Genomic DNA, 57,671 nt, shown 5'->3' on the forward strand with positions numbered 1-57,671 from the left:
GTCCTTCGCCAATGCCAGGCCAATTCCACTGGAGCCGTGACCCGACACCCCATTTTCGAAAATATAGGGGGCCAATTCAGCATCAACGCCTTCGCCTTCATCAGAGACCTCGATGATAACGCCTCGACTATTAGCACTATTGCGCGCGTGTACCCAGGTCGTACCAGCACCATAGCGCAAGGAATTCTCAATCAAAGTCGCAAGCACCTGTGCAATCTTGGCCTCATCCGCAAGAATCGGCATATCTGCCTCATCTGTGAAGCGTAAGACGCGATCAGCCTTTTCGAAGGCTTCTTCCCATTCTTCACGCTGGGTGTTGAAGACTTCCAGAACATCAATGGCCTCAGTTGCAGAGGCATGTCGTTTATTTGTATCCAGCAGCTCAGTGACTACCGTTGTCAACCGTTCAACCTGTTCTAGGCATGAACGTGCTTCTTCCTGTACTTCTTCTTCGGTCGAAATCATTTCAATTTCTTCCAGGCGCATAGATAGCGCTGTCAAAGGAGTGCGAAGCTGATGCGAGGCATCGGCGGCCAGCTGCCGTTCGGCGGCCAAACGGCGTGCCATCTTCTCGCCCGTACGCTGAAGTTCTTCTTGAACAAGATCGATTTCTTCGATCCCTGAAGGCTTGACACGCGCTCGGACCTGTCCGGAACCAATTTGTTCCGCTTGAGCCGAAAGATAGATCAGAGGTGCCGAAAGACGCCGCGAAAAACGCGCTGCAAGGGCCCAACCAACAACCAAAGAGACAAGGATCCCTAAAAGGAAAATCCCTGAAACACGAACGATGCTTCGAATCGCGTTACGCGCTGAAATCATGACCGTCACTTTGACGCCATCGGGTGATGAGGCACTTCGAGTGATAGTGATTCCACGAAGCGGCTCCCCCAGAGTAATGGGCTGTGGGTTCTGGGGAATCATAATTTCGACGTAGGCAGGTTCCCCGTTGGCCACAAGGGTCTGCGCCCACATCCGCGCGTAGCCTTCAGAGAGGGTTGAGGTGCGTAGACGTCGATCAAGATTGGTTTGAACTGTCTGCGCGCGGGTTTCCAACGAAGCCGTTTGCGTATTCCAAACAATCAACGAAGATGCCACAGCCGCTGGGATACCGAAAATCAGTGCGACAACCGCAACCGCGGTCAAAATCATTCGCGCAGCACGTCTACGCATGACAGACCTTCAGAGATTTAGGCAGTTGGCTTTTCGAAGCGGAAACCCATTCCGCGAACAGTGGTGATATAGCGCGGAGATGTTGCATCATCACCAAGCTTGCGGCGAAGCCAGGACACATGCATGTCCAGTGTCTTTGTCGAACCGCTCAGGCCATTTCCCCAAACTTCACGCATCAGGGTGTCGCGCGGAACGACGTTTCCAGCCTCGCGAACCAGAACGCGCAGGAGTTCAAACTCCTTTGCTGTCAGCGAGAGCTCTTTTCCTGCAACATAAGCACGGTGTGCGGCTACATCGATACGGACGTCCTGAACAACAAGATCGCCGTCTGCAACCTCGCCACCACCACGGCGCAGCAGTGCGCGGACGCGGGCAAGGAGCTCTGCCAAGCGGAAAGGCTTGGTGACGTAATCATCTGCACCAGCATCAAGACCGACAACCATGTCAACTTCGTCGGCACGTGCAGTAAGGATGAGAACCGGCACGGAGGAGCCAGAGGAACGAATTTCCCTTGCAACATCCAGACCGTCCATATCGGGAAGACCTAGGTCAAGAACAACCAGGTCAACACCCTCAAGATCTTCGAGTGCGCTCCGGCCGTGGTCATGCGCGCGCACATCATAGGTTTCGCGTGCAAGGGCGCGGGTAAGCGGGCCAGCGATAGCCGGATCATCTTCAACGAGAAGCACTGTAGTCACGGAAACAGCATACCGGATTTCAGGGATCTCTTGTACATTTCTTGACCTAAATGGGATGAAATCACAAGATCAGGTAAAAAAGCAGGCAGTCTTCTAGAGACGATAGGTCAAAAGATAGGGCGAAATCGTTCCAAAACCGCGCAAAGTTGCACTTGGGAACTCTTCTACGTCGTACTCCATCCCCGCTTTACCCGCGGCAATCGCAGCAGCTGTGGTGGGATCCATCAAAATTTTGCCCACTGGAGCGATATCTACCAGGCGCGAGGCCAAATTAACCGTCGGGCCAAACACATCACCTGAACGCGAAAAGACATCACCGCGCACGAAGGACGCACGAACAGGAAGCATCTGATCATCAGCGCCCAGTTGTTCAATAAGTGAAACCGCTACTCGAAGGCCCGTTTCAAGATCATCGGCAATATACATGACCGCATCACCGATCATCTTCACCACTCGGCCACCTGCGTCAGTCACAGCATCGCGAGAAAGTTGCTCAAAACGACCAATGAGATCAACCAGACGCCCACCCAGAATCGTCGACGATGAGGTATACGAAACCATATCAACGAAGCCCAGGGATCGATTCAGCGGGAATCGCGGCTGCAATCCCTCATGTCCACGCGTGGCGATCTCATGATCCATCCGTTTGAGCAGCGCATCCAATTGACGTCGCCACGAATGTCGAAGGAGCTCATCGAACATGTCAACACGCTCACGAATATGGTCGAGGACATACATTCGTGCCGCGGTGTCATCTAAGCCGTAGCGTCGCATCGTGTCTTCAACCAAGGCTTCAACCTGCCACAAGCCCAAACGGTCAGCTAAGTGAGAATTCGCGCGGAGAAGCGAACGCGCGGTCGCCTGATCAATAGCCCCCGAAGCAATAAATTTTGACCACTCGATGAAAAGCCGAGCATCGTTTTCCGTAAAGACCTTTTCTTCGGCGCGCGGGGAGGGGAACCCCATTGCGACCCAGAATTCGCGAACATCCTCGCTGCTGGTCTGCGCCATCTGAGCAAGATCATCAACAGTGAGGGTAGCCGGACCACCAAGGAGGGAAGAGCTATTGGTGTGTGCAGTCGAAAAATCGTGACTCAATCCTGCTTCTTCCTTTACAGCTTCCTCCACGCATGTGGCCTAACACACATTAGTGTAGTGAAGAAAAGCTGAGCCTGCACGGGAAAATTCATAGTATGCACCTTGTATTAGCCTCACAATCTCCTGCCCGCCGACGCATCCTCCAGGAAGCCGGCATCACTCCTATCGTCAAAGTTTCCCAAGTGGACGAGGATTCAATCTTGGATCAGATCCCAAGTGCCTCCCCCGCTGAGAAAGTGTGTGCCCTTGCGAGCGCTAAAGGTAAGGCCGTGGCCTCGGCAATATGCGCGGGAACATTATCGCTGCACGAGGAGGACCTCCCCGAAGGTGAGTGCGTAATAGTTGCCTGCGATTCCATGCTCGAGGCCGGTGGGGAGTTACTGGGCAAGCCTCACGATCCCCAAGTTGCCCTTGCCCGAGTTAAAGCACTTTCCAAGGCACACACAACCTTGTGGAGCGGCCACTACCTGGCGCATCTACACTGCGATAAGGGCGGATGGAAGGTTGCGCGCGAAGACACACGTCCTTCCTCAACCGATATTCACTTTGGCTCGATCAATGACGAAGAAGCCCACGCCTACGTAGCAAGCGGCGAACCCTTAGAAGTCGCGGGTTCTTTCACCATCGACGGATTGGGTGGAGCCTTCATTGAAGCCATTGAAGGCGACCACCACAACGTCATTGGAATCTCACTTCCCTTAATCCGCACCATGATGGCCGATATGGGATTGCAGTGGGTCAGCCTTTGGGATCGAAAAGGCCCTGACGCCCACTAAGCCCCTGAAGCGTCACGCTCGAATTGGCTGGGCGTTCAAACGGCTCGCAGCCTCGGCGACGCGTTCGTCGGTTGCGGTCAAGGCTACGCGCACAAAACCCGCCCCGGCCTCGCCATAAAAATCCCCGGGAGCAACGACAATCCCCCGCTGAGCGAAAGCATCAACGAGCTGCCAGGAATCAAAGTCACCACGAGGATCCCTCACCCACAGGTAAAGACCTGCAGCCGAATCCTTGTCTCGTTCAAGACCAGTACGAGCAATGGCATCGATCAAGATTTCACGTCGACGTGCATAGACCTGACGCTGCACCTCAACGTGTTCGGTGTCCTCCAGCGCGACCCGCATTGCAGCTTGCACTGGAGCAGGAACCATCATCCCCGAGTGTTTGCGCACTTCAATAACAGGAGCAAGAAGCTCAGGATCTCCATACATCAAAGCCGCACGGTAACCAGCTAAATTCGACTGCTTAGACAGCGAATACAGCACGATCAGCGAACGAGGATCTCCATCACAGACACGTTCATCGAGCAGCGAGGGAACGCCCTCATGAAGGAAAGGCTCCTCCCATGCCAAAGCCGAGTAGCACTCATCAGAAATCACGACTGCGTCATGACTGCGAGCCCACTGGACGACCGTACGCAGCTCATCAAGCGTGAGGACATGGCCATCGGGGTTGCCCGGCGAGTTCAGCCATACAAGTTGAGCATCGGGCCACGACGAAGGATCTGTCGGGTCAACCGGAAGTGGAGTCGCTCCCGCTAAACGCGCGCTAATGTCATAGGTCGGATACGAGGCCTGCGGGAATAAAACCGTATCTCCGGGACGCACTCCCAGAAGGAAGGGAAGCCATGCGACAGCTTCCTTGGAGCCGATAGACGGCACAACGCCCTGCAATCCGACGTCCACCATGTTCCGCCGCTTTCCCCACGCAAGAATCGCATTGCGAAGCTCAGGGCTGCCAATCACGGTCGGATATCCCGGCGCATCCGCGTGCTCTTGAAGCGCATCCTGAATAAGTGCGGGAGTGGGATCAACCGGAGTTCCAATCGACAGATCGCACACACCACGGGGATGCTCAGCTGCCCGTTTACGGTAGGGGGCGAGCTGATCCCAAGGGAAAGAAGGCAGATCAAGTGGGCGCGGAAGGACGCTCATGTGTTTCCTTACTTATCCCAATCTTCGTTCTGCGGAGGAAGGTCGCTGATCCACTGAACATCGAAGGACTGAGGACCGGTCTTCTGAGCACCACCCGGGCTGCCCAGATCAACGAAGAAATCCGCGTTGGCCTGCAGGTAATCGGACCATTCACTGGGGAGGTCATCCTCGTAGAAGATTGCTTCGGTCGGGCAGACCGGTTCGCACGCACCGCAGTCCACACACTCATCGGGGTGGATGTACAGGGTACGCTCGCCCTCGTAAATGCAGTCGACGGGGCACTCATCAACGCAGGCCCGGTCCTTAACATCAACACAGGGCTGGGCAATGACGTAAGTCATTAATTCCTCCTTGGACTGGGTTAGACAACCACTTCATTCTATTATCGCCAACATGAAGACCCACGCGAACGAGCAGCCTTCTTCCCCCGAAAATAGCGAGAAGATAGGTCCTGCAGAGCATGCCCAAGCAGAAGCTTTTACGCGACAAGAAACGCACGCAATTCCCAATCTTCCGTGGATGCAATTGGGAGTGGGCTCCCGCGTGGTCGTCCGCTATCGTCTAGACGATGGTCTACACGATGCGCTGGGAACGCTCATCGAAGCTGCCCCAACCCACGTGATCATCGAGACCCGACGCGGCCAGGTTCGCGTCGATGCGCGAACCATGGTCACCGGGAAGCGCGTCCCTCCCCCACCGCAGATCTAATCTGAACTTCAGTTGGCGTAGAAGGTCTATCAGGGCCGAAGGGACTTAGTCCTTGTTCTGACGACGCTCGCGAGCGGCAATCTTGAAACGCTCTTGGGCGTCCAAGACGACCTTACGCACGCGAACGGCCTCGGGAGTCACTTCAACGCACTCATCGTTAGCCGCAAACTCCAGGGACTCTTCCAAGGTGAGTTTGCGAGAAGGCGTCAAGGACTCGTAAACATCAGCGGTCGCACTACGCGTGTTGGTTTGTTTCTTTTCACGGCAGATATTGACATCCATATCCTCGCCGCGAGGATTCTCGCCAACAACCTGGCCTTCATAGACCTCCGAACCCGGCTCAACAATGAAGGAGCCACGTTCTTGAAGATTCGTCATCGCGTAGGGAGTCGCCTGGCCTGCTCGGTCGGCAACAAGAGAGCCAGTCAAGCGCTGCTCAATTGCGCCCTGCCACGGAGCATAGCCTTCGGCGATCGACGAGGCGATACCGGTACCGCGGGTCTCAGTGAGGAAACGCGTACGGAAGCCAATCAAGCCTCGGGCGGGAACGACAAATTCCAAGCGAATCCAACCCGAACCGTGGTTTGCCATGGTCTCCATGCGGCCCTTGCGCTGAGCCATCAGCTGGGTGACCGAGCCGAGGTATTCCTCGGGGATATCAATGGTCATACGTTCCATGGGCTCGCTGCGCACGCCGTCGATGGTCTTGGTGACGACCTGCGGCTTACCAACGGTGAGTTCGAAGCCTTCACGGCGCATCTGCTCAACAAGAATTGCCAGAGCGAGTTCACCACGTCCCTGAACTTCCCACGCATCGGGACGTTCTGTGGGCAAAACTCGAATGGACACGTTACCGATAAGTTCACGATCCAAGCGATCCTTCACCTGACGCGCGGTCACCTTTGCGCCCTTGACTCGTCCAGCCATGGGAGAGGTGTTAATACCGATCGTCATCGAGATCGCGGGATCATCAACGGTGATCAAGGGCAAGGGGCGAGGATCGTCGAGGTCAACCAGTGACTCACCGATAGTGATGTCTTCGATGCCAGCTACTGCAACGATATCGCCGGGCTCAGCGGTTTCAGCAGGAAGGCGCTCCAGGCCTTCGGTGCGAAGAAGCTCGGTGATTCGAACAGGCTTGATCGTCCCGTCGTGGCGGGCCAGACCAACGGTTTCACCCTTGCGCAGAGTGCCGTTGTGGATACGCAGCAGGGCGAGGCGGCCAAGGAAGGGCGAGGCATCGAGGTTCGTCACGTGCGCCTGCAGGGGTGCACCTTCCTCATATTCGGGGCCGGGGATACGCTGAAGGATCGTCTCAAAGAGAGGCTCGAGATCCTCGGTGGGGATGTTGCCGTCGCCGGGGTTGGTCAGCGAGGATTTCCCTGCCTTTGCCGAGGCGTAGACAACGGGGACATCCAGCAGCGAGTCAACATCGGCATCCACGCCTTCGCTCATGAGGTCCTCAGCCAATGCAAGAAGCAGGTCCTGGGTTTCCGAGACGACCTCGTCGATACGCGCATCGGGACGGTCAACCTTATTGACAACGATCACGACGGGAAGCTGGGCTTGAAGGGCCTTGCGAAGAACGAAACGGGTCTGCGGGAGGGGCCCTTCAGAGGAATCGACAAGGAGAACGACGCCATCGACCATGGACAGGCCTCGTTCAACTTCACCACCAAAGTCAGCGTGTCCGGGGGTGTCGATGACGTTAATGACCACGCCACCTTCGAGCCCAAGCTTTTGAGCAGCGGGACCGCGATAGTGGACCGCAGTGTTCTTGGCGAGAATCGTAATGCCCTTTTCGCGTTCAAGATCGCCTGAATCCATCACGCGTTCGCCGGTCTTCTCAACCGTATCGCGCTCATTGAAAGCACCCGACTGCCACAACATCGCATCAACCAAGGTGGTCTTGCCGTGGTCAACGTGTGCAACAATCGCGACATTTCGTAGATCTTCGCGGATGGTCATAAAGCTCCCTATACATTCTCGACGCGTATCACAGCTAGCTTATCGCCGTTTTTGAGGAAGTCCCTTGTTCGGAGGGCTATGTGTGAGGCGTTACTCGCGCTATCCTTGTCCAATGACAAACCGACGCGTCTATCGCGCCAGCAATGACTGCTGTGATGCGAGCTTTTCAGATTCAGGTGCGCAGATCCTTACATGGCAGCCTTCCGGCACCGAGCCTGTCCTGTGGCTCTCCGAACGTTCCCTGCCTTGGGCATCGACGCCCGCACGGGGAGGAATTCCGATCTGCGCACCATGGTTTGGTGTTGCGACAGCTTCCTTGGCTGCACCCGGATCCGAAGCACAAAACCACGGATTCCTAAGAAATGCAACGTGGGAACTGATGGAACGTAGCGATTCCCGTGCAGTTCTTGAATTCGTTTACAAACCATCCACAAACGCTGAGATGGCGAAATTCCCCCATCGTTTCACCTCGAAACTTGAGGTCACTTTCGGGGAGGAACTTCACCTAGTGCTTTCGATGAAGAACACCGATGACGAAGCCTTCTACGTTGATGAAGCCTTGCATTCCTATTTCAATGTTTCCGATGTGCGTGAAATTTGCATTCACGGCCTCGAAGGAGCAAACGAACTGGATACTGTCCACGACACTCAAGGCACTCACGAAGGTCCGCTGACTTTCACTAAGGGTCGCGTCGATTCGATCTTCGATACAAGCAATGGAGCAATCATTGAAGATCCTGGTTTCAAACGACGGATTATTATTGAAAAAGACCACTCTGCATCGACAATCGTTTGGAATCCTGCCGAATCCAAAGCAGCGGACATGCACCACGAGGACTGGAAACACTTCGTCTGCGTCGAAGTAGGCAATATTCGTCGCAATGCGCTACTCCTTCGCCCGGGGCAATCTCACTGGATGTCCTTGACTATCAAGGTTGAAGAACTCGCATAGGCGAGATCTTCACTGACGCGCCCCGCTGATCCCCCGAGCTAGTCGAAGAATCTCTTTCTGATTGCCGTGGTTCCTACAGCCCGAAACGCTGTGCGAGCCACGGCAATCCGTCTTCGAAGGCCGCACTCCAGACCTTCCAGGAGTGCCCACCCGAATAGGTCCGCGTCTCAATGCTCATCCCCGATTTCTCCGCAGCGTGATCAACCTCGATGAGCCCTTCTTTAAAGGCGGTATCAGAGTCACCCCACGAGATGATACCCGCGCTTTCCTCATAGCGATTATGACTCATCAGATGCACGGGATCATTCGCTTCGTAAAGCGCTCGGGAGCCGTCAAATCCATCCGAAATCGTTCGCTCTTCATTACCAAGTTGCGGATGCGCTTCGCCTGACATATCAAGGAAGCTGCGGTACAACTCGGGAGCACGGGTCACCACTTGGAGCGCGCAGGTGCCTCCCGAAGAAAGACCCGCAACGGCCCACTGTCCCGGATCAGAAGAGACGGTGAAATTAGTGTGCAACCAGGTTGGGACGTCCTTTTGTACATAGGTCGCAACTTTCCCGTGCGAGGTATCGGAGCACAGAGGATTCGCTGTTTGACTGCCGTAAACATCCACGACAGCAACGATGGGGGCACGACCATCATGCCGCGATGCAAATTGATCCATCGTCTGGGGAAGTTTGCCCAAAACAAGCCAATCTTGAGGCGTACCTGGCTGGCCAGACATCAGCACAATGACCGGGAGCTGCGCACTTGGATCTTTGAAATATGAAGGTGGAAGATAAACAATGGCTTGCCGAGGAGTGAAAGACGAATCCGAGGCGGGGATATTGACACGGACAAACGCTCCCTCTGTACTGCGCGCCAGAGCGGCAGCATCATCAGGGCTTTTTAGTTCATTCCAAGAAATTGTCTGTACTCCCCCACCAACGACTTCCGCCATGGTGGGATAGGCCTCGAAATGATAGTTAATCCCCAGAGCAGCTCCGATCGCCATAAGCATCCACGCGCACACCCCGGCCAGAAAACGACGAATCCAGTGACGGCGGCGGAAGAGCGCGACGATAATCATCAGTGCAGCAATAAGGGCTGGAGCCGCCCACAACCATGTCACGCGCCCCAATCCCTCAGCAACCGGATGCCAGACCCTTTCGACAAGGTGATGGACAGTAACAAGAACGATGGCACCGCCAAAAGCGCTCACAAAGCGCGCCTTCAGGGAAAACGGCTTCATGACAAAAAACCACACCCAGGCAGCGGATGCAAGGATCAAGGCTGCAGCGATCGGCAGAATCCATACGCGCAGAAGCGGAAATAACTTGAGAAAACTAATCACGTGACACCAACTTTGCTGCGACCCCCACGGCACTGGCTGCACTCATGCTTGGCAAATAAGCATGAGCAATTGCCAGACCAACTGCAGGCGCATTCGCGATGTCGGGAATTGCAAGATAGAGGGGAACGAAACGAACCTGGAATTTCTTCTTATAGGCCAGCAATGAGCGGAAACCATAAACGGGTTCCATGACGCTCCCCATCACATCAAGAACGGGGGCAAAAGCAAAGTGTGAATCCGCCAGTTCTGCACTTTCCTCGCATTGGCCCGATTCTGCTAGAGGCGCACCGGACAAGGAAATGAACTGAAGTCCCTCATCTTGCGCCAGAAGAGCAGCTTGGCCAATAAGAAAGTCAATCGCCAGACGGAAACCTGAGTCATCTCGACGCATCACATCTAGGGTCAGGCCGATCACTTTGCCACCTGAGTGGACTGGCATCCACGAGGTCACCGCATGGATGCGCTCTTCTTCATCAAGAGCCAGTAGAAGGCGCGTATCCGAGTCATTAATTTCGCGCAGACCGCCCAGGGTAAAGCCCATTTCAGGAAGGGCCTTCTCATCGGCCCATGCCTGACAGATCGCATCAACCTGTTGCTTCAGTTGAGAGGACAGACTTGGATATGACGCCCACTCGGCTCGGATTCCCTCGCGCTTTGCATGATTGAAAGCGGTGCGCACATCTTGGAATTTCTTACCCTTAAAGGCAAGATCGCCCAGATCAATAATTGCTTCCTCAGCAACCTTGACGGTAGACCAGCCCAAACGATGCGCTTCTCGCGCCCACTCTTCGTGGACCGAATAGAGTGCCGGGGTCAGTGCTGCATCGCTTGCAAAGCGAGCAAACTGTGAAATTACTGCTGGAATATTCTCATCCGCTGCGGCACATTGCGTCAGTGTCAGCGCCACGCCAGATACTTGGCGGTAGGACACTGCCGCGCGTTGGTCGGGACTAATCCACGTCGAGTTTCCTGGCCATGCGAGCATCCACCCCAATGAGCCTGCGCCGTGCTGGCGCAGAAGACCGATTAACTCGTCATCTGCATCATGTTGAAGTTCAACCGGTGCAAGGAAAACCCTAAGAAGGCAAACAGCAATGACAATCCACACCAGCGTGGGAATCCACACTGTCGAAATTGAGGCAAGGAAGGTTGTTGCATAGATCGGAGTATCGATGAGCCACTGTGCACCTGCAGGAGCGTATGAGACAACGTAGGCTTCAAAAAGGCTCAGCAAATCCGCTTCGGGAACAAACTGGTCAGGAATTAAAACCCCTATGACAAGGGCTGCCAGCGTGCCAATCGCAGCAGAAACAGCAATGACAAATGCACTGCGTACCCAGTAGCGTCGGGCAATTCGTACCTGGAACGCAGAGGAATTCCATGCGGTCAGCAGAAGCATCGCCAGGGGGAAAGCAACGCTGATCAGAAGCTTACTCATAGGAATAGGAGCGATAAAAAAGTCATCGCTGTCGAGTCCCTGTGCCTCATTGACCGTGAGCGCGAAAACCATGATCTGCGCAACGCCAATAATCGCGAGCACGCTCTGAAGAAGCAGGGTGCCCACCCAAGCACCACGACGGCCTCGGAAAAGACCAAAAGCCAAAACCAACTGAACCACGAAAGGAATCGAGGCCAAGATTAACGGCGCATAAAGCATCAAAGAATTGCCGTAAATCTCTTTGACACAGCTCATGGGATCGCTGCTTTGCTGGCACAGCGCCCACATATACTGCTGGATGGCAAGCTCGGGAGAAAAAGCAGCGCGATCAAAAGCTAGGAAACCGTGACTGCTGAAGTTCCAGATCGAGCTCACCGCTCCCAAGGTAGCGGCAGTGATCACCAAGGGGATCACTCGACGGACCGGATCTCCAATTCCCAGCATCGAACGCCCTCGGTTCGACCAGCCAATTGTGAAACCACCGATGATCCACCCGCATAGGAAGGCGATTAGGCGCGCCAGCGCACCCGCAGTCGAAGAGAATGCCAAGAGGGCTCCCAAGACGACAAGTGCACCAATTCGAGTGCGCCACGCCCACAGGCGATCCATCTTTGCGCTTGCAGTTCCAAGCAACGCAGTGAGGATCAGGCTTGCTCCTGTCAACGGACCACTGACCAGCGGGTATAGACCACTTTGAGAGATTCCCTTTACTAGAGCAACGAAGGCCCACATCCCCGCTAAAGACATAGGAAGGGCGATGACCGCAGAAAGAAGCCAAATTCGCGACCCGAGGAAACGTTCAAGAAGGCCACCGATGATCGCCATCATGAGGGCGGCATTGATCATCATGCCAATCGAAGGACTCCACACAACCGTCGTCACAATGGTGAGAGGCCGAATTGCACCGCCCTGCGCCGCAAGAGATTGATTCCAGTGACCGTGGCTAAAGTGGGCAGCAATCCCGACAAGCATAATGATCAACGTCAGGATGATCGAGCATGGCGCTGTCCAAAACCAGTTGAGGAGAACCGGGAAGCTTCGCCTCCAGACACGCGAAAAAGCAGATGCCAAATGCGCCTGAGGAGCCTCGTCAGCCTTGGGTTCGGTTTCGGCGCTCATGAAACTCCTTCTGGCAGACAAACTTCAACTCTCTTTTTTGATCTTAGATCGTGCTGCCCTCAACTCAACTCGAAGAAGGCAATTATCAGGGTGCAATCAGGGACAATTTCAGGGGGATCACTCACATGGAAAGGCCCAACTCCGTCAATCCCACGTACACTGACTGCGGCAGAACAAGGAAAGGACGCACATGGGATTGCGTAAAGTACTGGCTCACACAGTCATGCATCTATCAAGATGGACTTTCGCACCTGAGTTTCCTCTTCCCGATCGCTGTTTGGTCATCGGTGCACCTCACACGTCAAATTGGGATGGCTTCTACATGGTGATGGCGATGTGGGCCGTCGAGCGTCCAGTGTCTTTCCTGGTCAAGAAGAATCTCACCGATGTCCCTGTTATTGGAAGTTTCGTGAAGGCGATTGGCGGGATTCCCGTTGACCGCGAACATCCGGGGCACCTTGTTGAGCACATCATTTCCCTTGCTGAATCCAAAGAGCATTTCGTTCTGGTCATTACCCCGAAGGGAACCCGTTCCGTTCGTCCCTATTGGAAGTCTGGTTTCTACCGAATTGCGATGGAAGCTGATCTTCCTATTGTTCCCGGTTTCATCGATGGCGCGAAGCGTCGCTACGGGTGGGGTGAACCAATGCGACTCACCGGCAACCGCCGTAATGACATGGACAAAATCCGCGATTTCTATAGTGGGCTTGTAGGGATTCGCCCAGAAAACACGAGCGTCCCCAGGCTGCGCCATGAAGACCCTGAAGACTAAATTTCCCGAAATTTTTGCACTTAAGTCAGTGCTTTAGCCGCGGTGGAGCCGACACAGAGTCATGACCAGTTTCTCAACTGCACCCTGTGGGTCCTTCGATGCGCCTTTTGTGTCTTCGTCAGCTTGTGCAATTGCAGTGATTGCCGAGGCCAAAGCGGGGTCGGGCCATGCGCGAAGTTCACGTCGAGCTCGTTCTGCTTGCCAGGGCGACATCCCTAGGTTCTTTCTTCCCAAAGAAGCAGAAACTTTAGCCATTGCACGAAATTTCATTGCAATTGCGGCAACGAGCTGTGCCGGCGCGCTTCCGGTCGCATAGGCATGGCGAACCAAAGTCAGAGCCCGTGCCGCGCGTCCATCGATAATCGCATCCGCGACTTCAAAACTTGTTGCTTCAACACGCCCGGAGTAGTACTTCCGCACGGCATCAAGCGTAATTTTCCCTTCAACATCGCTGAGGAGCTGTGCCACCGCGGCCGCGAGCGCGCTCAGATCATTACCTAGGGCATCCACTAAAGCCTGAGCCGCCTCAGTTTCTATGCTGCGATGGGCTTGTCGCACGTCGGAGCGGAGAAAGTCGAGCTTGTCACGATCATTCTTTAAAGGCTCTGCAGGAATCACGGGAAAGCCAGCTTTAGCAATCGCATCGAGCAGCTTCTTCCCGCGGGCATTGCCGCCTGGATGGCGCATGAAAATCCAGACATCGGCCGCAGGGGCGGATACATATGCCTGAAGGTCAGCCGCTAAGGCATCCGTCATATTCTCCAGGTCGGGAATGATGATCATTCGGCTTTCACCAAAAAGCGAAGGTGAAGTCAAAACATCGAGTTGCCCTGCTTGATAGGTGCCAGCTGATAGATCTGTTCGTTCAAGGGCAGGATCAACCTCATGTGCCTGACGACGTAACTCGCTTAATGCCCGATCTGCCAGTAAGCTTTCGCTTCCTTTGATGAGGACGAGGGGGGCAAGTGTTGGAGATACCGGTGCCGCCTGTGTTTTGGCTGCCATAGCTCTCCTTTGTTAATCGTCACCATCTTTTCTGAAGCAATGCCCTCTAAGTGTGGCATGTTCTGTTTGCCTCTACGAGGAGAAGCGCCGAATTTTTACCCTCACCACCCAGATCAGCAGGAGAAGGATCAGCGCAGTGATAAGACCAGACCACTCTCCCACCGAGATTCGCGCACCTGGAAGTGCAGACAATCTGGAGGCAACCGCTGATATCCAGGCGGTTCCCCAAGACGTTAACCATGCGCATGCATAGCCAAGAGCGGGCCATATTTGAGCTGCAAGTGCTGAGATAAAACACCCTACGGTCACAGGAGTTACCAATGGTGCGATCAGTAGCTGAGCAGGTATTGCCCATGGACTGACCCATGAGTTCATCGACAGCATGATCGGAAGCGTAGCTAGTTGGGCTCCCAATGGGACACTGATGAGTTTGGCACTCCATTCAATTCCTGACCGGATGCATTGCGGAATCGGTCCGACTTGGGATACCCCAGTCTCAATCCAACGTGCAGGAACGCTTACTCCCCAGGTTGCAAGCACTGAGAGTGTAAAGCCCAAGGCACAGGCATCGTAGGGTGATATCAGGCAGGCAAGGATAATGACAGTGCTCAACGATGAGTAAATTCCGCCTTCTCTATTACTCCACATTCCAATAAAACCGATCACGCTGACCGCAAAGGAACGCAACACCGAAGAAGCGGGGCCAACAAGTCCAGCGAAAAGCAACAGAACTGAGATTTGGGTAATGATCGCTATGCGGCGTTTCTTTGTTGCAAGAAGACCAACTGTCATCATCAAAATCGACATATGAGTACCTGACACTGCTGTGAGGTGCGCAAATGACACGGTCTTCATATCATCACGCATTTGAGCACCGGCTTGGTGGTCATCTCCCAGTGACATTCCTGGTATCAGCGCACGTGCATGCTCCGGCAGTGTCACAACGATCTTCTCGAGGTTCCTCCTAACACCTTGAGAAATACGCGTCCAGCGATCGTTTGGAGGACTACGATCCCACGATTTGACTCGAAGTGCGCCCACATTCGGAATGGCGTGAGCCCAATTAAGATCGCAGGTCCCACTAGCAAGAACTCGATCTCCGCGTCGAAGTGTTCTCAGAGATTCGCTGGTGGATACAAGGAGAAAACCCAGATGTTCTTTATCTCCAAGAAAACGAGCACGAACGTAGTAGCTCGCTTGTTTTCTCTTATCCGTTGCGTTCTTTCCTTCACGTACTTCGCCAAGCAGAACAAAGGAAGCATCGCGAAGTTCCTTTCCTTGCGCGCATAACTGCCTTGCTTCGTCTTCCCAGCTCGTTGCGCGACTTGAAGAGATCACAATGCACGTGCAGCACAGGCATATCGTGACAATGAATAGAGGAGCATATTCACTGACCCGTTCTCTTCCTAACCCCTGGAATCCTCGTGGGGCTAGAAGCAAAGGGAAGAGAAAAGCAATGCATATTCCGGCGCATAGAAGAAACGGAGCCCTGTTCAGTGCACCCCAGGTGCATAGCCAGGATGAAATCGCTAAGGGTACCAAGCGGATATCAATAGATGAAGCCCTCACGAGCAGGCACCAATTCGAATTTTCTCCAGTATCGAAGGTCCAATTCCTGGAACTGCAACTAAATCGTCCACACGTGTGATCGGATGAGACTTTCTATAGGTGACGATACGCGCGGCCAACGCCGGTCCAACCCCATCAAGTCCCTGTAGTGTTTGAGCATCTGCTTGAGTGACGTCGATGCAGGTGGCAGCTTGACCGGATGAAACTTCATCCTGTGCCTTTGAGGAGTTCAAAGAGGGAACCTTGATCTGTTCCCCATCAACGACCAACCTGGCAAGGTTAACGCTGTCACGATCTGCGTCTTCGGTAAAACCTCCAGCTTGATCGACAGCCTCCGAAACGCGAGAACCATGTTTGACACGGACAACTCCAGGAGTGCGCACTTGTCCTGTCATATGAACCATCACCTGGCCGCTAAAACCACTTTCCTCCGCACCAGACTGGTGAATTCCTGAGCTCGAGGAGGAGATAGATCCGGTGCGATCGGCATGTGTACTCGGAGATTCGGCATCAGAAGCCAACAGATTGTCTTCTTCTACGCGACTATTCCAGGTATGGACAGCCCCTGCAATTAGGGCAACAAACAGGCAGATCGCAATAAATACTCGAGCGGTACGCCATCGCCAGCTCCAGCGCAGGCCTCGCCCCTGATTTTCATCATCGCCTTGAGGATCTTCTTGCTCGACGCTCCTATCCTCATCCTGATCGGCCATGGCAGACTGAGAGGCAAAGACTATGCGTTCCAAGTGTCTTCTACGGCTCAGATGAGATTGCAAGTGTGAATCCATGCCTTCAGTGTGTACGTCTCCCCACTCCAGTTCAGGGTCCGTGAGCACTTCTGTGAATGAATCCTTGATTCACATATTTTGTGGATAATTTTGCGTTACCAAGAATGAGACTTTGTTGCCATCAACGCGTAAAGTGTGTTTAAAATAACGCCAAGATCTACACCTTCTCGCTCAAGGACTGTCATGCGTATCGGCTTCATCGGAACAGGTGCAATGGCCTCAGCTATTGCACGCGGTGCCGTGGCCGCTGGCTTCAGCGGCTCGGATCTGATGCTCGCTGATCGACACCGCCAAGCCGCAGAAGACTTGGCTGATGAGCTGGGAGGCGTTGCACTCGCATCGAACCGTCAGGTCGCCGAGCAGAGCGACCTCTTGGTTCTTGCAGTGAAACCAAACGTCCAGTCTGAAGTCATTCGCGAGATCCGCGAGACTGCTCTACTTGCCAAGGAACTCTGCGTCGTTTCTATCGCTGCGGGCCGTACGTCAGATCAGATCATTTCGGATTTTGGTGCGGCAATTCCCTTAGTCCGCGTCATGCCCAATGTCAATGCGCAAATCGGCCAGTCAATGAGCGCGCTTTGCCCGGTAGGGACAACGGACGAACAGCTCGCCGCAGCTCGTAAGCTTCTGGATTCGGTCGGCCAAACGATCGTGTTGGATGAGAAGTACTTCCCTGTTTTTACAGCGATCGCTTCCTCCTCCCCGGCATGGATCTTCCGCATGATCGATGCGATGGCCGAGGCCGGCGTCAACCACGGCCTCACCAAGGCTGATTCGACGCGCATCGTCGCCCAAGCCTTTGCAGGAAGCGCACAATTGCTGCTTGGCGGCCTCGATAATGGGCAAGTACCCGCAAACTTTATTGATCGAGTTTCTTCTCCGGGTGGAACCACTATCGCGGGGCTCCTTGCCGCTCAAGAGGCAGGTCTTTCCTCCGCGATCGTCGCTGCGGTCGATGCCGCTGTCGAGCGCGACCATCATCTTGGCTGACGTCGTCACGAGACGCCGTCAGGATAATCTCCCACACCCGCGAAGATTTGTCGCAGCCTTCACTTAAGCTCGCGCATCCCGTTTATAACTTCGCACCCGACTGAAGCTTTTGCTCCTTATCCACATCAGTTTTTTACACACAATTTCTTGGAATAGTCATGCTTTTGTTGAATGCAGTCGTCCTCTCGGTGATCGTCATGCTGGCTCTGAGCCTTGCCCGAGTGCACGTCGTCATCTCTCTCTTTGTCGCCTCTATCGTCGCCGGACTTGTCGCTGGAATGGGTATCTCGGGAACGATGGTCGCTTTCCAAACCGGCCTCGCAGGAGGCGCGAAAATTGCCCTTTCCTACGCCCTGCTCGGCGCTTTTGCTATGGCAGTCGCTCACTCAGGTCTGCCAGCCCTGCTCGCACGCACAATTGTGAACCGCATGCGCAACGCGGATGCGGCGAGCTCCGCGCGAGTTGCTCGCGGCGCGAAATGGGGAATCGTCGGAGGCGTTCTCGTCATGGGCGTGATGAGCCAGAACATAATCCCCATTCACATCGCCTTCATTCCGCTCCTTGTTCCACCGCTCATTGGTGTGATGAACGAACTCAAGATGGACCGCCGCATGATTGCCTGTGCAATTACCTTCGGTATCGTCACCGCCTACATGTTCTTCCCCATCGGCTTCGGGCGAATCTTCTTGCACGACATTCTCTACAAGAACATCAACGACGCCGGCATGGACGTGTCTTCTGTCAACCCCATGGCAGCAATGGCAATTCCCGCGGCTTCAATGGCAATCGGTTGTGCGATCGCACTTCTCTTCACCTACCGCAAGCCGCGTACCTACGAACAGCGTGACTCCTCCTTCGCCTCTTCTGAAGACAAGCCGATTGACATGAAGAAGGTCTGGGCCGCGGTGGCTGCCCTAGTGGTGTGCTTTGTCATTCAGACCGTTCTCACGCGAATGGATTCTGAGGCCGATCCACTTCTCGTTGGTTCCTTGGTGGGTCTTTGCATGATGCTCTTCATGCGAGTCGTCCCCTGGCAGCAGGCCGATGATGTCTTCAGCGGCGGCATGAAGATGATGAGCCTCATCGGCTTGATCATGATCACGGCACAGGGATACGCCTCAGTCCTCAACGAATCGGGCCAGATTAAGCCTTTGGTTGATGGAACCGCAGCGCTCTTCAACGGTTCAAAGGTCCTCGCGGCGATCATCATGCTCTTGGTCGGCCTCGTCATCACCATGGGTATCGGCTCGTCCTTCTCGACCCTGCCGATCATCTCAGCAATCTACGTCCCATTGTGTCTCGCCCTGGGCTTCTCCCCCATGGCGACGGTGGCAATCATCGGCACCGCTGGAGCGCTGGGTGACGCCGGTTCACCGGCCTCGGACTCGACGCTCGGCCCGACAGCTGGACTCAACGTCGACGGTCAGCACGACCACATGCGAGACACGGTGATCCCCACCTTCTTGCACTACAACGTTCCACTCTTGATTGGCGGATGGATTGCGGCGATGGTCCTCTAAATAAGATCACGATCCCTATTCTCGAGGCCGGGGCGAGCGTACGCGCTTTCCCCGGCCTCGTGCCGTCTCTAGTCCGGTATGTTTCATATCCATCACGCTTATCGAAGATCTGTCTTCCACAGGCATGGTTATTCATTCAATATCAATGAACGTTTGCACATTTTGCTGAAAACTTGCATGCGCACCCGATCCAAGTTGCACAATAGACCCCATGACTTCTACTTCGTCCGCTACACGGCCAAACCAAAAGGATTTGGAGAAACTCGTCGATGAGACTCCGGCATCCGGTCCCAAGCGTTCGATTGCCTTCCTTGCGGGGGTCGCAACCTTTGGTTCTCTTCTTTTCGGCTATGACACGGGCGTTATCGCAGGGGCCCTGCCCTACATGTACATGCCACGCATTGCCGGCGGCCTCGGAATTAATGAATTCCAAGAAGGTCTGGTCGGGGCATGCCTTGCCCTAGGCGCGGCAATCGGTGCAATCGCTGGCGGGCGCCTCTCTGACCACTACGGAAGACGACACAATATCTTGCTCCTTGCGGGCATCTTCATTCTGGGAACATTGGGCTGCACCTTTGCACCGAATATCGCAGTACTCTATCTTTTCCGCTTCATCTTGGGTATCGCTGTTGGTGGCGCCTCCGCAACAGTCCCCGTGTACCTAGCCGAATCTGCGCCAACGCGCGTGCGTGGGTCTCTGATCGCTCTTGACCAGTTCATGATCGTCGCCGGACAATTGCTGGCCTATTCGATGAACGCAATCCTCTCTAGCGCGCACGGAGGGCCCCAAGTCTACGTCACTGAAGATCCTTCGGGGACCCTCACTGGCGGACAGTGGTATTCCTGGGATCAGGTTCAAAACGTCAGCAGCGCGGTCATTACCGCAGGTGATGGAATGGCCTGGCGTTGGATGCTTGTTCTTGCAACGATCCCAGCGGTCTGCCTGTGGCTGGGTATGCGTCTGATGCCAGAGTCTGGGCGTTGGTACGCCTCGAAAGATCGCTATTACGAGGCCATTGGCGCGCTTAAGCGCATTCGCGATCCTAAGCTCGACAACCTCAGCGAGGAGATCGCGCAAATCGCGGAGCTTCAGCAAAGAGAAGACGCACAGGGACACTGGTCACTTCGACGCACAGCATCGGTAGCCTGGACCAGACGCCTGCTGTTGATTGGTGTCGGCCTAGCCTGCTTCGATCAGCTCACCGGTATTAACACCGCGATGTACTACCTCCCCAAGATCCTAGCTGCGGCAGGTTTCTCAGCCGCTGATTCAATCACCTTGAATGTCATTACGGGTGCGGTCGCGTGTGCGGGTGCAGGTTTCGGGCTCTACTTGGTTTCAAAGCTCGCGCGTCGTCACGTCGGTATTTACCAAGAAACAGGCGTCACTCTTTCGCTCTTCAGCCTGGCGATTATCTTCGGTATGGGAATCTCCCCCTACGTACAGGCTGATGGCACTATTTCCGCCTTGATTCCCGCGTACCTTCCGTGGCTGGTTGTCGTCCTCGTTTCGCTTTTCGTCTTCGCCAAGCAGTCAGGAACAGTCAACTGGGTTCTGGTATCAGAGATTTTCCCATCGAGGATTCGAGGCGTTGCTCAGGGTTTTGCGGTCGGCTGCGGATGGCTGATGAACGCAGTGGTGACCTGGGTCTTCCCCGTAATGATTACTCACTTGGGTGCAACATGGACCTACGCGATTTTCGGATTGATCAACGTGGTTTCCCTGTGTTTCTACCTCTTTATCGTCCCGGAGACCCGTGGAATCTCTTTGGAGGCCTTCGAGAAGAACTTCAGCGAGAAGTACGGACTGTAAGGAGCGCGCGCTCGTGCGTTCCATCAGCCCACTGCGCCGCCTCCCACAGGTCGCGTGTATAGAGGGGCTGGACATAGGTTTCCACCCATGTTTCTCCAAACTCCTCGTCGTACCAGGGGTCATGAATCAGGAAGAAATCTCCGATGCGACCCCAAATCAGCAGCCAATGCGGGGTGTCTTCACCATTAAGCGGGGCAAGATCAACTAGGGCAATGACTTGCTTGTCCGCGTCCAAGGCTGAGGTAATGTCTTCTACCGACAGTTCCCGCACTTGGGAAGTGACTCCTAATTCGTGTGCACGCGTCACATGTTCGCAGTGAAGAGCGACCCGCGCCCGTTTACCCAGCATTGTGGTTTTTGAAATTCCCACGATGGGTTCAGAAGTCGTTGCAAGAACTTCAACCTGTGCGCCGTGGTCCGCCAGTGCCGAGGCCAGGCCAAAGTGGCCTACTCCCCCCGAGTAGGTTGCTTGGCGCCATAGATCCAGTTCATTGACAAAATCGGTGTGCGGATCTCCTTCAATTTCGCCAAGTGTCATAAGAGCACATGCGGGACCGCAGGTAAATTCCGTCTTCTGGTGTTCGTAGGCAGGGACCACCACATTCGCACTTTCTGGCGCAAAATCGGGGTTCCACAGAAGCCAGCCGCTATGGGAGTAATCTCGGTCATTTTCAATGGGATGGGGGTTCCCGTTGATCGTGACCTGCTCAAAACCAATCGAGCGGAGGACATCAACAAAAATTCCCTCATCCGCCCATGAGTCAGCTTTCATCAGTGGGAAGCGACGTGAGCACATCTCGTCACAGAGTCCCAATACGATCTCGCGCACACGACGGGCTTGTTCGGCTTCACATACCACCTGATCGGTATCAAGAAGAGTCCATCCCGCAATGCGCAGATGCGCAGAGAGTTCACGGTGGACTTCCCACACTCCCACAGGTCCATTGGTCCACAAACTCGCACGCATCTTGGGGCCAAGGCAGGCCCAATCTTTCGCGCGCTCTTCAGGGACACCTAAAGCAAGCAGGCGCTCGTAGATATTCTCATCAGATTCAATTGAGATGTGTGAAATCTTCTCAGTCATTGTCACTCTCTTGGCCAGGTACTGCGGCAAGCAAGACCCGCGTGTATTCCTGTGTCGGCGAATGAAGGATATCTTCGGTTGCGCCCTCTTCAACGATGCGTCCGTCCTTCATCACAACAAGGCGATCACACATCTGGCGTGCAACGGCAAGGTCGTGGGTAATAAAAAGCAATGCGAAGCCCTGCTGGCGTTGAAGCTGGAGCAAAAGCTCCAAAACAGAAGCCTGTACAGACACATCCAAAGCAGAGACGGCCTCGTCACAAATCAAAAGCTGTGGTCGCGTTGCCAGAGCCCTGGCGATAGCGACACGCTGGCGTTCCCCGCCAGAGAGGCGCGCGGGAAGACGGTTTGTGTAGGAGGCTGGAAGGCCGACAGACTCCAAGAGGCTCGCCACCTCACTAGCTGAACGACCGCCTACGTGCAAAGCCTCGGCAAGGGTTGCGCCAATAGTGCGCGCTGGGTTGAGGGCAGAATACGGATTTTGGAAAACGATCCCCATTGGGGGTCGCCCACCTTCTAAGCCACCTTGTAATTTCTCCCGCGGTGTGCCGTTGACCTCTATGCTTCCCGAATCTGGCTTTTCCAAACCGATAATCAGACGTGCAAGGGTGGTCTTCCCCGATCCGGATTCACCAACAATCCCAACGGATTCTTGGTGGGCGATAGAAAGCGAAACTCCATCGACCGCCACGTGGTGATCCCTATGGGTGCGGCCGCGGAAAATTTTGACCATGTCCTGTGCATCAACCAAAGCAGGCGCAACATGATTCTTTTCCGAGGCCGCGTCCAAAGAGTGGTCTGCTTGGGATTCCTCCGTGAAAGAACGGGGATTTGGACCATCTAGTCGAGGCTCGGCAGCTGCAAGCTGACGGGTGTAGTCGTTTTCGGGGTGAGTAAAGACTTTCTCAACACTTCCCGATTCGACAACCTTCCCGTGGCGCATGACAACCACTTCATCGCCGTATTCGCGTGCCAAAGCAAGATCGTGGGTGATCAAAATGAGGGCCATCGATCGGCTCTCGCGCAGCTCGCTCAGAAGATCAAGAATTTCCTTCTGAGTTGTCACGTCCAAAGCCGTTGTCGGTTCGTCCGCAATGAAGACTCCGGGTGAAGAGTCCAGGGCTGCAGCGATAGCTACACGTTGGCGCATGCCTCCCGAGAGTTCTTGAGGGTAAGCCTGAGCAACACGTTCAGGAAGTCCAACTTCGCGAAGACGCTCACGAACACGTTCATCCCGCGTACGCTTGGGCAACCGCGTATCGGCAATAATCTGCGTGCTGCAACGCTGGGTAGGAGACAGCGAGGTGAAGGGGTCTTGAGGAAGCCAGACAATCCCTTTGCCTCGAAGTGCTTTGAAGGAACGCGCCTGGCGAACGATATCGAACTCGCGTCCGCCCAAGGTGACTTGCCCCTGAGCACTCAAAGTATGAGGAGTGAGCGCACAGATGGTGCGTGCAAGCATGGACTTTCCCGCACCTGACTCACCCACAATAACTAGGGTGCGTCCGGCTTCTGCGTGAATCGAAACATCATCGACAAGGATGTGGCCGTCATCTCGCGTGACGCTAATATGCGAGGCAATAAGGCCCTGGTTCTCACTCATGAGCGCACCTCCTGCCTTTCACTCCACCAATCACCTGCGATATTGATTGCGGTTGCAGTGATGATGATGGCAAGGCCAGCGACAACACAGGCCGCAGGATTCTGGTTGAGAATAAAACGTCCATCTGCAAGCTGACGTCCCCAGTCCGCGTCTTGCGCACCGACGCCAAAACCTAGGTAGGACAGCCCAGAGAGTGACACGAGCGCAAAAGCAACGTTGACAAAGAGGTTTGCCCACACGATAGGAGTGATATTCGGCAGAACATGAACTCCGAGGATACGAGGCGAAGACAAGCCCAGAACCTGCGCGGACTCAATATAGGGCTGTGGCTTTTGCTGAAGAGTGGCAGCGCGAATCATCCGGATATCGGAAGGGGCAAACAAAATGATCAGCACGCCGACCGTCACCCAATAGGAACCACCAATCACGCCTGCAACGACAATTGCCAGCAAAGTAACCGGCATTGAAAGCAGGATTTCGCAGGAACGAGATACAAGGGAATCCCACCAGCCTCCCCACCAGCCGGCAGTCATTCCAAAAATCAGTCCCAGGATCATCGAACCGCCAGCGATTACTAGGGGACCGATGACAGCGGAGCGCGCACCCGCAATCGTCAATGCAAGAATGTCACGCCCAACTTTATCGGTTCCAAAAATATGACCGGGAGTGCCCGCCGGGCTCACCCCTAAAGAAAGGTCTTGCCCAAGAGCATTGGGAACGATCAGCGGGGAGAAAAAGACGCACACTGCGACTGCAATCAAAATAATGAAGGAAAGAACGACGGAGCCCGGGACTGATCGCATTGTGCGGGCAAGGCCTCGTACCGAGGAACGGAAACGGCCAGCGGGGACTTCGGCGTTGGCCTCGGTCCCCTGAGACAGTGCGCGATCACTCATGCGACACCTCCCTCTTCAAGCTTTTGACGCGGGTCAACGATGAATGCTGCAAGGTCGACAATAAATGTGACTGCGATGATGATCACTGCTACCAAGAGTGCAATCGCTTGGACAACAGGCACGTCCTTATACGTAATCGAATCGGCCAAAAGCTGACCCAATCCGGGAAGAGAGAAGGCCTCTTCAACCAAGACCGTTGAGCCAAAAAGAGTCCCCAAGATCAGACCAGCTGAGGTGATGATCGGCAAGGAAGCCGCACGCAGGTACATGCGAGTGATACGCCGCGAAGGAAGCCCCCTCGAGCGCGCGAAAGTCACATAATCCTGACTGAGTTCTGCCACGACGGCGGCGCGAGTAATTCGAATGATCATCGCGCCGATGCCGGTAGCAAGTGCAATCGCCGGCAGAGCAAGATGCCACAGGGAATCCACGAAATCCTCACCTGCACCGAAAATCGGGAACCAGCCCAGCATGAGTCCGAAAACGTAGAGCAGCACAAGGCCCAAGGCGAAACCCGGTGCAGAAATACCAACCACACTCCAGCCGACGATGGAGCGGTCCACCCAGCTCCCAGCACGTCGAGCAGCCCAAATTCCCAGTGGAACACCGACGCAGATGGCCAAAACAAATGCCATCAGAGTCAGCATCGTGGTTAATCCGACGCGTGCGGCAAGGACGTCAGTAACAGGAGTTGCAGAGCGCACGGAGCTGCCAAAATCTCCCCTGAGCGCTCGAAGCAACCAATGCCAATAGCGCAGAAGTAACGGCTCATCCAGCCCGTATTGGGCTGTAATAGCAGCACGCACCTCGGGGGTGAGGCGGCGAGTGCCAACCAGAATCTTCACCGGGTCTCCAGGAACCAAGTCCAGCAGAGAGAAGATGATGAAGGATAAGGCCAGCAAGACCGCCGCGAACCCCGCGAGGCGTCGTGCGAAGAAACGTGCCATCACTTCGTGACGTTCAGGGACGCGGCCCAGGGGGTCATGAAGAAGTAGGACGTGTAGTTATTCGGTGTAACGGTCTTCGAGAATGCGGTCGAGGTCTTGCCCCACCAGATCGGCGAGTAGATTGTGTTTTCCTGAGCGATCTTCTCTGCTGCAACGATTTGCTCAACACGCTTGTTCGGATCCGTCTCAGCGGTGGACGAGGCAATGAGACCCTGAACCTGTTCGTTCTGGTAGCGTGCGGGGTTATCGGGTCCGAGCAACCAGCCTGCAACTTCTGCGGGATCACCGGTCGTTGAGGTGTAGCTCATGTAGTAGAGGCCGTACTCGCCAGTTCCCACCTTAGAGATCCATTCTTCGATGGGCTTGGAAGTTACCGTGACGTTGATGCCGATCTGCTTGAGGTTATCAGCGATCGCCAGCGCCGCAGAGCCCATCTCGGGGATCGATGCAGGGTAGGTCAGTTCCGTATCAAAACCGTTGGGAACCTTAGACTGTGCAAGCTCTGCGCGTGCCTGGTCCAAGCTAAAGGAATCGATGGGAAGCTGTGCCTGAAGCTCGCGCGCCTTATCGATACCAATCTCGCTGCCCAGCTGGTCATTGGGTTCGATTGCAGTCGCAACCTCTCCGCGTCCCTTGAGAATGGAATCGACGATTGCCTTACGGTCCACCGCATGGGCGACAGCCTTACGAACATGAATATCATCGAAAGGCGCCACGCCTTGGTCGAAGGTCAGACCCACGTAGGAACGGTCAGATTCGGTGAGAACCTTGACCCCATCAATCGATTCAAACTGAGAGACCTGATCGGTGGGAAGCTGCGTGGCGATATCGATCTGGCCGCTGCGCTGAGCCAGCAGTCGAGCATTCTCATCTGAGAAGAAATCGAACTCGATCTTCTGCGCGGGAGTATCGCCGCCCCACCACGTGCCACTCTTTTCGAAAACAGCCTTCGAATCAGGCTGGAAAGAGGTCGCCTTGTAGGGGCCGGTACCCATGATGAGATCCTTGGAGGAACCATAGGACTGCGCGGCCTCGTAGAACGACTTTTCGGTGATCCACAGGCCACCGTTTGCCGTCACGGTCCATCCAAAGTTTTCGGCAGGACTCGGAAGCGTAATGGTGATTTCCCACTCGCCAGTCTGAGTTGCTTCGACACCCTTGGCCCAGTAAACAGCCGATGAAGGGGACTTATCGGGGTCCTTCGCAATATCAATTGAGAAGAGGACGTCCTGAATGGTCACGGGGTTACCATCTTGGAACTTTGCGTCCTTACGGATCTGGAAAACCCAGGTCTTCGCATCATCGGTGCGGTAGTCCGTCGCAATCGCCGGAACCAGCTTGCCTTCCTTATCGACGGCAAGAAGGCCTTCGGAGGTCACCTGGGCAACGTAGTAGTTGATAATGCCAGTCTCGTGAGCGGTGTCCAAGGTAGACAGAGAACCAGGAAGACCAACCGTCACTGTATCGCTCTTTGCTCCCGATTGTGCCGATCCGGCATTTTTCGGTGCACATGCTGCCAGCGAGGCGCACATGAGGACAGCTGCTGTAGCTAGTGCGGCTGCTTTTGTGGTGATGCGTGAAGCTGGCATCCTGATCTCCTTCAATTAGTTCATAGTGACGTCGAATGGTCTTTGGATAAAAAGCACGGAAACTTGCGCCATAAATAAAGATATGGCCCAAAGCCCTAGGTTCGCGACTCGTGCCACTTCGTGGGCGTTTGTAACGCTCACTGCCCAGGAACGAACAATAGGCGAACACTAAGTCAACGCTTGGATTTAGGCCTTTTCGGGGTAAATGAAGACCCGACTAAGGTGATCAAGAGCGCACACTGTTGAAACAACATCTTCCACGGCGATGTGTTCATCGTGAGCGTGAAGCTGGGAGTAGACCTGCCCCAAAGTTGCTCCGGAAGAACAGGAGCCAAAACCGTAACCCGCTCCCCCTTTGTGGCGTCCAACTCGAAGGTCGGAACCACCCGGGAAGAGGATCGGAACAACCTTCGCCCCGGGGTTCGCCTGCGTCAAAGTCTCCTCGATAGCCCGGTACAGTTTTGTGTCGATTGACGAGGCCGTGGCCTGCTCGCTCAACAGGCGCTCGATGGTCACATGGTCGGCAAGCTCCCCCAAGGCCTCGGTAATCGCACGATCAACATCATCATCGTTTTGCCCGGGAAGGGTACGGATATCCAGTTCCAGTTCCCCAGATGAAGGGAGAACGTTAATAGGACCGCCGGCGCGGGCAACCGTTTGCGCAACGGTCATGTGCGAGACCGCGTGGGCATACGCCGCAAGGTCACCAAATTCGCCATAGTCTCCGCGATAGGTACCGCTAATCAAAGATTCTTCAAGTTCTGATTCAAATTCAAAAGCGCGGACAAATCCTGCCCAAATCTCGTCACTGGCCTGTGGCCACTGCGCCTGCGACAGGACTCGCGAAACTCGAGCAAGCATTTCGACTGCGCTTACACGCCCCAAAGGAATCGAGCCGTGTCCAGCATCTCCACGCACATGAAGGCGACGCTGAGCAGCCCCCTTCTCACCAACAATGACAACAACACTGTCTTTGCCGCGAGCGCCGCGAATATGGGCGCCTCCCATCTCAGAGAGCTGGGCATCCCAGGGGAAAGCATCCGCGCGGTGTTCACCAATCCAGGGAACTCCAAGTCCTCCTCGCGCTTCTTCGTCCGCAGCGGCAACGAAGGTCAGGGTTCCTGCGGGGCGAGCTCCGCCTCGGGAAACATCTTCGGCAAGGCGCCGGGTGACAACTGCCATCGCAGCGGTCAAGTGAAGCATATCGACGCTTCCTCGTCCCCAAATACTTCCTTCAGTGATCTCACCTGCAAAGGGTGGATGGGTCCAGTGTTTCTCATCAACGGGGACGACATCGGTGTGTCCAAGGAAAGTCAGGGGCTGCGCTGAAGGGTCGGTACCACGCAAAGTGACAACCAAAGTAGTACGCCCGGGGTGAGGTTCGATGCGTTCAACTTCGACGGGTAGCCCATCGAAGAAGCTTTCAAACAGGTCTGCAGCAGCCTCTTCATTACCAGAATCGGGGGTGAGGTCGTTGACGGAAGCCAGTGCGATGAGGCGCTGGAGGAGATCGATAGTTTCCTCACCAATGTCGTGGTGCGCGAGCGTATTCATCGATTCTCCTTGTCACGTGATTATTTGTGCACCTTCAAGACTACTCAGCATGACTAGTGGCGCATGTGCAGATCACGAAGAGAGCAGATGTTACGGCCACGAGGATTCAGGCGCATCGGTGCGCGCACTGGACCGATATGCCCGAGAAAAGTAGGCTTGGACGGTAATAAGTCCACGACTCGGATGGAGAATATGTATGAGCGCTCAGCGCCAGGCCGAACCAACCTCGCTGCCCGCACCCCAGGTGCCGGACAAGGTCGCCACTGAAGGCCTCGAAGCCCAGTGGAACCAGCGTTGGGAAGATCAGGGAACCTATCGTTTTGATCGAAGCCGCCCCCGCCAAGAGGTCTACTCGATCGACACTCCCCCGCCCACGGTTTCGGGTTCACTTCACGTCGGCCATGTGTTCTCGTACACGCACACCGATGTCGTCGCACGTTTCCAGCGAATGCAGGGGAAGTCAGTCTTCTACCCCATGGGCTGGGACGACAATGGCCTGCCCACAGAGCGCCGCGTGCAGAACTACTTTGGGGTTCGCGTCGATGCGACCCTCCCCTATGATCCGAACTTCGAGCCCCCGCACGTTGGCGGCGAAGGCAAGTCCATCAAGGCTCGCGATCAGGTGCCGATCTCACGTCGTAATTTCGTGGAACTGTGTGAGCGCTTGACCGTTGAAGATGAGAAGCACTTCGAGGACCTGTGGCGCCACCTGGGCCTGTCGGTTGACTGGACCCAGAACTACCAGACCATTGGTACACGTGCCCGCAAGGTTGCCCAGGCTGCGTTCTTGCGCAATCTTGAGCGTGGCGAGGCCTACCAGGCTGAGGCGCCTGGCCTGTGGGACGTTACCTTCCAGACCGCGGTTGCTCAGGCTGAGCTTGAGAGCCGCGAATACCCGGGCTTCTACCACCGCCTCGCCTTCCACATCACCGACCCCGCGCGCGCTGCCGAGGCCGCTGCAGCCGGTGCGCCGGTTGAGAACGGTGTTGATGTCTGCATTGAGACGACTCGTCCCGAACTTCTTCCCGCGTGCGTGGCTTTGATCGCTCACCCCGACGACGAGCGCTACAAGCCTCTGTTTGGCACCACAGTTGCCTCCCCCGTTTTCGGTGTTGAGGTCCCTGTTCTTCCCCACCCTGAGGCGGAGATGGACAAGGGCGCCGGTATCGCCATGTGCTGTACTTTCGGCGACACGACCGATATCGATTGGTGGCGCGACCTGAACCTTCCGCTGCGCACAGTTTTGCGCAAGGATGGTCGTCTGCAGACCGAAACCCCCGAGTGGATCACCACCGATGAGGGGCGCGAGGCCTTCGCTGAGCTTGCGGGAAAGACGACCTTCTCTGCTCGCGAGGCCTTGGTGGCGCGCCTCGAGGCAAGCGGCGAAATGCGCGGTGAACCTCAGAAGACGATGCGCCAGACGAACTTCTTCGAAAAGGGTGACAAGCCCCTGGAAATCGTGACTTCGCGTCAGTGGTACATCCGTAACGGTGGCAAACCGTGGGTTAATCCTGCAACTGGCAAGGACCTGAACGAGGAACTCATTGAGCGCGGTAAGGAACTGGAATTCCACCCTGATTTCATGCGCGTGCGCTACGAGAACTGGGTACGCGGCCTCAACAACGACTGGTTGGTCTCCCGTCAGCGTTTCTTCGGTGTTCCCTTCCCCCTGTGGTACCGCGTTGATGACAATGGCGAAGTGGATTACACGCAGATCATCACCCCCAGTGAAGATCAGCTTCCCGTCGATCCTTCATCAGATACTGCTCCGGGTTACACCGAGGATCAGCGAGGAGTAGCTGGCGGTTTCGTGGGCGAACTCGACATCATGGATACGTGGGCAACCTCTTCACTTTCCCCGCAGATTGCCTGCGGGTGGCTTGAGGACGAGGACTTGTTCTCTCGCACCTACCCGATGGATTTGCGTCCGCAGGGTCAAGACATCATCCGCACCTGGCTGTTCTCAACGGTCGTCCGCGCTGATCTGGAATTTGGCGCACTCCCCTGGGCACACGCCGGCCTTTCCGGATGGATCTTGGATTCGGATCACAAGAAGATGTCGAAGTCTAAGGGCAATGTTGTAACCCCCATGGGCTTGCTCGAGAAGTTCGGCTCGGACGCGGTGCGCTACTGGGCGGCATCTGCTCGACTGGGCTTGGATGCTGCTTTCGATGAATCCCAGATGAAGATTGGCCGTCGCCTGGCCATCAAGGTGCTCAATGCGTCGAAGTTCGCACTCACGATGGGCGGGGACGCAGATCTGGATCTGGATATCACGCATGTCGTCCAGCCCTTGGACCGTTCGATGCTTGCCGCTTTGCGCGAGGTTGTCTCTTCTGCGACCACGGCTCTGGAAAATTACGAGCATGCTCGCGCACTGGAAGTTACCGAGTCCTTCTTCTGGACCTTCTGTGACGACTACTTGGAGCTGGTGAAGGAACGCGCCTACAACCGCGAGGGCAAGTGGAGCGATCAGGCTTCTGCGTCTGCACGTGCAGCGCTGGCGATCGCCATCGATACCTTCGTTCGTTTGCTTGCTCCCTATCTTCCCTTCGTCACCGAAGAAGTGTGGAGCTGGTATCGCGAAGGTAGCGTCCACCAGGCTGCGTGGCCGACTGCTTCCGACCTTGAGGTCACCCGGGATGGGACCGTTGAAGGCGCTATCGAAGCTGCTTCCAGCGTGTTGTTGGGTGTTGCCTCTGAGGCACTGGTGGTCCTGCGCCGCGTGAAGTCCGAAGCAAAGGTATCCCCGAGGACCCCCTTCCTTGAGGTGACGGTGTCAGCTCCTGAGCAGACCATCCCACTGCTTAAGGATGTTCTGGAAGACCTTGCGGCAGCCACGAAGATTCAGGGCCCTGCTCACTTCGAGGCTTCGGCAGACTCTAGCGAAGATGAAGGCACCATCCGTGTCGCTTCCTTCGAGTTGGGCGAAGCTCCAGCAAAGAAGAAGAACTAGGTTCAAGGCATAAGGGTGTGGGCCCGGCTTCTGCCGGGCCCACACCCTATTTTCAGAGGGAGGGGAAGCGTTCAATTCCCCGCGGGTTTTATATATCCCAAATGATAGAAGTTGCTACGGTCCGAGCCGCATCACATACGTAAATGAGCATCCCTAACGAAGGCCGTAGCGGTCTTCTTGCTTCATTCGAAGTACCTGCTGTTTTCCGAGGCCATTAAGCGCAACATATTGACCTGAGTCTGCGGTGAAACCTCGAGCAACACCCCAGTCCCAGATACGTGAACACTGGATCACTGCCTGCCGTTCGAGTTCATGAGTATTGGGGCCCGTAAAGCTAATCCCTAAAGGAATCTGTTTCCCCGCATCGCTGATCAGTTTGACGCTGAGCGTCTGCACCTGTCGCGAACTAGCGGACAGACGACTAGCAGTTCGAGAATCATGTACGAAGAAACTGGTTCGAGAAGTTGGCCAAGGAAGGCACTTCGTACTTAAAAAGCCACCGATTTCAAAACCATCACGGCTGATGAAGTTCTTCCGCGGTAGAAAATGAATACCTGCGAAGGCAAATACGACAGTTGCGACAGTCGCTACGGTGAGAAGAAGCGATGACTCGCCTCGGAAAGCAGAGGTGACAAAAGCTGAAAGCATCAAGACCGAGAATGCAAAAAACAATCCGGCCGACGCCCTAGAACCTTTTTTAATGACGATACGGTCAACTGTCGTTGGGATTGGGCAATCATCTTGACAGTCGATGTAGTAATCGGCACCTTTAATGCGAGACTTCATAGATTCAGATTTCGTTGGCACAACCTGACCAACAATTGATGGGAGGGTTTCTGTTGTGTACGAGACGCTCACACTATTTCCTATATTTTTCTTTTCTGGTGTCAGTTCAACATCCACATGCTATATGGCTGTATTTCTAACTTGTTGCGACCACAACGGCAACCATGACAACCTCAAACAGTGGTTAATTCACACATTTCTGCAGATCAAAGTGGATTTCATAAAAGAAAATTTTCATGCCAGATGTGAGACATCAGACGATACTCTCACGCGTGAACAAGACCATCGCAAGCAGATATAGACTCCAATCAGTACACTCTTAGACCCTCATAACAATGAAAAGAGCAGGATGAGCGATCGGCCACAGCTCTTCAAGATTTTCTTGAACTATGCGCCAAAAAACCGGTACAGTTGAGCGGTATATTGACAGCAGAACGCACTAAAGGAATCATCGATGGCATTCTTTTCCTTCACACGGCAGCATCGCCGCCGCAGAGTCATTTTTGCTGCGCTATTAAGTGCAGCAATTGCATGCGGTTTCCTCGGTGTTTCATCTACCCAACTTCGCGCACAAGCTGACAGCTATGGCGGCGACCTCATCCTCCTGAAGGACGCAGCCCATGTTCAGATGAATGGTAACCAGCCCGCTTATGACGAAACTGGGCTACCTATCGGACTGGATTCAACCGCTGACGCCCCCATTGGCAATTTCAAGGTCGGCGACTGGGTTCTGTACCGAGTCAACGTCCTCAATCGCGGCAATGGCATTGTTAACCGCTTCACGGTTACTGATTTCATTCCTGAGGGCATCACCTATCAGGAGTCATGGGTTCGCAACTGCGACGTGCTCGACGATTACACTGTCGCCCCAACCGATCACCTGTGGGTGCGCGAGGGCCACAGCTTCGACCCGAACAACGGGGCTTCGGGACTTGAGGATGTGACTTTCCCTTGTAAGCGCGCAAATCCCACGATGCCTAAGTCCTTCACCCACTGCAACGGACAGTGGAATGCAGAAAGCGATACCTTTGGTCTGGCCTCTTACGCAACCCTTTACATCCTTGGACGAGTGAATAAGGATGGGGCGGGAAAGACCATCACAAACACTGCATTCATTACTAGCTCCTTTACGGGCGCCACTGTTTCAGTGCCTCGTTGGAGTGCAGATATCACGGTATCGCCTTTAGCAGCAGGAGAACAGGTCGAGCCGGTTACGGATCCTTCGCCCTGCACTCCCCCGACGACGGAGACTCCTTCTCCTACCGTCTCGGAAAGCACTACCCCGGCAACACCGTCGACAACGCCCGAGCCGAGCACATCGACGCCTACGCCTTCAACAAGCACGAGCACCACTCAAATCATCACCCCCTCGACATCCACGACGCCCGCAAAGCCTGAGCTTGCACACACTGGTATCGGCCTCGCGGTTGTTGGCGGAACAACGCTGACTGTTGCGACAGCGGGCGCTGCCTTGGCAACGCGTCGCCGCCGAGCAGAATAAAGACACTGTCTTCCTAGCTGTGGTCTACACCTTGCGTGTAGACCACAGCTTTTTATTGGGTAAAAGATCTACGCCATGCCTATTTCAAAAGGGCACGGCATTGCGTAGTAACTAGCCAAGGAGTAAGCGCACCTAATCTGAATGAATATCTAAGAGGCATGCGCGCGTTGGAGATAGAAAATAAAACAAAACCCGGTCTCTCTCGAGACCGGGTTATCAGTAGCGGGGACAGGATTTGAACCTGCGACCTCCGGGTTATGAGCCCGGCGAGCTACCGAACTGCTCCACCCCGCGTCGGTACCTATAAAAGGTACCCTCTTTTAGCCGAATCACACAAATCGTGCAGGGGTGAGATGAGTCATGCGCCTTCTCCCACATGCGCTTCGAAACTGGATGGAACTGAGGGTGCCTCCACCTAATATGCGGACATGACTTTTTCGAGCTTCTTTGCAATTGCCTTATGCTTCCTACTGTGCGGCGCATCGTGGGCACTTGGAAAACACATGGGACAGACACAGGCACGCCTCGACCTATCTGAAAAACTCGTCAGCGCACAGACACAGGTAACAGAACTGCGTGAACGCCTCTCGCAAGAACACAGCTTCCAAAGTCTCCTGGCCGATTCTCAATCCCAGGCAGCACAGCTTGAATCTGCTAAACACCAACGCCTTATGCAGACAATCCTTCCGATCAACGAAGGCTTAAAGCTCCTCCAAACCTCCGTCAGTTCTTTAGAACGACAGCAGGCCGCGCAAATCGGCGCACTTGATGAACAATTGAAGTGGACACGCGAATCGGAAGATTTACTTCGGCAGTCCACCCAAGAACTCACGCGTACGCTCTCCCATGCTCCTCTTCGTGGGACTTGGGGAGAAGCCCAGCTGCGGTCTCTTGTTGAGTCTGCCGGGCTGATCGAACACGTCCACTTTGAAACCCAAGTGGAAACAGCAGGACGATCCAAACGCCCCGATATGATCGTCCTTCTTCCCCAAGACAAGTGCATCCCAATCGATGCGAAGGTTCCCTTAGACGCCTACTTGCGCGCCCAGAGTGAAGACACTCCCCTACATCTGGATGGCGAGGATCCTTCGGATCAGGCGCTCACATACGAACAGCTCATGCTCCAGCACGCGAAATCACTGCGCCGCCATGTCAGTGAACTCTCCCGAAAGGAATACTGGAAAGAACTCCCCCATGCCGCTGACTATGTCATCGCTTTTGTTCCAAGCGAATCCATTCTCTCCGCAGCACTGCACACCGATCCTTCACTCATGCACGATGCCTTGAACATGAATGTTGTTCTTGCATCCCCCACGTCCCTGTGGGCGATTCTGCGAACAGTTGCTTTCACTTGGCGTCAACAAAGTCTCTCCACACAGGCTCAAGAGATTATTCAGCTCTCGCAAGAACTCTATGAACGGCTCCGAACTCTTGGAAAACACGCCTCCAAAGTCTCTGCTGCTCTCAACAATGCATCGCAGTCCTGGAATTCTTTCCTCGGCTCTTTTGAATCACGCGCATTAGTCAGCGCTCGAAAGCTCTCAGGAATTCATCTCAGTCCCGAGCCCCTCGAGCGCGTCCAGGTGGAGGCAAAAACTCTCACGACGCCCTTGTCACAGGCGACGGAAAACCTCGACTCGCCAGCGGAGGGCATCTCCTGAGGCTGGACGCCAAGCCTCGTCACTGCGAAGAGGGTCGAGCCCCCATTCGTCAGGGGAAATCTCTGGAGCAAACACTCTATTTTCACTGGTCTTGATCTTCTCGATACAGGACTCACCAAGTTCCAAGAAAGAAACGACAAGCTCATCCACCAGCGTCATCGACTGCGTGTAGATCTGCGCGCCCCCCGTGATCCAGACGCGCCCACTACCCCGCTTGCGTGCATCCTCTTGTCCAAGTCGCACTGCTTCATCCAAGGAATGCGCAACCAAAGCACCGTCTAGTTTCAGATCTGGGTTCCGGGTGATCACGATGGACGTTCGACCAGGCAAGGGACGCCCCAAGGCATCCCACGATGAACGACCCATAATAATCGGGCAGTTCATTGTCGCGGCTTTAAAATGAGCAAAATCTGCGGGAACCCGCCAGAGCATTTCAGTCCCCGACCCCAGCAGGCCATCAGCAGTCTGTGCCCAAATCGATGCAAGAGGGACCAAGCGATTCTGCACGTGCGATTCCTCCCCCACCGTCATTTCCCGGACATTTCCCCGCCGTGGTTCACACAGCCACCGGTGCCTTGATAGTCGGATGATGCTCATAACCGACAATCTCAACATCATCAAAGCCGTAAGAGAACATCGAATCAGCCTTGCGGAGATTCAAAGTCGGGAAGGGATAGGGTTCACGAGAAAGTTGCTCAGTGACCTGCTCCACGTGATTGGAATAGATGTGGCAGTCGCCGCCAGTCCAAATAAAGTCTCCCACCTCAAGGCCAGCTTGTTGGGCGAACATATGAGTGAGGAGCGAGTAGGAGGCAATATTGAAAGGAACACCAAGGAACATATCTGCGCTGCGCTGGTAGAGCTGAAGCGAGAGACGACCATCAGCAACATACAGCTGGAAGAATGCGTGACACGGTTCCAGAGCCATCTTCGGCAAGTCTCCGACGTTCCAAGCTGACACAATCATTCGGCGAGAATCGGGGTTCGTCTTCAAAGTCTCCAAAACTTGGGAAATCTGGTCGATTTCGCGACCGTCGCCAGCATTCCAGCGTCGCCACTGAACCCCATAAACTGGCCCGAGATCACCATTTTCATCGGCCCATTCGTTCCAAATACGCACGCCGTTTTCTTGAAGCCAGTGAACATTGGAATCACCACTCAAGAACCATAAAAGCTCACCGATGACCGACTTCATGTGGACGCGCTTAGTCGTGATCAGTGGGAATCCCTTTGAAAGGTCATAACGCAGCTGGGCACCAAAAAGCGAACGAGTACCCGTGCCGGTGCGATCAGACTTTTCGGTTCCCTCGCGCATGATCTTCGCCAGCAGATCCTCGTACTGTCGATCAATCTGGTTCACTGCTGTTCCTTTCCAGCTGTCCCAAAGGTCATTCTTTTCGTCGGCACCTACAAGCCTAGTGGTAGGCACCGACGAAAAGCCGACCGACTCTCAGAATTAGCGAACCCGCTCCGAAGCAATGTGCAGAGTGTGCGGGACCGGGTGAGAAATCGTATGTGCGATAGTGCAGTGACGCTCGATTGCGGCCTCGGCACGTCGAAGAAGCGAAGCAGTTTCTTCCTCACTAAGCGCTGAGAGATCCTGAAGGAGCTCGATTTCCATCGAAGTGAAGCGGTCTTCGGCCTCGTCGTACTCGGCTGAAACTCCGGAAATCTGAGCAAAATCGTCACCCAGAACCGCAGCAAAACGCGCATCAGAGGACATCGCATTACATCCTGCAAGCGCGAGCTTGAGAAGATCCCCGGGGCTAAAGCGTCCCGGACCATCCCCTACTAAGACCTCGGCGCCTCGGGCATTACGCGCAACGTACTGACGGACCCCGGTACGTTCAAGGTACAAGGGGTTTGAGGGGCCCGAGGTCGCTGGCACAGATTGAGTAGTTTCTTCGATTTCTTCTGCCATGATCTGTCCTTCGTGTTGTTGTTGTTGTTCCAGTGCAACCATTAATCGCAAATATTTATTCCACAGCTACTGTGCAATTGGGTACTCGCCCGCATGAGCGATCAGCCAGTTATTCACGATGCGTCGATCCCGCTCAAAAGCCTGAGCAAGACGCTCAGAAACGGTGTTTTCAACGCTTCGCCCAATAAGCGGAATAAGCACATGGTAGTCGCCATCCACATGCCACTGACATTGATTCACATCCCCACTGACAGCTGTCACGGTCTGGGTAAACTCAGCAGAAACGGGTAGTCCTTTAACGGCAAGTGTGCACTTTGCTCGAAACTCACCCGGTGCTTCCTGAACCCATACTTCGTCGTATTCAACACGTGCCTTATTGGCGACGAGACTTCGCACCTTCGCAGGGACCACCTCGGGGTTGACGCACCCCCACGCGCTCACGGTCCGCTGCTGAGGATTCTCAATGATCGGGTCCTTCAAAAGAGGCCCGATTCTTTCAGTGACAAAGCCTGGAGTTGTACTGATTTCGACGAATGCCTCAGGTGAGCATTGATACTGTGCATCCCCATTGAACTGCATGCCGATCCTATCCTCGCGTTTCTTGAAGTTCACCTAAGAAGAAGGCAAACACCATCGCTGTGATTGTATCCTCGCCGTCCGATGATTCTCACAACTTCCGCTATGACGCTATTGTGAATACATGCCCACACTGACCCAGATCGCTGAATCTGCATCTGCTACTCCCATTCCCACAGGTGCGATCGAGCTATTACACCGGCTTCTTGAAGATTGGCAGGTCATCGCTGACCTTGCCGCTGCAGACTTAGTTCTGTGGCTTCCCACAGATGACAATCGGTTTATTGCAGTTGAAAGTTGCCGTCCATCGACGTCAGTTACCGTGCACGCCGAGGATCCACGAGGCCTTTATCTGCCGCTTGCTCGCGAGGCTGAGCTTCGTCGCGCCATGGAAACCTGCGAAGTCGTTCGACCAACTGCGGCGCACTGGGCTGGCACGTACTCGATGATGGAGACCTGCGTTCCAATCCCCTACCAGGGCGAGGTTGTTGCTGTACTGACCCGCGAAGCAAATCTCTCTTCCCCCCGCTCTGTTCAAGGTTTTGACACGTGGACTGGAGACGCCGCGGATGTCCTCTGCGAAATGATTTCTCGCGGTGAGTATCCCTACGATTCTGCCCCGACAATCACTGGACACGGCGTTCCTCGCGTCCAGGACGGTGCCATTTTGATTGACCCTGAGGGCAAGGTTCTACAGGCAACCCCGAATGCGACCTCGTGCTTGCGTAGTTTAGGCATTCGGGAATCTGTTCTTGGAGAGGTGCTTGCGCAACGCATTACCGACGTTGTTTCTGACTCGACAATCGTTGAAGAGTCCTTAGCAGTAGTTGTTATGGGTCGTGCGCCTTGGCGCGTTGAATTGAGTGTTCAGGGCTCAACAGTCACAATGCGCGCTCTTCCTTTATTTAACGGACGCAAACGTTTGGGCGCTGTCATTTTGACTCGCGATCTGTCCGAACTGCGTAGACGCGAGCAGGAATTGATGACGAAGGATGCAACGATTCGCGAAATTCACCATCGTGTGAAGAACAACCTGCAAACCGTTTCCGCGCTATTGCGTCTCCAAGCACGTCGTTCTGACTCCGAAAGTGTTCAAACGGCACTTCAAGAGGCCGAACGCCGTGTTCAAGCGATCGCTACCGTCCACGAGGCTCTTTCTCAAAATGTTAATGAACAGGTAGATTTCGACGAGGTCGCACGAACAATCGTCCGCATGGCAGGTACGGTTGCCTCAACCGATCATTCCGTTGACGTAGTGACAACTGGAGAATTCGGTAGCCTTGAGGCCCCTCAGGCTCAGGCAATGGCAACGGTCTTGAATGAACTTGTGTCAAATTCGGTTGAGCACGGACTTGCCGACAAGGACGGGCTGGTTCAAGTCCATGCTGAACGTAATGAAAGCCAGCTCACGGTCACCGTTTCAGACAACGGGGCAGGAATCCAACCCGGGCGGGCAATGACCGGTCTGGGAACTCAGATTGTCAACCAAATGGTCCGTTCAGAACTTCAAGGAAATATTGAATGGCTGCCAGGAGCCGAATGCGGAACTACCGTCGTCATCAGGGCCCACCTGAATAACTAAGAACCCAACACAGCGAAAAACCGCTTCCATTCTCCTGCATGTCGACGACACCCGACGTGAAACGACTGTGGGCCCGGGTGAGTATTCCTCACCCGGGCCCACACCTTTACTCAAATTGAGCTATCAGGAACCGGAGCCGCTTTGGGCATCCAGCTTCTTTTGGGCGTCGATAGCCTTCGTCAGAGCATCATTTAGACGCTTCTGTGATTCGCCATAGGCTGCCCAGTCGTTGTTCTTCAGTGCATTCTGACCATCTTGGATGGCTTGGTTAGCATCTTGAAGCGCTGAGGCAAGCTGCTTGGAGGGCTCGCTTTCAGCTTGGTTTTGTTGATCGCCACCGCCCTTATTCTTATCGGCAGATTGATCACCGCCAGCGACCTTTGCAGCGGAATCACCGCCGAAGGTTTGATCAAGGGATTCTGCCAGTGTGGGCGCAAAACCAACTCTGTTACCAAAGGCTGTCAGCACAAAACGCAAGACCGGGTAGTTTGCTCCACCCGAACCTTGGATATAGACCGGCTGGACGTAGAGCAGGCCACCACCAACGGGCAGAGTCAACAAGTTACCCCTGATAACCGTGGAATCAGACAGGTTCAAAACATTGAGCTGCGAGGCAATCGTTTGGTTGGTGTCATAGGCGTTCTGGATCTGTCCCGGACCGGGGACCGTCGTCGAGGACGGAAGCGCAATCAGCCGTAGCTTGCCGTAGCCCTCACGAACCTTCGCGGCCTCGCTTCCGGTTTCGGAATCAACCGCGAGGAATCCAGCCATGGCCTCGCGCTTGGATTCACCACCCGGAACGAAAACGGAGGTCAATGAGAATTCCGCGCTCTGCTGCCCCGGCATCTGCATGGTCAGGTAATACGGCGGCTGCACACGGACTGCCTGCTGCTGCGAGCTGCTCATGGTAGCAGTCGATACCCCATTTGCAGTTGCGGCTGTTGAAGTTTCTTCAGCAAGGCGCCAGCGGTCACCACCGGTGTAGAAGTCAGAGGCATCGCGCACGTGGTAAGAGGTCAGCAGGTCACGCTGGACCTTGAACATATCCTCGGGGTAGCGCAGGTGGCCCATGAGATCAGCGGAAATGTTTTGCTTTGACTCAACGCTTCCCGGATAAATCTTCATCCACGTCGACAGAATGGGATCTTTTTCATCCCACTGGAAGAGACGCACCGATCCGTCGTAGGCATCAACAATCGCCTTGACAGAATTACGCATGTAGTTAATGGAGTTTTCCTGGATGTACTGCCCCACCGACTGCGAACGCGAATCAACCGTGCTGGACGACAGCGATTGATGCTGAGCATAAGGATAGGAATCCGTTGTCGTGTATGCGTCGACAACCCAAACAAGTCGCTTGGGCGTCGAGGGGTCGCCATCCGTATCGACAACGGCAGGGTATGCCTTCTGTTCCAGTGTCAGGTAGGGAGCAACCTTTGCAACGCGAAGAAGCGGATCACGATCGTAGAGAATCTGCGATTCCTCATTCGTTTGCGAGGAGAAGAAGATATCGGTTGATCCGAACTTAATCGAGTACAGAAGCTTATTCCAGAAGTTCCCAACTGAAGGACCGCCGTTACCCTTGAAGGTCGTCGAGACCTGGCCACCGGGTGCGTTGTCATCCGGGTAGTCGAGTTCCTGGTTGGGAGTTCCTTCAGGTCCGCCGACAATCGAGTAGTCGGGAGCCGACTGCGAGAAGTACACACGAGGCTCGTACTCGCCGATCTCTCCCTTTGAGGGGATGGACTGCTCCCAATACGAGGGAAGACCATCAGAGGTAATGCTGTTACCGTAGGCAGCCACAACACCGAAACCATGGGTGTAAACGGTGTGGCGGTTCACCCAGTTCTGCTGCTCTTGAGACAGGCCAGCCAAGTTCAGCTCACGCATTGAAATGACGGTATCGCGACGTTCACCGTTAATGGTGTAACGGTCGACGAAGAAACCAGAGTCAAAGGAATAGTAAGGACGCGACTGCTGCAACTGCTGGACAGTCTTGCGAATCACCTGAGGGTCAAGAAGACGAATCTGTGACGTTGACTCAGAGTCTTCACGAAGCTGTCCAGGTTGAGCGCTGGTCGTCGCATCGTAGGTCTGATAGTCCAGATCATCGAGCCCGTAGGCTTCCAAGGTCGCATCAATGTTGTGCTGAATATATGGAGCGTTAAGCGAACGCGCATTCGGACGTACGCGGAATTGTTCGATCAACGCCGGGTATGCGCCACCAATGACCAATGCCGCAACAACTGTGACCACAACACCAATCGTTGGAAGGCGCCACGTTCCCCTGAATGCGGCCACAAGGAACAGTGCAGCAACAGCGATGGAAATAGCAGCCAAAATCGAGTGCGCGGGAAGCGTTGCATTGACATCCGCATACATTGCGCCGTCAATATTGTCACCGCTCTGTGTAAGAAGCGAGTAACGGCCGATCCAGTACTGCACCCCAATAATCACCGAGGCAACCGCAGCCAAAATTCCCAGGTGACGACGCACAGGAACAGTCGCGTGCGGACGCGGCACCGCTTGCAAACCGCCGTAGAGGTACGAGGCAACGATCGAGACGACCAGCGAAAGAATCACCAAGTGAAGCAAGAAGGAAACAACAAGCTCCAAGAAGGGAAGGGTAAAAACGAAGAAGGAAATATCCCAGCCAAAAATCGGATCTGTCTTCCCAAAAGGAGTCGCATTAAGCCACGTGAGGGCTGTCTGCCATCCTTCTGCAAGACGAAGACCTGCGGGGATACCCAAAACCAATGCGACCAGCCAGAAGGCAAGCTTCTTGAAAGGCTCAATAGCATCTTGGTACTGCCGCAGATTCGCGGCGGCTTCGCCGCGCTTTGACGATACGCGGTGACGATGGGCCAAGCCGATCATGGTGCGCAGCACAGCGACTGACAAGACAACACCGACAACGGCTAAGCCTGCAATCACTCCCCAACGCGTCAGTAAGATCCGAGTCGCGTGCATCTGCTGGAACCACAAAATTTCAGTCCAGAATGAAGAAGCCGCGTAGACAAAAAGTCCAAGAAGCACCAGAACCATAACGGTAATTGCCCCCGGCCCCACCTTTGGGCGTCGGATCTCAATTTTGGGCAATTGAATTGGCTGATGGTCAGGAAAGAACGGAGAATCGCTCACAAGACATCCTCTCGAAGAGTGATCACAGTGATCCTATTCTAACGAGAGGCTCATGCATCTGCGCCTGTCTTTCGCCTATGGGAAAATGACACCATGGTTGAACTGACTCCTACTGCACGTCAAATTGCTCTTGCGCACGTTGTTATTGACATCGAAAAAGCAGCATCGGTCGCGGGCTGGGACCACGCGCCTTCCCTTTACGCTCTGGTTCACACCGCGATGTTGCTCGAGCAGCCTGATCTACCCGATGAGCTCAAGGACGCACTCCGCAAAGAATGGGATGGGACGGACGAGCACCTCAGCGCAATCATCCAGGAAGACTTCCAAGGAGACGACCTTGAAGAGATGTTGGCTCATCTTGCTTGGCCCCCTTCGGTCGTGGGCGCAGCTTTGAGCGTCGAACGCGTCATTGTTCCACCTGAGGTCGAGGCTCAGGCCCCAGCAGATCCCGAAGAAGCCATTGCGTTTATCTCAAACCATCCCCAAGCTACTGATGTCCGTATCGCCGCGGGAGCATTACGCAGTGGAGAAACGTGGAGCGCCCTTCGTGCCCGCACTTTCGATAGCGATGACAAGGTCGGCCAAGGATCACGCTTGGTTCCCAGCCTGACCGACGCTCTTCTGGCCTCGCTCTCGGACTGAAAATTCTGTTACTTGGCCTCGCAGGTTGGTAGGGAATCCCCACGATTCTGGCCAATCGCGACCACGTCCTCGTGCGCTTCATGAAGGGTCGAAACGCGAACGACACGCAGCCCTTCGGGAACGTGCCCGATCACCTGATCGCAATTGCTTTCCGGTGCAAGGAACCAGCTGGCCCCATCGCGCTTTGCACCCTGCATTTTCTGTGCGATCCCACCGATTGGCCCAACCGTACCGTCGTAGGAAATTGTCCCAGTACCCGCGATTGATTGGCCTCCCGTCATGTCTCCTTCACTCAGGCGGTCAATAATTGCCAGCGAGAACATCATTCCTGCCGAAGGGCCGCCGATATCTTTCATAGCAAAGTTAATTTCCACGGGAATATTGGCCTTAACACCCAGATAAATTCCCATTTTTGAGCCCTGAGATCCATCTTCAGGCGCGGATGTGACGATTGTTTCTGTGTGTTCGACGTCTTCGCGCTTCAGGGTGATCGTAACGGTGGAGCCTGGGGCAACAGAATGCATGATCACGAAGGGATCTGCCGCCGTTTCAATCTGGTGCACCACACCATCGGGTGTCTGGATTGACTCCAAAATGTCAGAGTCTTGAACTTTTCCAACCGCATCTGAGCCCTCGACTGCACCGGAGATATACACGGTTGCGGGAACCTTCCACCCCAGTTCCGCGAGCGCGGCGATCTGAGCGGAATACTGTGAGTTCTCCATCTGATGTGCGTTCCGGTTATCCACTTGCTCGCGGGTCACATTCGCTGGGTAAACCTTTGAGTACGGGATCATTTCCGAGGCCGGCGTCAGTTTCGCTTGAATCCATCCAAAGACGTTGAGGCGCCTACCCGGACCTCCCATTTCCGTGACGGTCACCATCCGGAGTTGCCCGCCTTCCTTGGGGGCGGTGGGGTCGGGGTTTGTGATTTCTTTGCCAGTTTGTGGATTGGTACCCGTGATCGACAGAATTTCTTTTAAGTCACCCTGTTGGTCCTGTGTCTTCCCTAAGACATCAACTGTGGGTCCAGGGAGCCTCGCAACGTAGGGAAGCGGAATCACAGTGCAGGCAATAATGACCAAAGTAAACGCCACGACACCAGCGGTTAGACGACGAAGCCATCGAAGAGTCCGCTCACTGCGTTGCGTAGTGTCGGTCTCTTCATACTCGAGGTCTTCGTTGTCATTCATACCTGCCATTGTCTCTCAGCTGCTCACTCCGTGTCCCGAAAAGCAATAAAACTAGAGAAAGAGGCTGCCTCATCACGCCCGTCTAATTGCGCTATGAGCAAAGTTGAGCGAAAAGAGCGCGATATCTCTAGTACTTCTTGTTCCTTGACTATTAGGCTCGTGACATGAGTGACAACGAGTCGAACATGGAAGAGTTCCTACGTCAGTTGTTGGGCGAGCAGGCCGCTCGCGCTGCAATGGAATCCATGCGCGCCCGAGGCATTGACCCCGAAAGCCTCAACAGCCAATTCCCTGATCCCTACATGATGAAGCAGGCACTCACTCAATTCACGATTATGATGAACGGCCCTGCCAGTGGTCCTGTGGATTGGAAGAGCGCCTTACAAGTCGCACACACCAAATCCTGGGATTCAAAAGAAACCGCAGTTACCGCAGCGCAAGCTCAACGAACTCGCGAAGCAATGTCTGTTGCTGATCTTTGGCTAGATGCCGTTGTCGAGTTTGGTCCCGGAAACGTCAATCGTCAGGTATGGACTCGCTCTGAATGGGTTGATGGTACCGCCGAGGTATGGAAGCGTATCTGCGAACCAGTCGCTGCAAATGTTGCTCGGGCCTTTGAAAATATCCTCGACGAGCAACAAAAGCACATCGCGGATATTGATCCCTCGCTATCAGATTCGGTTCCAGATATTTCAAGCCTTCTTAACTCAACTCGCGATATTTTGCCGAAGATGTCGTCATTCCTTTTTGCAAGCCAAATCGGAATGGCCTTGGGGCAGATCGCTCAAAGTGCTCTGGGATCAACAGACGTCGGTATTCCCCTTGCTGATGCTTCTACCACAGCCCTAGTCGCTCGTAATATCGAAGATTTCGCTGATGAACTTGAAATTCCCTTCGAAGAAGTGCTTCAGTTCATTGCTTTGCGCGAGTGCGCACATCATCGTCTCTTCGCCGGTGTTCCCTGGCTGGCTGGTGATCTTACGCGTGCAGTCGAGCGATACGCGCAGCATATTGCGATCGATAGCGAGGCCGTCGCCGAGGCCGCGACTCGTCTTGACCCAGCGAACCCTGAGTTCAATGAAGATTCGCTGAACGAACAGATCTTCGCAGCCGCACCGACGCCCGAACAACGTGCAGCATTAGAGCGTGTGGAAAATCTTCTCGCCCTGATCGAAGGCTGGGTGGATGTTGTCACCTCACAGGCAGCACGCCCCTATCTTCCCCACCTTGAACAGCTGCGCGAGCTGATGCGCCGCCGGCGGGCATTGGGCGGTCCCGTTGAGAAGATTCTTGGAAGCTTAATTGGCTTGAAGATGCGTCCGCGTCGTGCTCGCGATGCAGCCAAGCTCTTCCAATTGGTCACTCAAGACGAGGGCAGCGAAGCCCGCGAAAAGCTGTGGGCGCACCCCGATTTGATTCCCAATAGCAATGAGCTCGATTCTCCAGAAACCTTTGTTTCACTTCGACGCGCCGAGGCCGAGGCCAGCGCCGATATCGACCAGGCACTTGAGTCGCTATTGGATGGTTCAATGGGATGGGCTGAGGGGCTTGATCCCACGATTGACCCCGAGGCAGATACCCTGCGTAAGGCAGGTTTTGATATTGGAGACGCATCTCAGGGCGGGGATAACGCTTCGGATGACGATCAATCTTCAGATAATGGGGCGGAGTCCCAATCCTGAATTTATTGACCAATTAATCCACAGGGTGAAGGCCTCATCGGAGTTTTCCACAGATTCTTAGTTCTTGCCCATAAGCGCAATCTCCCGCACACAATAGGAATTCCCTATTCCACAGTGCGGAGGAAAAATGGCAAGCCCCCTGAGTATCGAAATCAACGGAATTGACCCCGTGACCATCGCGGCAGTAGAACTCATCATTCAAACCCTGCCTGAGCTTAGACTTCGTCTTGTTGATTCACGCCGCCTGAGTGCTGAATTAGTAGGTCTTCTTCCGGAAGAGAGGCTACTTCCGCGACGTTCTCAAGCTCTTCGCTCACACCTCGCTAAGCACTATCCTCATCTGCGCTATTGCAGTTCATACTCCCCCATAGACTTAGGAATCATCGCTTCTGTGGGTTCCCATGACCTCGAGAAGGCGGACGCAATGATGCACTGCGATATCCCGCATCTCCTCACCTGCAGGAATGAGGGCTACTGGGACATCGGCCCGCTGGTAGTGCCGGGAGTCACCTGCTGTGCACGTTGTCTTGAGACCACACAATCCGACCGCAATTCACTCCCTAGCCTCGGTCGAGACCTTGAACTATGGCGTTTTGAAACGCCACTGCCCTGGCTCACTCATATGGCTGCAGCCTGGCTTTCTCTGATGATTTACGATTTTGCTCGCTTCGGCATGGACCGACGATCGTGCATGAACCGTTTTCTACGCATCACGACAGAAGGAGAGGTTTCATGGATCGAGGTCGATAATGATCCTCTCTGCGGGTGCACCAGTGCAGCAGTCTCACAGCCTCCGGCAGCTTCACTGACAGCAACTACTCTGTCCACCAGTATCGGCGAATTCGACATGCTCAGTCATAACCACCGCTACCGGATTGCCTCATAGTTACGCCGGCTCTGTCTCCACCTGAACTTCTTCGCCGCGGATAATTGCCAAAATCTGAGGCCCAAAGTAGTCGATTTTCACTTCACCAATTCCGCGAATAACCCGAAGCTGAGTCAGCGTCTTGGGCTGAGCGATAGCAACATCTCTCAAGGTCTTATCGGTAAGTACAGCGTAAGCCGGAACTAATCGAGCCTCTGCCTCAGTTTTTCGCCATGCACGTAAGCGTTCGAAGAGTTCAATGACCTCCGGAGAATTACTTTCCTCAAATTCAGCATGGGCAGCCTTGGCCGCGCTGCGTTTAGACGTACCTGCGCGCGCAGAAGAAGCTCCAACTTGGGGTCGTTCTTCTCGAGGCCACAGATCCTTCATAAAGCGGGAACGCTGGCGGTTTCCACCACCGTGGCGCGAACGCGAATACGAGATCGCAAGATGATCCCGAGCACGTGTCATTCCCACGTAGAGCAGACGTTTTTCTTCCTCAATTGAGTCTTCGCCCTGAGCAAGAGAGATCGGAATAAGCCCTTCACTCACTCCAGCAAGGAAAACATGCTCCCACTCCAGTCCTTTTGCCGCGTGAAGGGTTGAGAGCGTGACCCCCTCCGTAGTTGGGGCAGCTTGTGAGACCTCACGCTCAATAAGATTATTGACGAACCCAATGAAAGAGTTATTGGTAGAAGAGCGTGCCATTTCGACAATGGCATTGAGGTTATCCCATCGTTCTCGAACCGCGCCCTGAGCCTGTGGTGCCTGCGGGGACCATCCAGCGATTCCAAGAAGATCTTCAACCAAGTGAACAACATCAGCCTCATCAATTCCTTGATTGTGCAAGGTTGTCGCTTGCTTCTTTAATAGAAACATCGCGCGGCGGACCTCTTCGCGCTCAAAAAAGCGCATCCCAGAATGGACGAGGAAGGGGACGCCGGCCTCGCTCAGCTGAGCTTCGAAGTTCTCTGACTGACCATTGGTTCGATAAAGAATGGCGATCGAAGAATACGAAACTCCATCGTCGTGGAGCTTACGGATTTGCCGCGCGATTCCCACGGCCTCGTCATTGTCGTCCGCATAGCTCTGATAGTCGACAGGGACACCATTGTCACGCTGAGATACCAATTTCACGGCGCCTTTAAGAACAGACGAGTGTTCGCCCTTCATCAGGGTATTCGCTGCACTCACGATCTGCGGCGTCGAGCGATAGTCGCGAACCAATTGCACGACGCGAGCACCCTTGTGCTCCTGTGCGAAGTCTTGAAGGTAGCGCGGTGAGGCACCCGCAAAAGAATAAATAGTCTGCGCAACATCACCGACAACGCAAATATCATGGCGCCCACCGAGCCAAAGGTTGAGAACATGGTGTTGGAGGGCAGAGACATCCTGATATTCATCGACGACGAAGCTTCGGTATTGACGATGAATTCGTTGGGCAATAGCTGGATAATCCTGCAAGATTCCTGCCGTCAGCACCAATACATCTTCGAAATCGAGAACCCCACGATCCTCCTTTGCCTCCTGATAGGCGTCCATCAGTGCAAGAACATCGTCAGCGCTAAGGTCACCCGGTGGCGTTCGCCTATTGGCGCGAACTGCCTCAGCATAGGCATCAGCATCGAGCATGGAAACCTTCGACCACTCAACCTCGGCGGCCAAATCACGAACGAGCGCTTTGTCTGCGCGGATACCGATTCTTGCAGCAGCAGCGGAAATCAAGGATGCTTTGTGCTCAATGAGAGGTGGCATGCTCCCGCCGATGGCACTTGGCCAAAAATATTGGAGCTGGCGCAAGGCAGCCGAGTGAAAAGTCCGCGCTTGGACGCCTGGAACCCCAAGTGCCGTCAGACGCTCACGCATCTCAACTGCAGCTCTCTTCGTGAAGGTCACTGCCAAGACATTTGTCGGTTCGTAGACACCGCGTGCAACGCCATAGGCAATGCGATAGGTAATCGCTCGTGTCTTACCCGTCCCGGCCCCCGCAAGCACCGCCATTGGGCCAGAAACGAATTGCGCGACACTCCGCTGATCGGGATCTAGTGCTTCAAGAAGGCGTTCAGCGCGTTCTTCATCTTGGCTGCTCACAGTGCATCGTCTTCCGCATGCAACCAAGTGTCGATCATCATGCGAGCGATCGCGGTATGAGTAGGGATCTCCAGTTCTCCCCTGTTGACCGCATCAATAAGTTCCGCGCGCGTCATCCATTTCATGGCATCTACCTCTTCCATATCCGGAGAAGGATCCGGCGTACCAAAAACTTTCCCGGTAAAGCCAATCATGACCGAACGTGGGAACGGCCAAGGCTGCGTCGCGACATAGCGGACCTCTTCAACATCCAACGAGGCCTCTTCTTTTGCTTCCCGAACTACCGCATGCTCAGGAGCTTCTCCTGCCTCGACAAAACCAGCAATGAGCGACATGAAACGCGGCTTCCATGAGCGGTTGTGTGCAAGCAGCAAACGATCTTCCTCATCGGTGATTGCAACGATCACTGCGGGATCCTGCCTGGGATATTCGAGGCGATCACATTGGATGCACCTCTGAGTCTCTCCCCCGTTTTCGTGTTGAAGTTCTCCGCCACAGCTTGGGCAATAACGCGTACGTTCATGCCAACGCAGAAGCGCTAAGGCGCGCGCGCATGAAGAACAGTCAGCAGCTTCGAGGAGCGCTGCCTCATACCGAAGAGAGAGCCACTGAGGATCTGACGGCGCGACGCTAGTGGCCGCGGGCGCGTGAGTTCCTTCAACAAGCGCCCCCCATTCCTCTTCGGAGTCAAGGATTGCGATAAAACGCGCAACGCCGGAAGAATCAACCCCACCGAAGAGCACGCGTTCCGCATCCTCAACTGCAGGACCAATATCCGCAGCTCGACGTGGAGTGCTCCCATCGGAAGTAAGCGCAACCATGCCCTGAGAAGTCATTGCCAGAACACGCAAAGAGTTCGCGTGGGGCGCCAAGGAAGCGCATGCGGCCTCGTATCCACCCCTGTGCGTCATACGCGGAGCCCATGCGCTCAGTTCATGCGGGAAATAGAGCTGCTCATTGGCGAAAGGAAGACCAGTTACCGTGTCAAAATGGGGCATGATGTAACCGTAGCTGTCCTTCGCTTCAGTCACAACGCAAATGCGCGTTAGGCTGGAGCCATGACTACTTCTCAGCTTCGCGCCGATGGGCGCACTCCCTCTCAGCTTCGCCCGATGTCTATCACTCGTTCCTGGGCAGGAACCGGCGAAGGATCGGCACTGATTGAATGCGGGAACACGCGCGTTTTGTGCGTTGCTTCGCTGACCGAGGGGGTCCCCCGTTGGAAGCGCGACAGCGGAGAAGGTTGGGTGACCGCGGAGTATTCGATGCTTCCCCGCGCTACCTCCGAGCGCTCCCAGCGTGAATCCGTCAAGGGAAAGATCGGCGGCCGCACCCACGAAATTTCGCGACTCATCGGCCGTTCACTTCGCGCAATCGTTGATATCAAGGCCCTTGGAGAGAACACTCTGGTCCTTGACTGCGATGTTTTGCGAGCCGACGGCGGTACCCGCACCGCTTCAATTTCCGGCGCCTATGTTGCACTTTACGAGGCCATTTCTTGGGGTATTTCAAAGCGGATCATCGCCGCTTCTTCTCCTGAAAAGGTGCTCTCTGATTCTGTGAGCGCAATTTCCGTTGGCATCATCGATGGCACCCCCATGCTCGATCTTCCCTACGTTGAAGATGTGCGCGCACAGACGGATATGAACGTCGTCCAGACTGGTTCGGGTTCTTTCGTTGAGGTTCAGGGAACCGCTGAGCACGCGCTTTTCTCTCGCACCGAACTCGGCGAGCTCCTCGACTTGGCGACTGCAGGAAATGCTCAGATTCGCGATCTCCAGGCACGCGCGTTGGCGGCGGATCCAGGAGTCACCGTTTCTTCCGAGGCCGCACTGTGAGCTCCGTACGCAGCGCAGATGCGCCTCGCCTGGTTTTTGCGACCGGAAATGCACACAAGGTTGCAGAGCTCGAGGCGATCATCGCTCCCCTCCTCCCCGAGGGAGCCGGTCGAATCGCACGGATGAGCGACTTCGATGTCGTCGAGCCCGTTGAAGACGGCGCTACTTTTGCCGAAAACTCTTTGATCAAGGCTCGCTCTTTGTGCGCAGCAACCGGAATCGCTGCGCTCGCTGATGATTCCGGTCTGTGCGTTGACATCATGGGCGGCGCACCGGGCATCTTCTCTGCCCGTTGGAGTGGAGCTCACGGGAACGACCAAGCGAACCTTGAGTTGCTTCTTGCTCAGCTCAGCGACGTTCCGCTTCACTTACGAGGCGCTGCATTTGTTTCTGCAGCAGCATTAGTATTGCCCGATGGCACTGAGTTCGTTGAGCTCGGACGCGTCGAAGGACACCTGACGACCGCTCCGCAAGGCGAGCGGGGATTTGGTTACGATCCAATTTTTGTTCCCTCGGGTATGGATCGCACTGCAGCACAGCTCACTGCAGAGGAAAAGAATGCAATCAGCCACCGCGGGATTGCTTTCCGCGCGCTTGCGCCGCGAATTATTGAGGTTCTAGCAGGCAACTAAGCAACACATAGGAAAACGCGTAGTCGGAAGATGAGATTCCGGCTACGCGTTTCTTTTCCCAAAATCGGTGTGACTACGCGTTCTAGAAATCGACAGACATACCGGTCGTCGCAAGCTCCACGTTCCCGCTGTAAACCTGCTGTGTCTGCCAACGTGTAGCCTCAGGATTATTCCACGGCTGGATATGCGTGAGAATGACACGACCAACTTCAGCACGCGCAGCAAGAGTACCTGCACGGCTACCATCCATGTGGATTCCCTCAACGGTATCTTCCTCAGTAAAACCTGCTTCACTGAGAAGAAGATCTACCCCGCGAGCGCCTTCAACGATGCTGTCACACAAATCAGTATCGCCGGTGTAGAAGAAAGTGCTGCGCGATCCAGAGGTATCGCCTTCTGAAAAACCAGAAGGGCCGCTAATGCGAACGCCGAAGGCCGGTACAGAGTGCCACGCCTGTGCTGCACTCACGGTGAAGGGACCAAGAGACCAACTCTCAGCATCTTTGAGTTCCTTGAAAATGAACTCTGTCGAGTAGTTTTCCTCTTCATCGGCACCATCGATCTGGCGAACACGGTTCGGTAAACATGCCGGCCCCGCAAGAACCATGGGATCGCAATATGCACCAGGCCCCCAGCGCCGGTAGACGTGAAGAGAAATCACATCTCCCATGTGGTCTGCGTGGCAGTGCGAGAAAATCACCGCATCAAGATTTGCTGGCTCAATGTAACGCCACAACTCACCGAAAGATCCTGGCCCCATGTCCAAAACAAGGTTCCAAGTTCGCTCCTTCCCCGTTCTCTCATCGGGACCATGAGCTTGAAGCAGGTAGCAGGATGCAGGTGAATCAGGTCCAGACATTGAACCCGTGCAGCCGATGATACGAAGCCTCACTGAGCATCTCCTTCTAGCGGGAGGGATGGGACTTCACTCACGCTTTGAACCTCAGGCCCAAGGAAACGGCGGGCAAGAATCGGGAAGCGCGACGAAGCATCAGTGGTGAGGAACTGGTGCCGCGGTTCATCGCCTGCGCCCTGACGCGGCGCATGGAGCAGATCGCGGTCAACCAACTCGTTGTATGTGACATTCGCCGTCGTGGCCGAGGAAGTTACCAGACGAACGTTATCCCCCATCACTCGACCGATAACTCCGGTAAGAAGTGGGTAGTGGGTGCAGCCCAAAATCAGGGTATCGACACCTTCTTCTTTCAGGGGAGCAAGGTATTCGCGGGCAATACCCTCCAGCTCAGGACCTGCTGTTTGCCCAGCCTCGACGTACTCGACGAACAGCGGGCACGCCTGCTGGAAGACTCGAAGACCAGGAACTGCAGCAAGAGCATTGACATAGGCTTCCGATTGAATGGTTGCCTGAGTTCCAATCACGCCAATCTTGCGATTGTGCGTTGCAACGACAGCAGCACGCGCGGCAGGGGTCACGACCTCAATGACGGGAATGTGCTGGCCCACCCAGTACCGTTCCCGCGCGTCTGACAGCGCAGCAGCGGTTGCAGTATTGCATGCAATGACCAAAGCTTTTGCTCCGGCCTCGACAAGGCGGTCAAGCCCCCACAGCGTCAATTGGCGAACTTCGGCGATCGGACGCGGACCATAGGGAGCGTGAGCCGTGTCCCCCAGGTAAACGATGTCTTCGTCTGGCAGCTGATCAATGACGGCACGCGCAACCGTGAGTCCACCTAAACCAGAGTCGAAAATACCAATCGGCGCGTTATCCATACAACGAAACTAACTCGCTTCACCCTGGAGATGCACAGATTTGAGCAGTGACTCTTGCCACCATGTGATCAGTAGGTAGATCGCGGCAGCGCTTTGCTCACGTGTCCCCTCGGGTTTTTCCTGAGCGATTGTCTCGATCCGAATCACGTCAGAATCGTTATGAATGCCCAGTTCTCCAGCCAAAGCAAGGCGCATATCGGTGAGTGCGCCAAGCCAATTCCACGTCGATTCTTCGTCCAGAACAAGGTAGTTTGTTCCGTCAACCAGCACATCGTTGAGTTGGTTACACACGGTACGAAGTCGCTGAGATTTTTGTGAACGCAGCGTGTCCTCGGTTAGCGCACGCAAGCGTGCCGCTTCCTGGGGATCCGTGCTCATCGGGGGAAGAAGGAAATCCAGAGCAGGATCGATTGCTGCTGCACGTTCACTCTCAAGTCCGGTTGCAGCGGAAAGGAACATAGGGAAATCCCCAGGGTCGTCTAAGACCACAAGGATTTCGTGGATGAGCTGCTGGATCAGAAGGTTGTAGTCCCTTCCGATCGGTGCGCTAATCCCCCGTCGTGAGACGGTAAAGGGGCCGATCACGTGACACGCTCCAATGTTGATTGCACTCCGTAATCGTGGAGTGTTTGTAGGTCTGCTTCGACGCGTTCACGTAGCCCAGTGGCGATGATGGCCTGTCCATCACTGTGCACTTGCAAAGTCAGTGCTTCGCACGTAGGACGCGGGTAACCGAAGTGCCGGTGAAGGACCTCGGCGATGTAGTCCAATGAGTTAATCGGGTCATCCCAGACAATGAGGTTCCACCTCGGCACCGACGCTTTTACGGTCCCGACATTGGGATTTTTCGCCGTCACAGGAACGCCCGACATACCTTAAGCCTACGCATGAAATGCCCTCCTGTCTGCATTTTTGGCATTTCTTGCACATATTTCCACGAAGGCGATTAAATTTGAGATATGCCTGCATCATTTGAAACGTCGCTTCTGACGGATATGTATGAATTGACCATGCTCGACGCTGCCATGAAGTCGGGTACCGCGAATCGACACTGCGTCTTCGAGCTCTTTGGTCGACGTCTTCCCGCTACCCGCCGCTACGGCGTCGTTGCAGGGACGGGCCGGGTTCTCGAGGCCTTGGACCGCTTTGAGTTCTCCCCTGAGCAAATCCAGTGGTTGGCCGAAAAGAAGGTTGTCTCTGATACAGCTCTGGAGTATTTGTCGTCCTTCCGTTTCCGCGGGAATATTTCAGGCTATGCCGAAGGCGAGTGCTATTTCCCGGGTTCTCCCCTGCTCACCGTTGAAGGCACTTTCGCCGAGTGCACCCTTCTGGAAACACTTCTTTTGTCGATCTACAACTACGATTGCGCAGTCGCCTCTGCTGCTTCCCGTATGACAATTGCCGCGCACGGACGCCCCTGCCTGGACATGGGTGCACGCCGAGGCCACGAGCGCGCAGCTGTCTCTGCAGCACGCGCCTCGGTTATCGGCGGCTTCGCAGGCACTTCAGATCTCGAGGCCGGCAAGCGCTACGGAATCCCGGTGATCGGTACTGCTGCCCACGCATTCACTCTGCTTCACGACAGTGAGCGCCAGGCATTCGATGCTCAGATCGCTTCCCTTGGCCCGAATACAACTCTTCTGGTTGATACATACAACGTCACCGAGGGCGTTAAGACCGCCGTCGAGGCCGCACGTGCCGCAGGCGGAGAATTGGGCGCTGTGCGTTTGGACAGCGGCGACCTCGTCGCTCAGGCTTTTACGGTTCGTGGACAACTGGATGCGCTCGGTGCGACCTCCACGAAGATCACCGTGACTTCCGATCTTGATGAGTATGCCATTGCAGCTTTGGGAGCCGCTCCTGTCGATTCTTACGGTGTTGGCACACGTCTGATTACCGGTTCCGGCGTCCCCACCGCAGCCCTGGTATACAAGCTCGTATCCCGCGAGGACTCCGACGGAAATATGGTGGGTGTTGCGAAGAAGTCTGCTTCGAAGAACACCGTTGCCGGCAAGAAGTACGCGGGTCGCCTTTACGACGAGGATGGCTACGCAAGCGAAGAAATCCTTTTCACCGGAAGCGGTGAAGAGGCTGCTGCTTTCTTCGAGGAAAATGGCGCCCGCCCCCTTCAAGTTCCGCTGATCGTTGATGGAGAAATCCAAAGCGAAGCGTGGAGCTCTCAGGCGCTGTCCGAGGCTCAGGCTCATCACCTGCGCTCACGTAATGAGCTTCCTTACCAAGCATGGCGTTTGTCGGAAGGCGAACCTGCAATTCCAACGCGTTACATCTGAGGACTCAACATTATTGATGGTTGTGGGGCTGCGGTGAAAAGATTCACCGCAGCCCCACAACCATCTATCGTTCTCAGTTAATCAGCCTCGAATAAATGCCTACCCGCGACCGACAAACCACTCACGCAAAAGAGCAATACGGGCCTCGATCTGCTCCGTCGTTGCTTGAGCAACTTCTGGTCCACCAGCCCTGCGTCGCAGTTCTGCGTGAATAGTTGCGTGAGGCTGCCCCGAACGCCTAGACCACGAGGACACCAAGCGAGAAAGTTCCTTGCGCTTAGCTGCTCGCAGTCGGTGTGCCGGGATATTGGCATTTTCTTCGCGTGCCCGCCGCGCACTCGCTTCACGTCGCTGAGTCGCCAGCTGTTCTTCTTGGCGTGCTCGAAGCAGAGTAGTCACTTGCTCAGGTTCTAGGAGGCCCGGAATTCCCAAATACTCTTGTTCCTCGACGGAGCCGACATCGGCCTCGGTCCCCCATGCAGCACCATCAAAAAGCACGGAATCAAATTGCGCATCCGCACCCAAAGCCTCGAATTGATTGAGAAGATCGCTCGAGGCGCTCTCGCTCTTATTCGCCTGAGCAACCATGGCGTCTTCGGGATTCCACATGTCTCCCTCTTTCGAGGGAGGACGGTTCAGTGCGTGGTCACGCTGAACTTCCATCTCCCCAGCCAAATTCAGCAAGGGGAGAACGGAAGGAATGAAAACCGTCGCAGTTTCGCCTCGGCGCCTGGCGCGCACGAAACGCCCAACCGCCTGCGCAAAGAAAAGAGAAGTCGAGGCATTGGTTGCATATACCCCAACACTCAGGCGCGGAACGTCCACGCCTTCGGAGACCATGCGCACAGCGACCATCCATTTATCGGTCGATTGACGGAATTCGTCGATGCGCTCAGATGCGTCAGCGTCATCGGAGAGAACAACCGTTGGACGCTGCCCCGTAATTGTTCGTAGCTGGCGCGCGTATGCACGGGCTTTATCCTGATCAGCCGCAATCACCAAACCGCCGGCATCTGGAACCTGGCGCCTGACTTCCTCCAAGCGTTGATCGGCAGCTTGCAGCACTGCACTGATCCACTCCCCCTTCGGGTCGAGTGCGGTTCGCCAAGCTTGCTTCATGAGGTCTTTAGTAAGGGGCTCACCCAAACGCGCAGTGTAAATATCGCCCGCATTCGTTCGCCACGACATCTGCCCCGAATAGGACATGAAGAGGACCGGTCGGACAACGAAGTCGCGCAGAGCATCGCCGTAACCGTAGGTGAAGTCGGCTTTGGAGCGCTTGATTCCCTCTTTGTCTTCTTCGTAGCGCACAAAAGGAATCGCAGAAGTGTCGGAGCGGAAAGGAGTACCGGTCAGCGCAAGGCGACGCGTGGCCTCGTCAAAGGCGTCACGAACACCATCACCCCAGGAGAGCGCATCACCCGCGTGGTGAATCTCGTCAAGAATCACCAAGGTGCGGTGAAGGCGCGTCCGGGCGGCGTGAACCATGGGATTGGATGCAACCTGTGCGTAGGTGACAGCGACCCCATCAAAGTGCGAACCCGCCATGCCTTGAGAGTTCGAGAACGCGGGATCGATGTGGATTCCAACGCGCCCAGCGGCCTCTGCCCACTGGCTTTTGAGGTGTTCGGTAGGGCAAACGACCGTAACTTTTTCAACAATGCCGGCCCCCATGAGTTCGACGGCAATACGCAGGGCAAAGGTTGTTTTACCCGCGCCGGGGGTAGCAACCGCAAGAAAGTCTTGTGGTGAAGCCGCCATGTATTGTTCCAGGGCTGCAGCCTGCCACGCACGCAGACTTCCAGCTGTTCCCCAGGGGGCTCGGCGTGGGAAAGCAGGAGGAAGAGAAGTGGCTGCGGAAGAAGATGCGTGCGATGGCCCCTGCACAGTGGGACTCACTCCGCGGAACCTCCCTGGCCGCTTCCATCAGAAAATGGCCAATTCCTGCCGTTCTTACCCATGGAATCACGCAATTCTTTGCAGGTCGGGCAGACGGGGTATTTCGAGGCATCTCGAGTGGGGATCCAGACTTTA

At 54.9% G+C, this 57,671-nt stretch carries 49 protein-coding genes and 1 tRNA gene (2 of these 50 only partly in view); 17 read left to right on the forward strand and 33 right to left on the reverse strand.

The genetic code is table 11. The features are described 5' to 3' along the window. From ADG72_RS02410 to ADG72_RS02420, 3 genes are all read right to left on the reverse strand, one after another. Positions 1 to 1,170: the 5' portion of a sensor histidine kinase gene (locus ADG72_RS02410; RefSeq protein ID WP_048711933.1), read on the reverse strand. The gene continues 156 nt to the left of window position 1, outside the view; 1,170 of the gene's 1,326 nt are visible here — the first part of the coding sequence; it begins with the start codon at positions 1,168 to 1,170; its stop codon lies off the left edge, out of view. A gap of 17 nt (positions 1,171 to 1,187) precedes the next feature. Next, a complete protein-coding gene (locus tag ADG72_RS02415) occupies positions 1,188 to 1,868 on the reverse strand; it encodes a response regulator transcription factor (protein ID WP_048711935.1) in 681 nt (226 codons plus the stop codon). 93 nt (positions 1,869 to 1,961) lie between these two features. Further along, positions 1,962 to 2,996 carry an adenylate/guanylate cyclase domain-containing protein gene (locus tag ADG72_RS02420; protein WP_080978635.1) on the reverse strand — a complete coding sequence of 345 codons (1,035 nt, stop codon included), beginning with the start codon at positions 2,994 to 2,996 and terminating at the stop codon, positions 1,962 to 1,964. Between the two features lie 65 nt (positions 2,997 to 3,061). On the opposite strand from ADG72_RS02420, the gene ADG72_RS02425 reads away from it, so the two are divergent. Next, positions 3,062 to 3,742, forward strand: a complete 681-nt coding sequence (locus tag ADG72_RS02425) for a Maf family protein (protein ID WP_048711937.1) — start codon at positions 3,062 to 3,064, stop codon at positions 3,740 to 3,742. A gap of 12 nt (positions 3,743 to 3,754) precedes the next feature. On the opposite strand, the gene dapC is transcribed toward ADG72_RS02425, so the two are convergent. Further along, positions 3,755 to 4,897, reverse strand: coding sequence for a succinyldiaminopimelate transaminase (gene dapC, locus ADG72_RS02430; RefSeq protein ID WP_048711939.1), 1,143 nt, complete (start codon positions 4,895 to 4,897; stop codon positions 3,755 to 3,757). An 8-nt stretch (positions 4,898 to 4,905) separates the two neighbouring features. Next, positions 4,906 to 5,238, reverse strand: a complete 333-nt coding sequence (gene fdxA / locus ADG72_RS02435; protein WP_048711942.1) for a ferredoxin — start codon at positions 5,236 to 5,238, stop codon at positions 4,906 to 4,908. A 52-nt stretch (positions 5,239 to 5,290) separates the two neighbouring features. Between fdxA and ADG72_RS08790 the strand changes: the two genes are divergently transcribed. Further along, positions 5,291 to 5,605, forward strand: a complete 315-nt coding sequence (locus tag ADG72_RS08790; RefSeq protein WP_080978636.1) for a 2-hydroxymuconic semialdehyde dehydrogenase — start codon at positions 5,291 to 5,293, stop codon at positions 5,603 to 5,605. 45 nt (positions 5,606 to 5,650) lie between these two features. On the opposite strand, the gene typA is transcribed toward ADG72_RS08790, so the two are convergent. Continuing rightward, entirely contained in the window at positions 5,651 to 7,573 is a 1,923-nt protein-coding gene (gene typA, locus ADG72_RS02445; RefSeq protein WP_009409153.1) for a translational GTPase TypA, read from the reverse strand. Positions 7,574 to 7,685: 112 nt separating this feature from the next. Between typA and ADG72_RS02450 the strand changes: the two genes are divergently transcribed. Next, positions 7,686 to 8,525 carry a D-hexose-6-phosphate mutarotase gene (locus ADG72_RS02450; protein ID WP_048711944.1) on the forward strand — a complete coding sequence of 280 codons (840 nt, stop codon included), beginning with the start codon at positions 7,686 to 7,688 and terminating at the stop codon, positions 8,523 to 8,525. Between the two features lie 73 nt (positions 8,526 to 8,598). On the opposite strand, the gene ADG72_RS02455 is transcribed toward ADG72_RS02450, so the two are convergent. Together ADG72_RS02455 and ADG72_RS02460 are read right to left on the reverse strand one after the other, a co-directional pair. Beyond that, complete coding sequence (locus ADG72_RS02455; RefSeq protein ID WP_048711945.1) at positions 8,599 to 9,861, reverse strand: alpha/beta hydrolase; 1,263 nt, start codon at positions 9,859 to 9,861, stop codon at positions 8,599 to 8,601. Next, the gene (locus tag ADG72_RS02460; RefSeq protein WP_048711946.1) at positions 9,854 to 12,418 is read right to left on the reverse strand and encodes a bifunctional lysylphosphatidylglycerol flippase/synthetase MprF; all 2,565 of its coding nucleotides are present in this window, start codon (positions 12,416 to 12,418) and stop codon (positions 9,854 to 9,856) included. The genes ADG72_RS02455 and ADG72_RS02460 overlap by 8 nt, the downstream gene beginning before the upstream one ends. 190 nt (positions 12,419 to 12,608) lie before the next feature. On the opposite strand from ADG72_RS02460, the gene ADG72_RS02465 reads away from it, so the two are divergent. After that, complete coding sequence (locus ADG72_RS02465) at positions 12,609 to 13,190, forward strand: 1-acyl-sn-glycerol-3-phosphate acyltransferase (RefSeq protein WP_048711948.1); 582 nt, start codon at positions 12,609 to 12,611, stop codon at positions 13,188 to 13,190. Positions 13,191 to 13,223: 33 nt separating this feature from the next. On the opposite strand, the gene holA is transcribed toward ADG72_RS02465, so the two are convergent. The 3 genes from holA to ADG72_RS08425 all read right to left on the reverse strand — a co-directional run bounded on the left by holA (position 13,224) and on the right by ADG72_RS08425 (position 16,552). Beyond that, positions 13,224 to 14,195, reverse strand: coding sequence for a DNA polymerase III subunit delta (gene holA, locus ADG72_RS02470; protein ID WP_048711950.1), 972 nt, complete (start codon positions 14,193 to 14,195; stop codon positions 13,224 to 13,226). Positions 14,196 to 14,267: 72 nt separating this feature from the next. After that, positions 14,268 to 15,533 carry a ComEC/Rec2 family competence protein gene (locus ADG72_RS02475; RefSeq protein ID WP_048711951.1) on the reverse strand — a complete coding sequence of 422 codons (1,266 nt, stop codon included), beginning with the start codon at positions 15,531 to 15,533 and terminating at the stop codon, positions 14,268 to 14,270. Between the two features lie 227 nt (positions 15,534 to 15,760). Further along, on the reverse strand, positions 15,761 to 16,552 hold the full coding sequence (locus ADG72_RS08425; RefSeq protein WP_157857678.1) for a ComEA family DNA-binding protein: 792 nt from the start codon (positions 16,550 to 16,552) through the stop codon (positions 15,761 to 15,763). A 144-nt stretch (positions 16,553 to 16,696) separates the two neighbouring features. Between ADG72_RS08425 and proC the strand changes: the two genes are divergently transcribed. The 3 genes from proC (at position 16,697) to ADG72_RS02495 (ending at position 20,875) form a co-directional block, all read left to right on the forward strand. Further along, positions 16,697 to 17,542: a pyrroline-5-carboxylate reductase gene (proC, locus tag ADG72_RS02485; protein WP_342612615.1), complete on the forward strand. Its 846-nt coding sequence runs from the start codon at positions 16,697 to 16,699 to the stop codon at positions 17,540 to 17,542. 158 nt (positions 17,543 to 17,700) lie between these two features. After that, positions 17,701 to 19,062, forward strand: coding sequence for a Na+/H+ antiporter family protein (locus tag ADG72_RS02490; RefSeq protein ID WP_048711954.1), 1,362 nt, complete (start codon positions 17,701 to 17,703; stop codon positions 19,060 to 19,062). Positions 19,063 to 19,273: 211 nt separating this feature from the next. Continuing rightward, the gene (locus ADG72_RS02495) at positions 19,274 to 20,875 is read left to right on the forward strand and encodes an MFS transporter (protein ID WP_048711955.1); all 1,602 of its coding nucleotides are present in this window, start codon (positions 19,274 to 19,276) and stop codon (positions 20,873 to 20,875) included. Here ADG72_RS02495 and ADG72_RS02500 read toward each other — a convergent pair. The 6 genes from ADG72_RS02500 to ADG72_RS02525 all read right to left on the reverse strand — a co-directional run bounded on the left by ADG72_RS02500 (position 20,853) and on the right by ADG72_RS02525 (position 28,548). After that, the gene (locus tag ADG72_RS02500; protein ID WP_048711957.1) at positions 20,853 to 21,959 is read right to left on the reverse strand and encodes a peptidase C39 family protein; all 1,107 of its coding nucleotides are present in this window, start codon (positions 21,957 to 21,959) and stop codon (positions 20,853 to 20,855) included. The genes ADG72_RS02495 and ADG72_RS02500 overlap by 23 nt on opposite strands. After that, positions 21,952 to 23,562: a nickel ABC transporter ATP-binding protein NikE gene (gene nikE / locus ADG72_RS02505; protein ID WP_048711958.1), complete on the reverse strand. Its 1,611-nt coding sequence runs from the start codon at positions 23,560 to 23,562 to the stop codon at positions 21,952 to 21,954. Before nikE ends, ADG72_RS02500 begins: the two co-directional genes overlap by 8 nt. Continuing rightward, positions 23,559 to 24,458, reverse strand: coding sequence for an ABC transporter permease (locus tag ADG72_RS02510; protein ID WP_048711960.1), 900 nt, complete (start codon positions 24,456 to 24,458; stop codon positions 23,559 to 23,561). The genes nikE and ADG72_RS02510 overlap by 4 nt, the downstream gene beginning before the upstream one ends. After that, a complete protein-coding gene (locus ADG72_RS02515; protein ID WP_048711962.1) occupies positions 24,455 to 25,405 on the reverse strand; it encodes an ABC transporter permease in 951 nt (316 codons plus the stop codon). Before ADG72_RS02515 ends, ADG72_RS02510 begins: the two co-directional genes overlap by 4 nt. Further along, positions 25,405 to 26,994, reverse strand: coding sequence for an ABC transporter substrate-binding protein (locus tag ADG72_RS02520; protein WP_048711964.1), 1,590 nt, complete (start codon positions 26,992 to 26,994; stop codon positions 25,405 to 25,407). The genes ADG72_RS02515 and ADG72_RS02520 overlap by 1 nt, the downstream gene beginning before the upstream one ends. A 186-nt stretch (positions 26,995 to 27,180) precedes the next feature. Then, positions 27,181 to 28,548, reverse strand: a complete 1,368-nt coding sequence (locus ADG72_RS02525; RefSeq protein ID WP_048711965.1) for a M20/M25/M40 family metallo-hydrolase — start codon at positions 28,546 to 28,548, stop codon at positions 27,181 to 27,183. A gap of 196 nt (positions 28,549 to 28,744) precedes the next feature. Between ADG72_RS02525 and valS the strand changes: the two genes are divergently transcribed. Continuing rightward, positions 28,745 to 31,504 (forward strand): valine--tRNA ligase, encoded by a 2,760-nt coding sequence (valS, locus tag ADG72_RS02530; RefSeq protein WP_048711967.1) that lies wholly within the window; start codon positions 28,745 to 28,747, stop codon positions 31,502 to 31,504. A 153-nt stretch (positions 31,505 to 31,657) separates the two neighbouring features. On the opposite strand, the gene ADG72_RS02535 is transcribed toward valS, so the two are convergent. Next, the gene (locus tag ADG72_RS02535; RefSeq protein ID WP_239667631.1) at positions 31,658 to 32,362 is read right to left on the reverse strand and encodes a hypothetical protein; all 705 of its coding nucleotides are present in this window, start codon (positions 32,360 to 32,362) and stop codon (positions 31,658 to 31,660) included. A gap of 382 nt (positions 32,363 to 32,744) precedes the next feature. Between ADG72_RS02535 and ADG72_RS02540 the strand changes: the two genes are divergently transcribed. Beyond that, on the forward strand, positions 32,745 to 33,791 hold the full coding sequence (locus ADG72_RS02540; protein WP_048711969.1) for a repeat-containing protein: 1,047 nt from the start codon (positions 32,745 to 32,747) through the stop codon (positions 33,789 to 33,791). A gap of 220 nt (positions 33,792 to 34,011) precedes the next feature. Here the strand turns inward: ADG72_RS02540 and ADG72_RS02545 are convergent. After that, positions 34,012 to 34,085, reverse strand: a tRNA-Met gene (locus ADG72_RS02545). Between the two features lie 209 nt (positions 34,086 to 34,294). Here ADG72_RS02545 and ADG72_RS02550 point away from each other — a divergent pair. Continuing rightward, positions 34,295 to 35,452, forward strand: a complete 1,158-nt coding sequence (locus tag ADG72_RS02550; RefSeq protein ID WP_048712088.1) for a DNA recombination protein RmuC — start codon at positions 34,295 to 34,297, stop codon at positions 35,450 to 35,452. Here the strand turns inward: ADG72_RS02550 and ADG72_RS02555 are convergent. The 4 genes from ADG72_RS02555 to ADG72_RS02570 form a co-directional block, all read right to left on the reverse strand. Next, the gene (locus ADG72_RS02555) at positions 35,405 to 35,947 is read right to left on the reverse strand and encodes a dihydrofolate reductase (RefSeq protein ID WP_107070836.1); all 543 of its coding nucleotides are present in this window, start codon (positions 35,945 to 35,947) and stop codon (positions 35,405 to 35,407) included. The two genes, ADG72_RS02550 and ADG72_RS02555, sit on opposite strands and share 48 nt — an antisense overlap. A gap of 61 nt (positions 35,948 to 36,008) precedes the next feature. Further along, complete coding sequence (locus ADG72_RS02560; RefSeq protein ID WP_048711973.1) at positions 36,009 to 36,812, reverse strand: thymidylate synthase; 804 nt, start codon at positions 36,810 to 36,812, stop codon at positions 36,009 to 36,011. Between the two features lie 96 nt (positions 36,813 to 36,908). Then, positions 36,909 to 37,373: an OsmC family protein gene (locus tag ADG72_RS02565; protein ID WP_239667632.1), complete on the reverse strand. Its 465-nt coding sequence runs from the start codon at positions 37,371 to 37,373 to the stop codon at positions 36,909 to 36,911. A 66-nt stretch (positions 37,374 to 37,439) separates the two neighbouring features. After that, positions 37,440 to 37,985: a DUF2505 domain-containing protein gene (locus ADG72_RS02570; protein ID WP_239667633.1), complete on the reverse strand. Its 546-nt coding sequence runs from the start codon at positions 37,983 to 37,985 to the stop codon at positions 37,440 to 37,442. Positions 37,986 to 38,073: 88 nt separating this feature from the next. On the opposite strand from ADG72_RS02570, the gene ADG72_RS02575 reads away from it, so the two are divergent. Next, on the forward strand, positions 38,074 to 39,531 hold the full coding sequence (locus ADG72_RS02575) for a sensor histidine kinase (RefSeq protein ID WP_048711977.1): 1,458 nt from the start codon (positions 38,074 to 38,076) through the stop codon (positions 39,529 to 39,531). 123 nt (positions 39,532 to 39,654) lie between these two features. On the opposite strand, the gene ADG72_RS02580 is transcribed toward ADG72_RS02575, so the two are convergent. Beyond that, positions 39,655 to 42,672 (reverse strand): UPF0182 family protein, encoded by a 3,018-nt coding sequence (locus ADG72_RS02580; RefSeq protein WP_048711979.1) that lies wholly within the window; start codon positions 42,670 to 42,672, stop codon positions 39,655 to 39,657. 93 nt (positions 42,673 to 42,765) lie between these two features. Between ADG72_RS02580 and ADG72_RS02585 the strand changes: the two genes are divergently transcribed. After that, positions 42,766 to 43,314, forward strand: coding sequence for a PPA1309 family protein (locus ADG72_RS02585; RefSeq protein ID WP_048711981.1), 549 nt, complete (start codon positions 42,766 to 42,768; stop codon positions 43,312 to 43,314). A gap of 8 nt (positions 43,315 to 43,322) precedes the next feature. Here the strand turns inward: ADG72_RS02585 and ADG72_RS02590 are convergent, their stop codons facing one another. After that, positions 43,323 to 44,507: a YlbL family protein gene (locus ADG72_RS02590; protein WP_239667634.1), complete on the reverse strand. Its 1,185-nt coding sequence runs from the start codon at positions 44,505 to 44,507 to the stop codon at positions 43,323 to 43,325. A gap of 164 nt (positions 44,508 to 44,671) precedes the next feature. Here ADG72_RS02590 and ADG72_RS02595 point away from each other — a divergent pair, with 164 nt between their 5' ends. Further along, positions 44,672 to 46,189 carry a zinc-dependent metalloprotease gene (locus ADG72_RS02595; protein ID WP_048711985.1) on the forward strand — a complete coding sequence of 506 codons (1,518 nt, stop codon included), beginning with the start codon at positions 44,672 to 44,674 and terminating at the stop codon, positions 46,187 to 46,189. A gap of 127 nt (positions 46,190 to 46,316) precedes the next feature. Beyond that, positions 46,317 to 47,075 carry a hypothetical protein gene (locus ADG72_RS02600; RefSeq protein WP_048711987.1) on the forward strand — a complete coding sequence of 253 codons (759 nt, stop codon included), beginning with the start codon at positions 46,317 to 46,319 and terminating at the stop codon, positions 47,073 to 47,075. Here ADG72_RS02600 and ADG72_RS02605 read toward each other — a convergent pair whose 3' ends face one another. Both ADG72_RS02605 and nudC read right to left on the reverse strand, forming a co-directional pair. After that, a complete protein-coding gene (locus ADG72_RS02605; protein ID WP_048711989.1) occupies positions 47,076 to 49,145 on the reverse strand; it encodes an ATP-dependent DNA helicase UvrD2 in 2,070 nt (689 codons plus the stop codon). It abuts the gene before it with no gap. Next, complete coding sequence (gene nudC, locus ADG72_RS02610; RefSeq protein WP_239667635.1) at positions 49,142 to 50,143, reverse strand: NAD(+) diphosphatase; 1,002 nt, start codon at positions 50,141 to 50,143, stop codon at positions 49,142 to 49,144. Before nudC ends, ADG72_RS02605 begins: the two co-directional genes overlap by 4 nt. Positions 50,144 to 50,203: 60 nt before the next feature. On the opposite strand from nudC, the gene rph reads away from it, so the two are divergent. Beyond that, the gene (gene rph / locus ADG72_RS02615) at positions 50,204 to 50,983 is read left to right on the forward strand and encodes a ribonuclease PH (RefSeq protein WP_048711993.1); all 780 of its coding nucleotides are present in this window, start codon (positions 50,204 to 50,206) and stop codon (positions 50,981 to 50,983) included. Further along, entirely contained in the window at positions 50,980 to 51,615 is a 636-nt protein-coding gene (gene rdgB, locus ADG72_RS02620) for an RdgB/HAM1 family non-canonical purine NTP pyrophosphatase (RefSeq protein ID WP_048711994.1), read from the forward strand. Before rph ends, rdgB begins: the two co-directional genes overlap by 4 nt. A gap of 82 nt (positions 51,616 to 51,697) precedes the next feature. Here the strand turns inward: rdgB and ADG72_RS02625 are convergent, their stop codons facing one another. Genes ADG72_RS02625 through ADG72_RS02640 form a run of 4 tightly spaced genes read right to left on the reverse strand, consistent with a single transcriptional unit; the run spans position 51,698 to position 54,218 of the window. Then, positions 51,698 to 52,507: an MBL fold metallo-hydrolase gene (locus ADG72_RS02625; RefSeq protein ID WP_048711996.1), complete on the reverse strand. Its 810-nt coding sequence runs from the start codon at positions 52,505 to 52,507 to the stop codon at positions 51,698 to 51,700. Beyond that, positions 52,504 to 53,346, reverse strand: coding sequence for a glutamate racemase (gene murI / locus ADG72_RS02630; RefSeq protein ID WP_048711997.1), 843 nt, complete (start codon positions 53,344 to 53,346; stop codon positions 52,504 to 52,506). Before murI ends, ADG72_RS02625 begins: the two co-directional genes overlap by 4 nt. Before the next feature lie 9 nt (positions 53,347 to 53,355). Further along, entirely contained in the window at positions 53,356 to 53,931 is a 576-nt protein-coding gene (locus tag ADG72_RS02635) for a DUF2017 family protein (RefSeq protein ID WP_009409112.1), read from the reverse strand. Beyond that, on the reverse strand, positions 53,928 to 54,218 hold the full coding sequence (locus tag ADG72_RS02640) for an ATP-dependent Clp protease adaptor ClpS (protein WP_009409111.1): 291 nt from the start codon (positions 54,216 to 54,218) through the stop codon (positions 53,928 to 53,930). The genes ADG72_RS02635 and ADG72_RS02640 overlap by 4 nt, the downstream gene beginning before the upstream one ends. Positions 54,219 to 54,305: 87 nt before the next feature. On the opposite strand from ADG72_RS02640, the gene ADG72_RS02645 reads away from it, so the two are divergent. Continuing rightward, positions 54,306 to 55,637 (forward strand): nicotinate phosphoribosyltransferase, encoded by a 1,332-nt coding sequence (locus ADG72_RS02645; protein WP_048711999.1) that lies wholly within the window; start codon positions 54,306 to 54,308, stop codon positions 55,635 to 55,637. Positions 55,638 to 55,736: 99 nt separating this feature from the next. Here ADG72_RS02645 and ADG72_RS02650 read toward each other — a convergent pair whose 3' ends face one another. Both ADG72_RS02650 and ADG72_RS02655 read right to left on the reverse strand, forming a co-directional pair. Beyond that, positions 55,737 to 57,524 (reverse strand): DEAD/DEAH box helicase, encoded by a 1,788-nt coding sequence (locus tag ADG72_RS02650; RefSeq protein WP_048712091.1) that lies wholly within the window; start codon positions 57,522 to 57,524, stop codon positions 55,737 to 55,739. Between the two features lie 8 nt (positions 57,525 to 57,532). After that, positions 57,533 to 57,671, reverse strand: partial view of a DUF3039 domain-containing protein gene (locus ADG72_RS02655; RefSeq protein WP_019126270.1) — the 3' portion only. It continues 197 nt past the right edge of the window; the window shows 139 of its 336 coding nt (coding positions 198–336); its start codon lies off the right edge, out of view — the gene reads right to left on this strand; its stop codon occupies positions 57,533 to 57,535.

It is taken from the genome of Trueperella pyogenes, assembly GCF_001070855.1.
GTDB classification, from domain to species: domain Bacteria; phylum Actinomycetota; class Actinomycetes; order Actinomycetales; family Actinomycetaceae; genus Pauljensenia; species Pauljensenia pyogenes_A.

Excerpts from the sequence above, each read along its gene's own strand:
- ADG72_RS02590 (WP_239667634.1), bottom strand. The coding sequence starts at position 44,507 with ATGAATGACAACGAAGACCTCGAGTATGAAGAGACCGACACTACGCAA.
- ADG72_RS02575 (WP_048711977.1), top strand. The coding sequence starts at position 38,074 with ATGCCCACACTGACCCAGATCGCTGAATCTGCATCTGCTACTCCCATT.
- ADG72_RS02525 (WP_048711965.1), bottom strand. The coding sequence starts at position 28,548 with ATGAATACGCTCGCGCACCACGACATTGGTGAGGAAACTATCGATCTC.
- ADG72_RS02600 (WP_048711987.1), top strand. The coding sequence starts at position 46,317 with ATGGCAAGCCCCCTGAGTATCGAAATCAACGGAATTGACCCCGTGACC.
- nudC (WP_239667635.1), bottom strand. The coding sequence starts at position 50,143 with ATGCCCCATTTTGACACGGTAACTGGTCTTCCTTTCGCCAATGAGCAG.
- ADG72_RS02465 (WP_048711948.1), top strand. The coding sequence starts at position 12,609 with ATGGGATTGCGTAAAGTACTGGCTCACACAGTCATGCATCTATCAAGA.
- ADG72_RS02495 (WP_048711955.1), top strand. The coding sequence starts at position 19,274 with ATGACTTCTACTTCGTCCGCTACACGGCCAAACCAAAAGGATTTGGAG.
- ADG72_RS08790 (WP_080978636.1), top strand. The coding sequence starts at position 5,291 with ATGAAGACCCACGCGAACGAGCAGCCTTCTTCCCCCGAAAATAGCGAG.
- ADG72_RS02520 (WP_048711964.1), bottom strand. The coding sequence starts at position 26,994 with ATGCCAGCTTCACGCATCACCACAAAAGCAGCCGCACTAGCTACAGCA.
- ADG72_RS02460 (WP_048711946.1), bottom strand. The coding sequence starts at position 12,418 with ATGAGCGCCGAAACCGAACCCAAGGCTGACGAGGCTCCTCAGGCGCAT.
- valS (WP_048711967.1), top strand. The coding sequence starts at position 28,745 with ATGAGCGCTCAGCGCCAGGCCGAACCAACCTCGCTGCCCGCACCCCAG.
- typA (WP_009409153.1), bottom strand. The coding sequence starts at position 7,573 with ATGACCATCCGCGAAGATCTACGAAATGTCGCGATTGTTGCACACGTT.
- holA (WP_048711950.1), bottom strand. The coding sequence starts at position 14,195 with ATGGCAGCCAAAACACAGGCGGCACCGGTATCTCCAACACTTGCCCCC.
- ADG72_RS08425 (WP_157857678.1), bottom strand. The coding sequence starts at position 16,552 with ATGGATTCACACTTGCAATCTCATCTGAGCCGTAGAAGACACTTGGAA.
- ADG72_RS02450 (WP_048711944.1), top strand. The coding sequence starts at position 7,686 with ATGACAAACCGACGCGTCTATCGCGCCAGCAATGACTGCTGTGATGCG.
- ADG72_RS02565 (WP_239667632.1), bottom strand. The coding sequence starts at position 37,373 with ATGGCAGAAGAAATCGAAGAAACTACTCAATCTGTGCCAGCGACCTCG.
- ADG72_RS02640 (WP_009409111.1), bottom strand. The coding sequence starts at position 54,218 with ATGTCGGGCGTTCCTGTGACGGCGAAAAATCCCAATGTCGGGACCGTA.
- ADG72_RS02500 (WP_048711957.1), bottom strand. The coding sequence starts at position 21,959 with ATGACTGAGAAGATTTCACACATCTCAATTGAATCTGATGAGAATATC.
- ADG72_RS02425 (WP_048711937.1), top strand. The coding sequence starts at position 3,062 with ATGCACCTTGTATTAGCCTCACAATCTCCTGCCCGCCGACGCATCCTC.
- murI (WP_048711997.1), bottom strand. The coding sequence starts at position 53,346 with ATGGATAACGCGCCGATTGGTATTTTCGACTCTGGTTTAGGTGGACTC.
- nikE (WP_048711958.1), bottom strand. The coding sequence starts at position 23,562 with ATGAGTGAGAACCAGGGCCTTATTGCCTCGCATATTAGCGTCACGCGA.
- ADG72_RS02510 (WP_048711960.1), bottom strand. The coding sequence starts at position 24,458 with ATGAGTGATCGCGCACTGTCTCAGGGGACCGAGGCCAACGCCGAAGTC.
- dapC (WP_048711939.1), bottom strand. The coding sequence starts at position 4,897 with ATGAGCGTCCTTCCGCGCCCACTTGATCTGCCTTCTTTCCCTTGGGAT.
- rph (WP_048711993.1), top strand. The coding sequence starts at position 50,204 with ATGACTACTTCTCAGCTTCGCGCCGATGGGCGCACTCCCTCTCAGCTT.
- ADG72_RS02490 (WP_048711954.1), top strand. The coding sequence starts at position 17,701 with ATGCTTTTGTTGAATGCAGTCGTCCTCTCGGTGATCGTCATGCTGGCT.
- ADG72_RS02515 (WP_048711962.1), bottom strand. The coding sequence starts at position 25,405 with ATGGCACGTTTCTTCGCACGACGCCTCGCGGGGTTCGCGGCGGTCTTG.
- fdxA (WP_048711942.1), bottom strand. The coding sequence starts at position 5,238 with ATGACTTACGTCATTGCCCAGCCCTGTGTTGATGTTAAGGACCGGGCC.
- ADG72_RS02585 (WP_048711981.1), top strand. The coding sequence starts at position 42,766 with ATGGTTGAACTGACTCCTACTGCACGTCAAATTGCTCTTGCGCACGTT.
- ADG72_RS02540 (WP_048711969.1), top strand. The coding sequence starts at position 32,745 with ATGGCATTCTTTTCCTTCACACGGCAGCATCGCCGCCGCAGAGTCATT.
- ADG72_RS02550 (WP_048712088.1), top strand. The coding sequence starts at position 34,295 with ATGGGACAGACACAGGCACGCCTCGACCTATCTGAAAAACTCGTCAGC.
- ADG72_RS02645 (WP_048711999.1), top strand. The coding sequence starts at position 54,306 with ATGCCTGCATCATTTGAAACGTCGCTTCTGACGGATATGTATGAATTG.
- ADG72_RS02595 (WP_048711985.1), top strand. The coding sequence starts at position 44,672 with ATGAGTGACAACGAGTCGAACATGGAAGAGTTCCTACGTCAGTTGTTG.